Source organism: Saccharopolyspora sp. NPDC045941 (assembly GCF_056431445.1).
This window is the reverse complement of the sequence record NZ_JBWKKU010000020.1, coordinates 1-56,096: the sequence shown is the minus strand read 5'-3', so window position 1 is coordinate 56,096 and position 56,096 is coordinate 1. Positions and strand designations below refer to the sequence as shown.

52 protein-coding genes (1 of these 52 running past the window's edge) are annotated in these 56,096 nt (G+C 70.9%); 24 read left to right on the top strand and 28 right to left on the bottom strand.

Annotation, left to right across the window (positions count from 1 at the left end; translation table 11 throughout):
* Together AC07FN_RS18235 and AC07FN_RS18230 are read left to right on the top strand one after the other, a co-directional pair.
* Positions 1 to 1,076, top strand: the 3' portion of a protein-coding gene (locus AC07FN_RS18235) for an APC family permease (RefSeq protein ID WP_478396675.1). 328 nt of this gene lie to the left of the window's left edge; only the last 1,076 of its 1,404 coding nucleotides appear in the window; its start codon lies beyond the left edge, outside the window; it ends in the stop codon at positions 1,074 to 1,076.
* Between the two features lie 69 nt (positions 1,077 to 1,145).
* Positions 1,146 to 2,066 (top strand): aldose 1-epimerase family protein, encoded by a 921-nt coding sequence (locus tag AC07FN_RS18230; protein WP_478396674.1) that lies wholly within the window; start codon positions 1,146 to 1,148, stop codon positions 2,064 to 2,066.
* Between the two features lie 238 nt (positions 2,067 to 2,304).
* Here AC07FN_RS18230 and AC07FN_RS18225 read toward each other — a convergent pair whose 3' ends face one another.
* The gene (locus AC07FN_RS18225; RefSeq protein WP_478396673.1) at positions 2,305 to 3,450 is read right to left on the bottom strand and encodes an acyl-CoA dehydrogenase family protein; all 1,146 of its coding nucleotides are present in this window, start codon (positions 3,448 to 3,450) and stop codon (positions 2,305 to 2,307) included.
* A gap of 141 nt (positions 3,451 to 3,591) precedes the next feature.
* Between AC07FN_RS18225 and AC07FN_RS18220 the strand changes: the two genes are divergently transcribed.
* The 3 genes from AC07FN_RS18220 to AC07FN_RS18210 all read left to right on the top strand — a co-directional run bounded on the left by AC07FN_RS18220 (position 3,592) and on the right by AC07FN_RS18210 (position 6,814).
* Positions 3,592 to 4,200, top strand: a complete 609-nt coding sequence (locus tag AC07FN_RS18220) for a TetR/AcrR family transcriptional regulator (RefSeq protein WP_452617685.1) — start codon at positions 3,592 to 3,594, stop codon at positions 4,198 to 4,200.
* Positions 4,197 to 5,123: a carbohydrate kinase family protein gene (locus AC07FN_RS18215; protein ID WP_478396672.1), complete on the top strand. Its 927-nt coding sequence runs from the start codon at positions 4,197 to 4,199 to the stop codon at positions 5,121 to 5,123. Before AC07FN_RS18220 ends, AC07FN_RS18215 begins: the two co-directional genes overlap by 4 nt.
* Before the next feature lie 386 nt (positions 5,124 to 5,509).
* Complete coding sequence (locus AC07FN_RS18210) at positions 5,510 to 6,814, top strand: citrate synthase (RefSeq protein ID WP_093272091.1); 1,305 nt, start codon at positions 5,510 to 5,512, stop codon at positions 6,812 to 6,814.
* A 269-nt stretch (positions 6,815 to 7,083) separates the two neighbouring features.
* On the opposite strand, the gene AC07FN_RS18205 is transcribed toward AC07FN_RS18210, so the two are convergent.
* The 4 genes from AC07FN_RS18205 to AC07FN_RS18190 all read right to left on the bottom strand — a co-directional run bounded on the left by AC07FN_RS18205 (position 7,084) and on the right by AC07FN_RS18190 (position 11,695).
* Positions 7,084 to 8,259: an ABC transporter permease gene (locus tag AC07FN_RS18205; protein ID WP_478396671.1), complete on the bottom strand. Its 1,176-nt coding sequence runs from the start codon at positions 8,257 to 8,259 to the stop codon at positions 7,084 to 7,086.
* A complete protein-coding gene (locus tag AC07FN_RS18200; protein WP_478396670.1) occupies positions 8,256 to 9,167 on the bottom strand; it encodes an ABC transporter ATP-binding protein in 912 nt (303 codons plus the stop codon). Before AC07FN_RS18200 ends, AC07FN_RS18205 begins: the two co-directional genes overlap by 4 nt.
* A gap of 185 nt (positions 9,168 to 9,352) precedes the next feature.
* The gene (locus tag AC07FN_RS18195; RefSeq protein WP_478396669.1) at positions 9,353 to 10,927 is read right to left on the bottom strand and encodes a glycerol-3-phosphate dehydrogenase/oxidase; all 1,575 of its coding nucleotides are present in this window, start codon (positions 10,925 to 10,927) and stop codon (positions 9,353 to 9,355) included.
* A 111-nt stretch (positions 10,928 to 11,038) separates the two neighbouring features.
* The gene (locus tag AC07FN_RS18190; protein ID WP_478396668.1) at positions 11,039 to 11,695 is read right to left on the bottom strand and encodes a TetR/AcrR family transcriptional regulator; all 657 of its coding nucleotides are present in this window, start codon (positions 11,693 to 11,695) and stop codon (positions 11,039 to 11,041) included.
* Positions 11,696 to 11,711: 16 nt separating this feature from the next.
* Here AC07FN_RS18190 and AC07FN_RS18185 point away from each other — a divergent pair, with 16 nt between their 5' ends.
* On the top strand, positions 11,712 to 13,355 hold the full coding sequence (locus AC07FN_RS18185; RefSeq protein WP_478396738.1) for an FAD-binding oxidoreductase: 1,644 nt from the start codon (positions 11,712 to 11,714) through the stop codon (positions 13,353 to 13,355).
* Here the strand turns inward: AC07FN_RS18185 and AC07FN_RS18180 are convergent.
* The 3 genes from AC07FN_RS18180 to AC07FN_RS18170 all read right to left on the bottom strand — a co-directional run bounded on the left by AC07FN_RS18180 (position 13,336) and on the right by AC07FN_RS18170 (position 16,619).
* On the bottom strand, positions 13,336 to 14,073 hold the full coding sequence (locus AC07FN_RS18180) for a GNAT family N-acetyltransferase (RefSeq protein WP_478396667.1): 738 nt from the start codon (positions 14,071 to 14,073) through the stop codon (positions 13,336 to 13,338). The two genes, AC07FN_RS18185 and AC07FN_RS18180, sit on opposite strands and share 20 nt — an antisense overlap.
* A gap of 222 nt (positions 14,074 to 14,295) precedes the next feature.
* The gene (locus AC07FN_RS18175; protein WP_478396666.1) at positions 14,296 to 15,447 is read right to left on the bottom strand and encodes an MFS transporter; all 1,152 of its coding nucleotides are present in this window, start codon (positions 15,445 to 15,447) and stop codon (positions 14,296 to 14,298) included.
* Entirely contained in the window at positions 15,444 to 16,619 is a 1,176-nt protein-coding gene (locus AC07FN_RS18170) for an MFS transporter (protein WP_478396665.1), read from the bottom strand. The genes AC07FN_RS18175 and AC07FN_RS18170 overlap by 4 nt, the downstream gene beginning before the upstream one ends.
* Before the next feature lie 90 nt (positions 16,620 to 16,709).
* Here AC07FN_RS18170 and AC07FN_RS18165 point away from each other — a divergent pair, with 90 nt between their 5' ends.
* Positions 16,710 to 17,258 carry a TetR/AcrR family transcriptional regulator gene (locus tag AC07FN_RS18165; protein ID WP_478396664.1) on the top strand — a complete coding sequence of 183 codons (549 nt, stop codon included), beginning with the start codon at positions 16,710 to 16,712 and terminating at the stop codon, positions 17,256 to 17,258.
* Positions 17,259 to 17,339: 81 nt separating this feature from the next.
* Here AC07FN_RS18165 and AC07FN_RS18160 read toward each other — a convergent pair whose 3' ends face one another.
* The gene (locus AC07FN_RS18160; RefSeq protein ID WP_478396663.1) at positions 17,340 to 18,719 is read right to left on the bottom strand and encodes an MFS transporter; all 1,380 of its coding nucleotides are present in this window, start codon (positions 18,717 to 18,719) and stop codon (positions 17,340 to 17,342) included.
* A 67-nt stretch (positions 18,720 to 18,786) separates the two neighbouring features.
* Between AC07FN_RS18160 and AC07FN_RS18155 the strand changes: the two genes are divergently transcribed.
* Positions 18,787 to 19,401, top strand: coding sequence for a TetR/AcrR family transcriptional regulator (locus tag AC07FN_RS18155; protein ID WP_478396662.1), 615 nt, complete (start codon positions 18,787 to 18,789; stop codon positions 19,399 to 19,401).
* Between the two features lie 102 nt (positions 19,402 to 19,503).
* Here the strand turns inward: AC07FN_RS18155 and AC07FN_RS18150 are convergent, their stop codons facing one another.
* The 5 genes from AC07FN_RS18150 to AC07FN_RS18130 form a co-directional block, all read right to left on the bottom strand.
* Positions 19,504 to 19,896: a hypothetical protein gene (locus AC07FN_RS18150; RefSeq protein WP_478396661.1), complete on the bottom strand. Its 393-nt coding sequence runs from the start codon at positions 19,894 to 19,896 to the stop codon at positions 19,504 to 19,506.
* Positions 19,889 to 22,714 (bottom strand): FtsK/SpoIIIE domain-containing protein, encoded by a 2,826-nt coding sequence (locus tag AC07FN_RS18145; protein WP_478396660.1) that lies wholly within the window; start codon positions 22,712 to 22,714, stop codon positions 19,889 to 19,891. The genes AC07FN_RS18150 and AC07FN_RS18145 overlap by 8 nt, the downstream gene beginning before the upstream one ends.
* Positions 22,715 to 22,851: 137 nt before the next feature.
* The gene (locus tag AC07FN_RS18140; RefSeq protein WP_478396659.1) at positions 22,852 to 23,103 is read right to left on the bottom strand and encodes a hypothetical protein; all 252 of its coding nucleotides are present in this window, start codon (positions 23,101 to 23,103) and stop codon (positions 22,852 to 22,854) included.
* A 126-nt stretch (positions 23,104 to 23,229) separates the two neighbouring features.
* On the bottom strand, positions 23,230 to 23,490 hold the full coding sequence (locus AC07FN_RS18135; protein WP_093272057.1) for a hypothetical protein: 261 nt from the start codon (positions 23,488 to 23,490) through the stop codon (positions 23,230 to 23,232).
* Positions 23,491 to 23,744: 254 nt separating this feature from the next.
* Positions 23,745 to 24,587 carry a hypothetical protein gene (locus tag AC07FN_RS18130; RefSeq protein ID WP_478396658.1) on the bottom strand — a complete coding sequence of 281 codons (843 nt, stop codon included), beginning with the start codon at positions 24,585 to 24,587 and terminating at the stop codon, positions 23,745 to 23,747.
* Positions 24,588 to 24,796: 209 nt separating this feature from the next.
* On the opposite strand from AC07FN_RS18130, the gene AC07FN_RS18125 reads away from it, so the two are divergent.
* Complete coding sequence (locus AC07FN_RS18125) at positions 24,797 to 25,651, top strand: polysaccharide deacetylase family protein (RefSeq protein WP_358578218.1); 855 nt, start codon at positions 24,797 to 24,799, stop codon at positions 25,649 to 25,651.
* A gap of 58 nt (positions 25,652 to 25,709) precedes the next feature.
* Here AC07FN_RS18125 and AC07FN_RS18120 read toward each other — a convergent pair whose 3' ends face one another.
* The 3 genes from AC07FN_RS18120 to AC07FN_RS18110 form a co-directional block, all read right to left on the bottom strand.
* Positions 25,710 to 26,057 (bottom strand): PRC-barrel domain-containing protein, encoded by a 348-nt coding sequence (locus AC07FN_RS18120; RefSeq protein ID WP_478396657.1) that lies wholly within the window; start codon positions 26,055 to 26,057, stop codon positions 25,710 to 25,712.
* A gap of 221 nt (positions 26,058 to 26,278) precedes the next feature.
* Complete coding sequence (locus AC07FN_RS18115; protein WP_478396656.1) at positions 26,279 to 27,082, bottom strand: lysophospholipase; 804 nt, start codon at positions 27,080 to 27,082, stop codon at positions 26,279 to 26,281.
* Between the two features lie 127 nt (positions 27,083 to 27,209).
* Positions 27,210 to 27,605 carry a DUF4232 domain-containing protein gene (locus tag AC07FN_RS18110; protein WP_478396655.1) on the bottom strand — a complete coding sequence of 132 codons (396 nt, stop codon included), beginning with the start codon at positions 27,603 to 27,605 and terminating at the stop codon, positions 27,210 to 27,212.
* Here AC07FN_RS18110 and AC07FN_RS18105 point away from each other — a divergent pair.
* From AC07FN_RS18105 to AC07FN_RS18095, 3 genes are all read left to right on the top strand, one after another.
* Positions 27,598 to 28,098, top strand: a complete 501-nt coding sequence (locus AC07FN_RS18105) for a hypothetical protein (protein ID WP_478396654.1) — start codon at positions 27,598 to 27,600, stop codon at positions 28,096 to 28,098. The genes AC07FN_RS18110 and AC07FN_RS18105 overlap by 8 nt on opposite strands.
* 197 nt (positions 28,099 to 28,295) lie before the next feature.
* Positions 28,296 to 29,081 carry a GH25 family lysozyme gene (locus AC07FN_RS18100; protein ID WP_478396653.1) on the top strand — a complete coding sequence of 262 codons (786 nt, stop codon included), beginning with the start codon at positions 28,296 to 28,298 and terminating at the stop codon, positions 29,079 to 29,081.
* 187 nt (positions 29,082 to 29,268) lie between these two features.
* Entirely contained in the window at positions 29,269 to 30,408 is a 1,140-nt protein-coding gene (locus AC07FN_RS18095; protein WP_478396652.1) for a hypothetical protein, read from the top strand.
* Here AC07FN_RS18095 and AC07FN_RS18090 read toward each other — a convergent pair.
* Positions 30,363 to 31,442, bottom strand: a complete 1,080-nt coding sequence (locus tag AC07FN_RS18090; protein WP_478396651.1) for a copper resistance D family protein — start codon at positions 31,440 to 31,442, stop codon at positions 30,363 to 30,365. The genes AC07FN_RS18095 and AC07FN_RS18090 overlap by 46 nt on opposite strands.
* 953 nt (positions 31,443 to 32,395) lie before the next feature.
* Here AC07FN_RS18090 and AC07FN_RS18085 point away from each other — a divergent pair.
* From AC07FN_RS18085 to AC07FN_RS18070, 4 genes are read left to right on the top strand one after another with little or no spacing between them, the layout of a single operon-like run.
* Positions 32,396 to 33,385 carry a DMT family protein gene (locus tag AC07FN_RS18085; protein ID WP_478396650.1) on the top strand — a complete coding sequence of 330 codons (990 nt, stop codon included), beginning with the start codon at positions 32,396 to 32,398 and terminating at the stop codon, positions 33,383 to 33,385.
* Entirely contained in the window at positions 33,382 to 34,614 is a 1,233-nt protein-coding gene (locus AC07FN_RS18080) for a glycosyltransferase (RefSeq protein WP_478396649.1), read from the top strand. Before AC07FN_RS18085 ends, AC07FN_RS18080 begins: the two co-directional genes overlap by 4 nt.
* 6 nt (positions 34,615 to 34,620) lie before the next feature.
* Positions 34,621 to 35,541 (top strand): alpha/beta fold hydrolase, encoded by a 921-nt coding sequence (locus AC07FN_RS18075; RefSeq protein WP_478396648.1) that lies wholly within the window; start codon positions 34,621 to 34,623, stop codon positions 35,539 to 35,541.
* The gene (locus AC07FN_RS18070) at positions 35,538 to 36,704 is read left to right on the top strand and encodes a glycosyltransferase family 4 protein (protein WP_478396647.1); all 1,167 of its coding nucleotides are present in this window, start codon (positions 35,538 to 35,540) and stop codon (positions 36,702 to 36,704) included. Before AC07FN_RS18075 ends, AC07FN_RS18070 begins: the two co-directional genes overlap by 4 nt.
* 168 nt (positions 36,705 to 36,872) lie before the next feature.
* On the opposite strand, the gene AC07FN_RS18065 is transcribed toward AC07FN_RS18070, so the two are convergent.
* Complete coding sequence (locus AC07FN_RS18065) at positions 36,873 to 37,211, bottom strand: peptidase inhibitor family I36 protein (RefSeq protein ID WP_478396646.1); 339 nt, start codon at positions 37,209 to 37,211, stop codon at positions 36,873 to 36,875.
* A 345-nt stretch (positions 37,212 to 37,556) separates the two neighbouring features.
* Here AC07FN_RS18065 and AC07FN_RS18060 point away from each other — a divergent pair, with 345 nt between their 5' ends.
* Together AC07FN_RS18060 and AC07FN_RS18055 are read left to right on the top strand one after the other, a co-directional pair.
* Complete coding sequence (locus AC07FN_RS18060; protein ID WP_478396645.1) at positions 37,557 to 39,212, top strand: FAD-binding dehydrogenase; 1,656 nt, start codon at positions 37,557 to 37,559, stop codon at positions 39,210 to 39,212.
* 45 nt (positions 39,213 to 39,257) lie between these two features.
* Positions 39,258 to 39,548: a YrhK family protein gene (locus AC07FN_RS18055; protein ID WP_478396644.1), complete on the top strand. Its 291-nt coding sequence runs from the start codon at positions 39,258 to 39,260 to the stop codon at positions 39,546 to 39,548.
* 33 nt (positions 39,549 to 39,581) lie between these two features.
* Here AC07FN_RS18055 and AC07FN_RS18050 read toward each other — a convergent pair whose 3' ends face one another.
* The 3 genes from AC07FN_RS18050 to AC07FN_RS18040 all read right to left on the bottom strand — a co-directional run bounded on the left by AC07FN_RS18050 (position 39,582) and on the right by AC07FN_RS18040 (position 42,342).
* Positions 39,582 to 39,944 carry a hypothetical protein gene (locus AC07FN_RS18050; RefSeq protein WP_478396643.1) on the bottom strand — a complete coding sequence of 121 codons (363 nt, stop codon included), beginning with the start codon at positions 39,942 to 39,944 and terminating at the stop codon, positions 39,582 to 39,584.
* 389 nt (positions 39,945 to 40,333) lie between these two features.
* A complete protein-coding gene (locus AC07FN_RS18045) occupies positions 40,334 to 41,926 on the bottom strand; it encodes a solute symporter family protein (protein WP_478396642.1) in 1,593 nt (530 codons plus the stop codon).
* Entirely contained in the window at positions 41,923 to 42,342 is a 420-nt protein-coding gene (locus AC07FN_RS18040; protein ID WP_478396641.1) for a DUF485 domain-containing protein, read from the bottom strand. Before AC07FN_RS18040 ends, AC07FN_RS18045 begins: the two co-directional genes overlap by 4 nt.
* A gap of 706 nt (positions 42,343 to 43,048) precedes the next feature.
* Between AC07FN_RS18040 and AC07FN_RS18035 the strand changes: the two genes are divergently transcribed.
* From AC07FN_RS18035 to AC07FN_RS18020, 4 genes are read left to right on the top strand one after another with little or no spacing between them, the layout of a single operon-like run.
* Complete coding sequence (locus AC07FN_RS18035; RefSeq protein WP_478396640.1) at positions 43,049 to 46,006, top strand: nitrate- and nitrite sensing domain-containing protein; 2,958 nt, start codon at positions 43,049 to 43,051, stop codon at positions 46,004 to 46,006.
* A 54-nt stretch (positions 46,007 to 46,060) separates the two neighbouring features.
* A complete protein-coding gene (locus tag AC07FN_RS18030) occupies positions 46,061 to 46,501 on the top strand; it encodes a roadblock/LC7 domain-containing protein (RefSeq protein WP_358578166.1) in 441 nt (146 codons plus the stop codon).
* Positions 46,502 to 46,508: 7 nt separating this feature from the next.
* Complete coding sequence (locus AC07FN_RS18025; protein WP_478396639.1) at positions 46,509 to 47,099, top strand: DUF742 domain-containing protein; 591 nt, start codon at positions 46,509 to 46,511, stop codon at positions 47,097 to 47,099.
* A complete protein-coding gene (locus AC07FN_RS18020; RefSeq protein WP_478396638.1) occupies positions 47,080 to 47,709 on the top strand; it encodes a GTP-binding protein in 630 nt (209 codons plus the stop codon). Before AC07FN_RS18025 ends, AC07FN_RS18020 begins: the two co-directional genes overlap by 20 nt.
* A gap of 59 nt (positions 47,710 to 47,768) precedes the next feature.
* Here AC07FN_RS18020 and AC07FN_RS18015 read toward each other — a convergent pair whose 3' ends face one another.
* Together AC07FN_RS18015 and AC07FN_RS18010 are read right to left on the bottom strand one after the other, a co-directional pair.
* Positions 47,769 to 48,584 carry an SAM-dependent methyltransferase gene (locus tag AC07FN_RS18015; RefSeq protein WP_478396637.1) on the bottom strand — a complete coding sequence of 272 codons (816 nt, stop codon included), beginning with the start codon at positions 48,582 to 48,584 and terminating at the stop codon, positions 47,769 to 47,771.
* A gap of 77 nt (positions 48,585 to 48,661) precedes the next feature.
* Entirely contained in the window at positions 48,662 to 49,765 is a 1,104-nt protein-coding gene (locus AC07FN_RS18010) for a winged helix DNA-binding domain-containing protein (RefSeq protein ID WP_478396636.1), read from the bottom strand.
* A gap of 126 nt (positions 49,766 to 49,891) precedes the next feature.
* Between AC07FN_RS18010 and AC07FN_RS18005 the strand changes: the two genes are divergently transcribed.
* Entirely contained in the window at positions 49,892 to 50,635 is a 744-nt protein-coding gene (locus AC07FN_RS18005; RefSeq protein ID WP_358392903.1) for an SDR family NAD(P)-dependent oxidoreductase, read from the top strand.
* A gap of 273 nt (positions 50,636 to 50,908) precedes the next feature.
* Here AC07FN_RS18005 and AC07FN_RS18000 read toward each other — a convergent pair whose 3' ends face one another.
* Positions 50,909 to 51,619: an ArsR/SmtB family transcription factor gene (locus AC07FN_RS18000; protein ID WP_358578151.1), complete on the bottom strand. Its 711-nt coding sequence runs from the start codon at positions 51,617 to 51,619 to the stop codon at positions 50,909 to 50,911.
* A 64-nt stretch (positions 51,620 to 51,683) separates the two neighbouring features.
* On the opposite strand from AC07FN_RS18000, the gene AC07FN_RS17995 reads away from it, so the two are divergent.
* Positions 51,684 to 52,472, top strand: coding sequence for an isocitrate lyase/PEP mutase family protein (locus tag AC07FN_RS17995; RefSeq protein WP_478396635.1), 789 nt, complete (start codon positions 51,684 to 51,686; stop codon positions 52,470 to 52,472).
* On the opposite strand, the gene AC07FN_RS17990 is transcribed toward AC07FN_RS17995, so the two are convergent.
* The 3 genes from AC07FN_RS17990 to AC07FN_RS17980 form a co-directional block, all read right to left on the bottom strand.
* Complete coding sequence (locus tag AC07FN_RS17990; protein ID WP_478396634.1) at positions 52,427 to 53,170, bottom strand: dienelactone hydrolase family protein; 744 nt, start codon at positions 53,168 to 53,170, stop codon at positions 52,427 to 52,429. The two genes, AC07FN_RS17995 and AC07FN_RS17990, sit on opposite strands and share 46 nt — an antisense overlap.
* Before the next feature lie 155 nt (positions 53,171 to 53,325).
* Positions 53,326 to 54,831, bottom strand: a complete 1,506-nt coding sequence (locus AC07FN_RS17985) for a PucR family transcriptional regulator (RefSeq protein ID WP_478396633.1) — start codon at positions 54,829 to 54,831, stop codon at positions 53,326 to 53,328.
* Positions 54,828 to 55,907 (bottom strand): DUF917 domain-containing protein, encoded by a 1,080-nt coding sequence (locus AC07FN_RS17980; protein ID WP_478396632.1) that lies wholly within the window; start codon positions 55,905 to 55,907, stop codon positions 54,828 to 54,830. The genes AC07FN_RS17985 and AC07FN_RS17980 overlap by 4 nt, the downstream gene beginning before the upstream one ends.
* Positions 55,908 to 56,096 lie beyond the last annotated feature (189 nt).

Sequence of the window (56,096 nt, the reverse complement as noted above, 5' to 3'; positions counted from 1 at the left end):
TGTGCTCTGGCATCACTTCCGCCGCATCGGCCGCGCAGGCGTTCAGCGGTGACTACCTGGAGGCGATCGTCGGCGACGGCGTCTCCTCGTGGGCCTGGCTCGTGGCGATCGGCTTCCTGCTCCTGCTGGCCGCGATCAACTTCCGCGGCGTCGGCGAGTCGGTGAAGATGAACGTGGTGCTGACCTGCATCGAGCTCACCGGGTTGGCGATCGTGATCGTCTTCGGCCTCGTCGCGCTGATCTCCGGGACGCACAGCCCCGACGTCGATCCGGACCCGAGCCGGCTGCTGGAGTTCAACGCCGGCACCTCGCCGCTGCTGGCGATCACCTCGGCGACCGCGCTGGCGTTCTTCGCGATGGTGGGCTTCGAGGACTCGGTGAACATGGCCGAGGAGACCCGCGACCCGGCCAAGACCTTCCCGCGGGCGCTGCTGGTGGGCATGGTCATCACCGCTTCGATCTACCTGGTGATCGCGCTGATCACCTCGACGCTGGTGCCGACCGACACGCTGGCGGAGTCCGACGGGCCGCTGCTGCTGGTCGTGAAGGCCGCGGCGCCGTGGTTCCCGCCGCTGCTGTTCTCGCTGATCGCGCTGTTCGCGGTGACCAATACCGCGCTGATCAACATGCTGATGGCCAGCCGCCTGGTCTACGGCATGTCGCAGGAGCGCATCATCCCGAAGCAGCTGGGGCTCGTGCACCGCACGCGGCGCACGCCGTGGGTGGCGATCGTGTTCACCAGCATCATCGCGGTGGCCCTGGTGAGCTCGCTGAAGATCTCCGACCTGGGCAGCACCACCTCGCTGCTGCTGCTCGTGGTGTTCGCGGTGGTCAACGTGGCGGTGCTGGTCCTGCGCAAGGACAAGGTCGAGCACAAGCACTTCAAGGCGCCCACCTGGGTGCCGGTGCTGGGCGCGCTGACCTGCGCGTTCTTCGCCAGCCCGCTGTCCGGCCGGCCGGGCACGGAGTACATCATCGCCGGCATCCTGCTGGGCATCGGCGTGATCTTCTGGGCGATCAACTTCCTCATCGGCGGTCGTCAGCAGAAGTTCGACGCCGCGAAGCTGGGCAAGTAATCCGCGACCTGAGGGCCCTCCGAGCCGATTCCGTCGGCTCGGGGGGCTTTCTGCTCCTACAGTGGCGATGTGCACGAGCCTGTTCCCGCCACCGGGCGGCAGTTCGAGATCACATCCGGCGCCGCGCGCGCCGTGGTCACCGAAGTCGGTGCGGCGCTTCGGGTTTTCGAGGTCGACGGGGTGCCGTACGCGGAGTCCTTCGACGCGGACCGGCTGCCGCCGGGCGGCGCGGGCGGGGTCCTGGTGCCGTGGCCGAACCGGGTCGCCGGGGGCCGCTGGCTGTTCGACGGGGAGCCGCAGCAGCTGCCGCTGACCGAGCCCGCGCGGCAGAACGCGATCCACGGCCTGTTGCGGCACACCGCGTGGACCCTCGTCGAGCACGCGGAGTCCACAGTGGTCCTGCACGCGATGGTGCCCGCGCAGCCGGGCTGGCCGGTGCCGCTGCTGACGTCCATCGGCTACGCCTTGGACGAGGACGGCCTGACCGTCACGCACACCGTGGAGAACCTCGGGGCGCGGGCGGTTCCGTTCGGGGTCGGCGTGCACCCGTATCCGCGCGCGGGCAACGCCGCGACCGACGACTGCACGCTCCGCCTGGCGGCGGCGACGGTGCTGCCGGTGGACGCCGACCGGTTGCTCCCGGTGCGGCCGCCGCGGGGCCTGCAGGGCGACGAGGCGGACTTCCGCACCGGGCGCCGGCTGGCCGGGGTGCTACTGGACACCGCTTTCGGCGGCGCGACCCCGGCGCCGGGCGACGACCTCGTGCGCCACAGCCTCACCGATCCGAGCGGGCACGGCGTGCAGCTGTGGGCCGACCCGGTGTTCAAGTGGGTCCAGGTCTACACGCCGGACGACTTCCCGGGGCGGGGCAGGGCGATCGCGATCGAGCCGATGACCTGCCCGCCGGACGCCCTGAACTCCGGGGTGGACCTGCTGGTCCTGCAACCGGGCGAGAACTGGATCGGCCACTGGGGCCTCAAACCCCTCTGACGCCAACCCTTCCACTACGCGGAACCCCGGTTCCACGCCCGCAATTTCAATGGAAATCGGACCTTCGATTTCCATTGAAATTGCGGACCTCCGGCGTGTCGGGTGCACGACACGCCGGAGGTTGTGGATAGACGGTGTGGATGACTTCCGCAATTTCCATTGAAATTGCGGGGGCGAGGTCGGGACTTGGCCAGGTGGGTGGGGGCGAGGTCGGGACTTGGCGAGGTGGCGGGCGAGGTCAGGACTTGGCGAGGTGGCGGGCGATGAGCATGCGCTGTATCTGGTTGGTGCCCTCGAAGATCTGCAGGACCTTCGCCTCGCGCATGTAGCGCTCCGCCGGGAAGTCGCGGGTGTAGCCCGCGCCGCCGAGCACCTGGACGGCATCGGTGGTCACCTTCATCGCCGCGTCCGTCGCGACGAGCTTCGCCACCGACGCCTGCTGCCCGAACGGCAGCCCGGCGTCCCGGCGCCGCGCGCCGTCGAGGTACGTCGCCCGGGCCGAGTGCACGGCCGCGGCCATGTCGGCGAGCAGGAACTCCAGGCCCTGGAACTCGATGATCGGCCGCCCGAACTGCTGCCGCTGCTTCGCGTAGTCCACCGCGAGGTCCAGCGCCGCCTGCGCCAGCCCGACCGCGCAGGCCGCGATGCCGAGGCGGCCGGAGTCCAGCGCCGACAGCGCGATCTTCAGCCCGTGGCCCTCGGCTCCGATGAGCCGCTCCGCGGGCACCCGCGCGTCCTCGAAGTACAGCGGCGTGGTCGGCGAGCCGGTGAGCCCCATCTTGTGCTCGGGCGGGCCGGCGGAAAGCCCCGCCGTGCCGCCGTCGACGAGCAGGCAGCTGATGCCGAGTGGCCCGTTGTCCGAGGTCCGGGCCATGAGCGTGTAGAAGTCCGCCACACCGCCGTGCGTGATCCAGGCCTTGGCCCCGTTGACGGCGTACGAGTCGTCCTGCCGCGCGGCCCGCGTGCTCAGCGCCGCCGCGTCGGAGCCGGCGTGCGGCTCGGACAGCGCGTACGCGCCGAGCAGTTCGCCGCCGATCATCTCCGGCAGCCAGCGGGAGCGCTGCTCCGCGCTGCCGAAGTGGGCCAGCGGGTAGCAGCTCATGGTGTGCACCGACAGGCCGACGCCGACGGTCATCCAGGCGCTGCTTAGCTCTTCGAGCACCTGCAGGTACACCTCGTACGGCTGGGCGCCGCCGCCGTGTTCCTCCGGGTAGGGCAGGCCGAGGAAACCGGCCTGGCCGAGCAGCCGGAAGGCGTCGCGCGGGAACTTCTCCGCGGCCTCGTCGCCCGCCGCGCGGGGGGCGAGCTCATCGCGGGCGATCTCGCGTGTCAGCGCGAGCAGGTCGGTGGCTTCTGCGGTGGGAAGCAGGCGTGGGACGGCCATGGCGAATCGCGCTCCTGATGCCAGTGTGACAGCTGCCGGTAGTACTGGTAACGGTACTGCAGGACGCTTTGCAGTACTGTGTGAGTCTTACCAGTAGGAACCCGCGCAACCGTTCGAGGGTGCTGTGGCAGGCTTCGTCCGATGACCACCTCCGAAGGCCGTCGCCGACCGGTGAACGCGCGGCGGGCCCAGCTGCTGGACCGGCTGCGCGACCTGTTCCTCGCGGAGGGGTTCTCGCACTTCACGCTGGACGACCTGGCAGCCCGGCTGCACTGCTCCAAGTCGACGCTGTACACGCTGGCGAGCAGCAAGGAGCAGCTCGCCGTCCGCGTCGTCGCCCACTACTTCAAGAGCGCCACACAGCTGGTCGAGCAGCGGGTCGCGGCGGCCGAGGACGTGCGGGAGAAGGTGCGGGCGTACCTGGATGCCGCGGCCGAGGCGCTTCGCCCGGCGTCCCGCGAGTTCATCGACGACATGGCCGCCAACATCGCGACCCGCACCACCTACGAGGCCAACGCGCACGCCGCCGCGGACCGGCTCCGCGGCTTCATCGGCGAGGGCGTGCGGCAGGGCGTGTTCCGGGAGGTGCACGCCGCGTTCGTCGGCGAGATGGTCGGGCTGACCATCGTCGGCATCCAGCGCGGCGAGATCGGCGAGCGCACCGGCCTGTCCGACGCGGCGGCCTTCGAGGCGTTGTCGCAGTTCCTGCTCGGCGGGCTGACCGCCCAGTACACAGTGGAGGAAAAGTGATCGTCATCGGCGGTGAGGCCCTCGTCGACCTCGTTCCGGACCCGTCCACGGCGGACGGCGAGCTCGGGCCGCTGCACCCGCGCCTCGGCGGGGGTCCGTACAACGTCGCGATCGCGCTGGGGCGGCTCGGGGTTCCCGCCGCGTTCTTCGCCCGGCTGTCCACGGACCAGTTCGGCGACAAGCTCCTCGAACGCCTGCGGTCTTCCGAGGTGGACGTCGACCTGGTGCAGCGCGGCCCGGAGCCGACGACGCTGGCCGTGGTCGGGCTGGCCGAGGACGGTTCGGCCCGCTACAGCTTCCACACCGAAGGCACCGCCGCCCGCTTCGTCGCGGACCGGCCGTTGCCCGCGCACGCCACCGCCCTCTGCCTGGGGACCCTCGGCATGGTGCTCGAACCCGGCGCCTCGGTGTACGAGGAGGTGCTGTTCCGGGAGGCCGCGCGCGGCCGGTTCGTCGCGCTGGACCCGAACATCCGCGCCGACCTGATCGCCGACCCCGACGCCTACCGCGCGCGGTTCGCCTCCTGGCTGCCGTCGGTGGGGCTGCTGAAGGTCTCGGACGACGACGCCGAATGGCTCGCGGATGGCGGAGACGTGCTCGCCGCGGCCCGCGAGTGGCAGCGCAGCGGCCCGGCGGCCGTGGTGCTGACCAGGGGAGCCGACGGGCTGACCGCGGTGACCGGCGACGGTGAGGTGTCGGTGCCGGGCGTGCGCGCCGAGGTCGCCGACACCATCGGCGCGGGCGACACCGTGCAGGGCGCCCTGCTCGCGTGGCTGCACCGCAACGACGCGCTGTCGGCGGACGCCGTCCGCGCGCTCGACCGGGAGCAGTGGGAGCAGGCGCTGCGGTTCGCCGCGGCCGCCGCTGCGGTCACCGTCTCCCGACCGGGTGCCGAGCCGCCATGGGCCGCCGAGTTGGCCTGACGGCCGGCGAACCGCGTCTGACGTGCGCGAGGACACCTTGTGAGGTAAACCGCGCGAGGCCGACCGGTCGAGATCGGGTTAGACCGATCGGACGGGCTCGTTGGTCACGATGAACTGCTCGTCCGGCTTCGGAGCGTCGAAAATTTTCCGCCGGAAGCGCCCCGATGTGATGTGATCGTGGTCCCACCTGCCAAAAAGCCGAAACGCGATTGCTGCGCTGGGACCCCACTGCGGTCTAGCGTGACTACTGACAGGACCCCAACGGGGTGGTGCTGCGGCGGTTCGGACACCCCGACCGGCGCGCGGGCGACATCGCAGCCCTGCCGCTTGGCTGGGCAACCGCGGTCGCCTCGACACGCACCCCGACGAGCGCGAGAGGTTCCCGAATGCCCGACGACGTGACCGCCAAACGTACCGTCGCGCTGCGCTATGACGCCGGCGAGCACGAAATGCAGGTGAAGCAGCCGACCGAGGGCGCCCCCGGGGTGGATCTCGGCAAGCTGCTGGCTCAGACCGGTTTGGTGACGTTGGATCCGGGCTTCGTCAATACGGCGGCCTGCCTCTCCGACATCACCTACATCGACGGTGACGCCGGCATCCTCCGCTACCGCGGCTACCCGATCGAAGAGCTCGCGGCGAAGTCGAACTTCATCGAGGTCAGCTACCTGCTGATCTACGGTGAGCTGCCGACCCAGCAGCAGTACGACGAGTTCGCCGAGCGGATCCGGCGGCACACCCTGCTGCACGAAGACCTCAAGCAGTTCTTCGACGGCTTCCCGCGGGACGCGCACCCGATGCCGGTGCTGTCCTCCGCGGTCTCCGCGCTGTCCACCTTCTACCAGGACAGCCTCAACCCGTTCGACAAGGACCAGGTGGAGCTGTCCACCGTCCGCCTGCTGGCGAAGCTGCCCACGATCGCGGCCTACGCCTACAAGAAGTCGGTCGGCCAGCCGTTCCTGTACCCGGACAACTCGCTGGGCCTGGTGGAGAACTTCCTCCGGATGACCTTCGGTTTCCCCGCCGAGCCCTACGAGGTCGACCCGGTGCTGACCCGCGCCCTCGACCTGCTGTTCATCCTGCACGCCGACCACGAGCAGAACTGCTCCACGTCGACGGTCCGGATGGTCGGCTCCGCCGAGACCAACCTGTTCGCCAGCATCTCGGCCGGCATCAACGCCCTGTTCGGCCCGCTGCACGGCGGCGCGAACAGCGCGGTGCTGGAGATGCTGGAGGGCATCCAGGCCAACGGCGGTGACGTCGACTCGTTCGTCAACCGGGTCAAGAACAAGGAGCCCGGCGTCCGGCTGATGGGCTTCGGGCACCGGGTCTACAAGAACTACGACCCGCGCGCGGCGATCATCAAGAAGACCGCCGACGAGGTGCTCGGCAAGCTCGGGGCCAACGACCCGCTGCTGGACATCGCCCTGAAGCTCGAGGAGAAGGCGCTCGCCGACGACTACTTCGTCGAGCGCAAGCTCTACCCGAACGTCGACTTCTACACCGGCTTGATCTACAAGGCGATGGGCTTCCCGACGAAGTACTTCACCGTGCTGTTCGCGCTCGGCCGGCTGCCCGGCTGGATCGCGCACTGGCGGGAGATGCTGGAGGACCCGGCCCGCAAGATCAGCCGTCCGCGGCAGGTGTACACCGGTTCGCCGGAGCGTGCCTACCAGTCGATCGACCAGCGCTGAATCGAAACCTGAATCCAGTCGGCCGCCGACGCGACCGACCCACGTGCGGCCCCGGACACCGGCCTACTCGGCCGGTCCCCGGGGCCGATCCGTGTCCGGGGTCGGCTCGGCTCCGGGCGGTCCCGGCGCAATTTCAATGGAAATTGCGGGACAGCAACGGCGTGTCGAGCCCCGACACGCCGCAACCTGTGGACAACTTCGGGTCCCGGTGGACAACTTCCGCAATTTCAATGGAAATCGGACCTTCGATTTCCATTGAAATTGCGGTTTCAGGCGGTGCGGAGGGCGTCGCGGAGCTTCACGCGGGCTCCGGTGTGCAGCACCGCGTTGCTGTAGATGCGGCCGCCGAGGCGGAGGAGCACCGCGATGGCCGCGAGGCTCAGGACGACCGACAGGACGATCTCCCACGGGGCTGCGACACCGAGGGCGATGCGCATCGGCATCAGCGTCGGCGAGAAGCCCGGCACCAGCGAGAGCACCGCGGCGAGCGTGCTGTCCGGCGAGCTCGGCAGCATCGAGACGCCGATGACGAACGGCACGACCAGCACCATGATCACCGGGCTGATCACGTTCTGCAGGTCCTCCTGGCGGGACACCAGCGAGGACGCCGCGGCGAGGACCGTCGCGTAGGTGAAGAAGCCGAGCAGGAACCAGGCCAGTCCCCAGCCGAGGGTGCCCGCCAGCGCCGCGGACGGCAGCGTCAGCACGCCCCCGACCCCGGACGCGATCAGGCCCGCGGCGGCGATGATCACCAGCTGCAGCAGGTTCGTCAGGCCGATGCCGATCACCTTCCCGGCGAGCAGCTGGGTCGGCTTGATCGTGGACAGCAGCAGCTCGACGACCCGGCTGGACTTCTCCTCCACGACGCCCTGCGCGACCATCTGGCCGCCGATGATCAGGAACATGTAGAGCACGACGCCTGCCGCGATGGCCAGGCCGAGCCGCTCGCCGAGGTGCGGGTCCTCGGTCTCCAGGCTGGTCACGGACACGTGCGCGCTCTCGGTCGCGGCGCGGACCCCGGCCGGATCCAGCCCGGCGCGGGCGAGCTCGGCGTTCAGCGCCTGCTGCTGCACGACCGCGTCCAGCGCGCCCCGGAGTGCGCTGTCCGGGCTCCGCTTGACGACCAGCCGCGGCGCGTCCGGCGTGCCGGTGATCAGCGCTTCCAGGTCGCCGTCGCGCACCTGCCGCTCGCCCGCGGCCTCCTCGACGGTGCTGATCTCGAAGGACTTGCCGAAGGCCGTGCTGGCGGCCTGCAGCGGCGCACCGACGGCCGCCGCCTGCGCGGTGACGCCGACCTTCGTCGTGCCGGCCTGGTGGCCGATGAACATCATGAGCGCCGCGTAGCCGCCCATGATCAGGATGGTGGCGGCGGTGCCGGCGATGAAGGCGCGGGTCCGCACCCGGGTGCGGATCTCCCGGCGGGCGACCAGCCAGACGGGGCTCATGCGGCGGGCTCCTCGGAGACGACGTTGCGGAACAGTTCGGTGAGCGCGGGCCGGTGCCGGCTGAACTCGCGGACCGGGCCGGTGGCCAGCGCGGCCTTGAGCACCGCCTGGTCGTCCGCGTCGTCGGCGAGCCGCAGCGTGGTCCGGCTGCCGTCGACTTGGACGACCTCGGCGCCGGGCACGTCGGCGGCCCAGCCGGGCTGGGCGTCGGGGGCGTCGACGACCAGCGTGGCCGGTCCTTGGTCGCGGAGTTCGGAGACGGTGCCGCAGGCCACCATCTGTCCACTGCGGACGATGCCGACCCGGTCGCACAGCCGCTGCACCAGGTCGAGCTGGTGGCTGGAGAACACCACCGGCACCCCGGAAGCGCACTTCCCTCGCAGCACCTCGCTCATCACGTCCACCGCGACCGGGTCGAGCCCGGAGAACGGCTCGTCGAGGATCAGCACCTCCGGGTTGTGCGCCAGCGCGGCGGCCAGCTGCACCCGCTGCTGGTTGCCCAGGCTGAGCTTCTGCACCTCTTCGCCGCGGCGGGCGGCGAGTCCGAGCCGTTCGGTCCACCGCTCGGCGGCGTCACGAGCGTCCGCAGTGGACAGACCGTGCAGTTCGGCGAGGTAGGCGAGCTGCTCGGCCACCTTCATCTTGGGGTAGAGACCGCGTTCCTCCGGCATGTAGCCGATCCGGCGGCGGGCTTGCAGGTCCAGCGGCGCGCCGTTCCAACGCACCTCGCCGGAGTCGGCGGCCAGCACGCCGAGCGCGATGCGCATCGTGGTGGTCTTGCCGGCGCCGTTGCTGCCGACGAACCCGAACATCTCGCCCGCGCGGACGGAGAACGTCATCTCCCGCAGTGCGACGACGTCCCCGTAGCGCTTGGAGATCCGGTCGATCTCCAGTTCGCGATCAGGCATCCCGTCTCCCTCGATTGGTGCTCGCCGGGCGAATATGCAGGATATTTGCGTTTGTCGGGAGGCGGCGCGAGGCTGAATCGCCCGGGCGGCCCGGACTTCGAGCGCTCTGGTCCGTGCGTCTTTTGCGCTGCTACAGCAACGCAAAAGACGCACAGCCCTTGATCAGACGGAATTTCCGCCCGTGCTCAGCCCGAAACGCCGTGCAGCGCGCGTTCGACGAGAGCTTCTACCGCCGGGAGGGCCGACTCGCGTTCCACCGGGTTCAGCCCGACCCGGCTGCGCCGGTCCAGGACGTCCGCCGCGTCGAGCGCGCCTTCGTGGCGGATCGCCCAGAGCACCTCGGCGGCCGTGAGCCGCAGGCCCGGCGCGATCGGCTCCGCGAGATCCGGGTCGAATTCGGCCAACGCGGCGACGCGCGCGGCCTCGGTGCCGTACTTCGCGATCAGCCGAGCCGCCGCCTCGACATCGGTCAGGTGCCGCCGCGGTGCGGCGCCGACCAGCGCCACGGCCGCGGTGCGCGACGGTCCGGCGGGCAGCCCACCGGTGCGCACCGCCGCATCGACCGCCTCGGCGGCCATCTTCCGGTAGGTGGTGAGCTTCCCGCCGACCACGGTCACCACGCCGTCCGGCGAGGTCAGCACCGCGTGCCGGCGCGACAGGTCCGCCGACCCCTTGCCGCCCGGCTGCGCCAGCAGCGGCCGGAGCCCGGCGAACGAACCGAGGACGTGCTTGCGCTCCAACGGCTGCCCCAGCGCGTCGCGCACGCCCGCGAGCAGGAAGTCCACATCGGACTGCGGAACCTCGGGAACGGACGGGATCGGCCCGGGCACCGGCTCGTCGGTCAGCCCGAGCAGGGCGCGGCCGTCGGGCTGCGGCAGGAGCAGCAGGAACCGGCCCGACTCGCCCGGGATCGGCGCGACCAGCGCGGTCCCGGCGATCCCGGCGGCCTCCGCGTCGACCAGCAGGTGCGACCCGCGCGACGGCCGCAGCTCGACGTCCGGCGCGAGCTCGCCGGCCCACACCCCGGCCGCGTTCACCACCGAACGGGCCCGGATCCGCAGCGATTCGCCGGTCTGCTGATCCACCGCGTCGGCGCCGCGGCCGTCGAGCTCGCGCACGCGCACGCGGGTCAGGATGCGGGCGCCGAAACCGGCCGCGGTGCGCGCCAGCGCGACGACCAGGCGCGCATCGTCGACGAGCTGGCCGTCGAAGCCGAGCAGGCCGCCGCGCAGGTCGGCGGAGCGCAGGCCCGGAATGAGCGCGAGCGCCTCCGCGGCGGGAATCCGCCGGGGCGGAGGGAGCACGTCGGACGGGGTGCGAGCCGTGCGGCGCAGCGCGTCGCCGGCGTGCAGCCCGGCGGCGAGCACCAGCTCGGAGCGGCGCGACACGCTGCCGTGTAGCGGGATGAGCTGCGGGAGCGTCCGCACGAGGTGCGGCGCGGTTCGCGTCATCAGCACGTTGCGCTCGACGGCGCATTCACGCGCCAGCGCGATGTCGCCGTGCGCCAGGTAGCGCAGGCCGCCGTGCACGAGCTTGCTGGACCAGCGGGACGTTCCCCAGGCGAGGTCCTCGGCCTCCACCAGGGCGACCGAGAGCCCGCGCGCGGCCGCGTCCAGGGCCGTTCCGGCGCCGGTCACGCCGCCGCCGACCACCAGCAGGTCCACCTCGTCTTCGGCGACTGCGGACAGGTCGGCGGCGCGGCGCGCGGCGTTCAGCGAGGTGGCGCGCAGCGAACCGGCGGGCAGCGGGGTGGTGATCATCGGACCTCCGGGCGGGTCGGTGGGGTTCCGGGGGCCGCAGTTTCAGTTGAAACTGCGATCAGTCGACGGGTCCGGCGCAGTTTCAATTGAAACTGCCGAAAACCGGGGCGGTCAGGCATCGGTGGGCTCCGGGCCGAGGGCGCCGTCGAGGAGGTGGGCCAGTTCGGTGGTCAGGGCCGCCGGGTCGACGTCGCCGGAGGCCGGGCGGGCGGAGATGACGAACGACTGCACGAGCAGCAGCAGGGCACGCGCCTGCACGGCCGGATCGGCGCGGCGGATCGAGCCGTCCTCGTGGCCCCGCACGAGGTACTCGCGGATGAACCCCTCGGCGGCGAGCTGGGTGCTGCCGAGCCGCTCGACCAGGTAGGGCAGCAGGAGTTCGGCGTCGGTCTCCAGCACCCGCTGCAGCAGCGGCGCCGCTTGCAGCAGCCGGATGCCGCGGACCGTCCCCGCGACCAGGAGCTGCCGGCCGTTGCCGGTCTCCTGCTCGGCGCTGGCCAGCTGCAGGATCTCGCCGAACTCCACCGTCACCAGCGCGGTGACCAGGCTGTCGACGTCGGGGAACCGCCGGTACAGCGTCATCCGGCTGACCCCGGCGCGCCGCGCGATCTCCGTCAGCGTGGTGCGCCGGACGCCGTTGGCCAGCACGCACTCCCGGGCGGCTTTCAGCAGTTCGGCATCGCCGACCCGGTTGGCCGCCTGGCGGGCCGGGCGGGCGGGCGCCGGCGGGGTGCTGTCACCTCGCGTGCTGTGACATTGCGACGTCATGTGTAACACTGTACTGGTGAACGGCCTGATCGAACACACCCTCCGCGGCAGCTGGACCCCATCGGGGGCGTCCGCTGCGCCGTTGTCACCACACGCGCTGCGCTGGTTGCGCCAGCGAACCGGCCTGGTCGAGACCGCCACGCCGGCGGTTCCCGTCTCGCTGCTGGAGGTTGCCGAGAGCGACCTGCCGGAAGCGGCGCGCGCCGAGCTCGCGACCCTGATCGGCGAGCAGCAGGTGCTGACTGACCCAGCTGAACGGCTCGGCCGCGCCGGCGGGATGTCGTACACGGACCTGATGCGCCGCCGCGGCGGCAGCAGGCTCGCGGTGCCCGACGCGGTGCTGCTGCCCACGGACCCGGATCTGGTGCAGGGCGTCCTGGAGATCTGCGTCCGGCACGACATCGCCGTCGTCCCGTTCGGCGGCGGCACCTCGGTGGTCGGCGGCGTCGACGCTCTGCGCGGCGGCAAGACCGCGGTCGTCGCGCTGGACCTGGCCCGGCTCGACCGGCTGGTCTCGCTCGACCCGGGCTCGCGGATCGCCGTGGTGCAGGCCGGGATGCGCGCGGCGGAAGCCGAATCCCTGCTGGCCGCGCACGGTTTCACGCTCGGCCACTTCCCCCAGTCCTACGAGCGGGCCACCATCGGCGGCTTCGCCGCGACCCGGTCGGCGGGGCAGGCCTCCGCCGGTTACGGCCGCTTCGAGGACATGGTCGAGGGCGTCCGGCTCGCGACACCGGTCGGCGAGTGGCGGCTCGGGGTGTCCCCGGCGTCGGCGGCGGGCCCCGACCTGCGGCAACTCGCGGTCGGCAGCGAGGGTGCGCTCGGCGTGATCACCGAGGTGGCGCTGCGCGTCCGGCCCGCGCCCGCCCGGAGCCGCTACGAGGCGTTCGTGGTCGACGGCTGGCAGTCCGGCGTCGACGCGGTGCGGGCGCTGGCGCAGGGGCGCGCGCTGGCGGATGTCACCCGGCTGTCCGATGTGGACGAAACCGACGTGCAGCTGGAGCTCTCCGGCGCGCTCAAGGCCCGGTCCCTGAAGACCTACTTGCGCGGCAGGGGAATCCGGCAGCCCTGCCTGCTGGTGCTCGGCTGGGACGCGGCCTCGCGCGGCGAGCTGAAGCAGCGCCGGTCGGCGACCCTGCGCGCGCTGCACGGAATCCACACGGTCCGGTTGGGCCGCCCGGTCGGCGAAGCCTGGCGGTCGCACCGGTTCTCGGGGCCGCGGCAACGCGACGCGCTGCTGGATCGCGGGGTGTGCGTGGAGACGCTGGAGACCGCCACGCACTGGACCGATCTCAGCGAACTGCGCTCCGCGGTGCGGACGGCGCTGGTGCGGAGCCTGCAGGTCAACGGCGAGTCGCCGATCGTGATGTGCCACGTCTCGCACGCCTACGAGACCGGCGCCTCGCTGTACTTCACGGTGCTGGCGGCCCGCGACGCCGACGACCCGCTCGGCCAGTGGCAGCGGGCGAAGATGGCCGCTTCCGACGCCATCGCGGGCCGCGGCACGATCACCCACCACCACGCGGTCGGCGCCGACCACCTGCCGTGGCTCGAAGCGGAGATCGGCGACGTCGGCGGCGCGGTCCTCGCGGCGGCGAAGAAGGCCGTCGACCCCACGGGAATCCTCAACCCGGGCAAGCTCATCCGGACAGCGCGGTGATCGCGCGGTAGCGGTAGCCGAGCCCGCGGTACACCCGGATCGCGGGCTCGTTGCCCGCGTCGACCATCAGCGCCACGCCGCCGTCGCGGGCGAGCTCCGCGGTCAGGAACGCGCAGAGCGTCGTGGCCAAGCCGGCGCCGCGGTGGTCGGGGTGGGTGGTGACGCCGGAGATCAGGCGGAGCCGGGGCGCGGGCCAGGAGTCGGCGCCGACGGCGAGCAGTGTGCCGTCCGCGCCGCGGATCCCGGCCCAGCGGCGGGCCCCGGGATCGTCGGGGAACAGGTACGACGTCGGGTTCGCCTTGCGCAGCAGGCTGGTGATCGCGTCTTCCTCGGCGCCGGTGAGCCACTCGACGCCCGCGGTCGGGGCGCTCGGCGGCTCGGTGGCGAGGTGCATCCACCCGAAGGTCGCGCGCACGTCCAGCCCGAGGCGCTCCGCGACGGGCCCAGCGAGTTCGGCGTCGGCGAGCGGCCGGAGCCGGTCGCTGCGCGCCTCCGCCATGACCCGCGCGAGGAGCTCCGCCGCGTCGTCGGCCGGGCCGCTGAACAGCACGCGGTCGTGCCGGCACAGCTTCGGCGCGTAGACGGCCACGGCGCGGCCGTGCTGCCACGCGGCCCCGGCTTCGTGCGGGTACTCCGGCGTCAACGCCTGCGCGCCCCACCGGACCAGCAGATCATCGGTGGCTTCGGCGACGGCGTCGGCGGATAACAGCTCCTGCATGCCCCGATCGTCCCTCGCGAGCGCCCGGCCGCAGGCACGGGGCCGTGAGTGCTTTGGGGTGTTGTGGCACCCCAACGCACTCACGGCCAATGACCAGGTGAAGCGCCGAAGGAACATGACGCCGGCCAGGAACGCTCGTGAGTGCTTTGGATCGCTCTGGCGCACCAAAGCACTCACGACCCCATGACCGACCGAACGTTCAAGCGGTGTCCCGCGGAACGCTCAGTCGCGGAGGGACAGGAGCAGCGCCACCGCGGCGAGGGCCGCGGCGATGAAGCCCAGGTGCTGAGCGCCCACCCACTCGATCCCGATCGCGCCGATGATGCCGGACGCCGCGATGGCCAGGTAGAGGATCGCGGCGTTGAGCGACACCAGCACCGATGCCGAGCCCGGCGACAGCGTGATCAGCCGGTGCTGCTGCGGCGTCGTGATCGCGAAGGCCGCGATGCCGAAGAACACGATCTCCGCCGTCGCCAGGCCGAACCTCCCGGTGGTCAGCGGCAGCACGAGCAGGCTGACCACCAGCCAGGCCAGGGCGAGCGCGACGACCTTCCGCCCGCCGATCCGGTCGGCCAGTGCGCCTGCCCCGAAGTTGCCGATCGTGCCGATCACCCCGAGCAGGAACATCAGCACCGCCAGGCGGATTCCGCTCCCCGCGGTGGCCGGCGCGAACACGGCGGCGATGTAGGTGTACGGCAGGTACACGGCGGTGAAGCCGACGAGCGTCGTCGCCAGCACCACCAGCACCCGCCGGTCGGCCAGCGGCGCGAACCGCGCGCGCAGCGACTCGGGCGTCGGCGCCGCCACGTCGGCGGGCACCAGCCGGAGCACGCCCAGCAGGCCCAGCACCGCCAGCCCGGCGACGAACCACATCGTCATCCGCCAGCCGGACACGGCGCCCAGGGCGGTGCCCAGCGGCGCGCCGAACGCGGTCGCGGCGGTGAAACCCGTTGTCACGGCGGCGATGGCGCGGCCTCGCCGGTCTTCGGGCACCAGCGCGGACGCCGTGACCGCCGCCGTCGGCACGAACAGGCCCGCCCCCGCGGCCGCGACCACCTGCGCAGCGACCACCAGCGGGAACGACGGCGCGACCGCCGTGGCGATGTTCCCGATCAGGTAGACCGCCACCGCGAGCAGCAGGACTCGGCGTCGTCGCCAGCCCGCGGTCGCGGCGACGAGCACCGGCGCGACCAGCGCGCAGGTCAGCGCGAAGGCGGTCACCACCTGGCCCGCCGTGCTCATCGAGACCCGGAGGGTGTCGCTGAGCTGTGGAAGCACGCCCGCGAGCACGAACTCGCAGGTGCCGACCGCGAAGGTGCCGAACCCGAGCACCGGCACGGCCCAGCGGATCGGGGTGTCCACTGTGGATGTCATGGGCGGGCTCCGACCCGGTTCGCGTACTCGGACATCGCCAGGCCCGCGACGACGAAAGCCGCCGAGACCCAGGGCAGCGCGGCGAGGGAGAGCGGCAGGGCGGCGGCGCCGATGACGCCGGCCAGCGACGTCCCGAGGTACCCGCCGGAGGCGTTGAGCGAGATGACGAAGGGCGCCGAAGCCGGTGCCGCCGCGATCAGCCGGTGCTGCTGCGGCACCGTGATGCTCCACGAGGTGAGCCCGAAGACCACGAGCGCGATGACCGCGCCGGCGAAGGTGGCGGCGGACCAGGGCATCACCGCGAAGTTGAGCGCGCTGATCACCAGCGCGGCGGCGATCACCCGACGCGGCCCGATCCGGTCGGTCCAGCCGCCGGCCACCAGGTTCCCGACGGTTCCGGCGCAGCCGGACAGGAACAGCAGCACCGCCAGCAGCGTGCCGCTGCCGCCGGTCGCGGCGCCGACGACCACGCTGACGTACGTGTTGACCACGAAGATCCCGATGAACACGGCGACGGTGGTCAGCAGGATCGCGACGACCTTCCCGTCGCCCAGGGGCGAAAGCCGTTCGCGCAGGCTCGCGGCGGGCGGCGTCGGAACCGGCGGCAGGAGCAGCGCGATGCCGATCCCGGCGGCGATGCCGAGCCCGGCGACCAGCCACATCGTGCCGCGCCAGGTCGCGACCGTCCCGAGCAGCGTGCCGATCGGCACGCCGAGCGCGGTCGACGTGGTGAGTCCCAGTGTTACCAGGGAGATCGCGCGTGCGCGCTGGTCCTCCGGAGCGAGCGCGGCGGCGGTCGCCCCGGCGATCGGCGTGAACATCGAGGCGCCGGCGGCGGCGAGGACGCGGGTCGTGAGCACCGCGCCGTAGGTCGGGGCGAGCGCGGTGGCGACGTTGCCGACCGCGAAGACGGCGAGCGCGGTGAGCAGGACGCGGCGGCGGGGCCAGTTGCCGGTCAGCGTCGCCATGACCGGCGAGAGCACGGCGTAGGCGATCGCGAAGACGGTCACCAGCTGCCCGGCCTCGGCGATGCTCACCTGCAGGTCCGCCGAGATCTCCGGCAGGACACCGGCGACGACGAAGGCGTCCGTGCCCACGGCGAACGTGCCCAGCGCCAGCACCGCCACCCGGAGCGGGACGCGGCCGGTGGTGGGTTCAGCGGTCTTGGTCAAGGGGGCTCCCCAAAACGGTACCGATCGTTTCCATTTGGCGAACGGTACCGATCGTTTCCGTTTTGGTGCAAGCTCGGATATCGTGGCGGCATGGCAACGCGCGCTCGAGAACGTCTCGTGGAGGCCGCGGAGCAGCTCTTCTACACCGAGGGCATCCGGGCGGTCGGGGTGGAACGGCTGGTCGCCGCCTCGGGAGTCGGCCGCGCCTCGTTCTACCGGCACTTCGACAGCAAGGACGACCTGGTCGTGACCATGCTGCGCGGCTACGCCGACGGCGTGCTGGAGCGGCTGAAGGCCGACGTCGCCAACCGCGGCGGCGGGCCGCTGGCGGTTTTCGACTCCTTCGCGGAGCGCTTCGCGGCGCCGGACTTCCGCGGCTGCGCCTCGATCAACACGATGGTCGAGATGGCGGACCCGGACAGCGCGGCGCACCGCGTCGCTGCGGAGCACAAGGAAGAGGTCACCGACTACCTGGACGGCCTCCTGGTGGAGGCGGGTTACCGCGGCCACCGGCAGCTGGCCGAACAGCTGATGCTGCTGATCGACGGGGCCAACGTCACGGCCCTGCGCGAACGAACGGCGGAACCGGCCAAACGCGCCAAGGCGATTGCCGCGTCTCTGCTGGAAGCCGCCACCTGATCCGGCCCGCGACGTGCCGGGATGTCGTCGTTCTCGCGCGAAAACGCCAAGTTCGCCCTTGTGGGCCGGGCTCGGCGTCGTTCAGCGGTGGCCGTCGCGGCGCACCGGTAGCGCCGCCGCCGCGACACCGGCCGCAACGAGAATTCCCGCACTGGCCAGGAATGCCGTGGCGTAGTCCACCGGTGCCTGCGGATCCTGGGTGCCGGAGATGGAGATCAACGCGGCAAGTCCGAATGCGCCGCCGATCTGCTTGGTGGTGTTCATCAGGCCCGCGGCGGCACCGGCCTCGGTGGCGTCCGCTCCGGCGGTGACCGTGGTCGTGAGCGGCGTGTTCAGCAGGCCGCCGCCGAAGGAGAGGACGATCGCCGGGCCGAGGATCCCGGCCAGGTATCCGCCGTCCGCGTCGATGCGGCTCTGCCACGCGAACCCGGCCGCGGCGATCAGCGCGCCGGCGACGATCAAGGTGCGTCCGCTGGCGTGGCGCATCAGCCAGGGCGTGAGGAGCCGCCCGGCCACGATGGTCACGAGGGTGTGCGGCAGGAAGCCGAGGCCCGTTTGCAGGGCGGTGTAGTGCAGCACGTCCTGCATGTAGAGCGTGAGGAAGTACCACATCGGCGCCTGGAAACACGCTCCTACCAGCAACATAACCGCGTTGCCCACGGCGATCGAGCGGTTCTGGAACAGCCGCGGCGGCACCAGCGGTGAGGCCGCGAATCGGCTTTCGACCACCGCGAAGAGCGCCAGCGCGGCGCCCCCGGCGGCGAGCGGCACCAGGGTCTGCGGGGCGGTCCAACCGAGCGGGACGTTCGTGACGCCGTAGGTCAGGCAGGTGAGGCCCGCCGTGGCGAGGACCGAACCGGGCAGGTCCAGGCGGGTCCCGCGCGCCGCGGGAGGGCGGTCGGCGGCCAGCACGCGGGCCGCGGAGACCAGCGCCAGCGCGCCGATCGGCACGTTGATCAGCAAGGTGGCCCGCCAGGACAGGAACTCGGTGAGGGCACCGCCGACGAGATTGCCCGCGGCGCCGCCCGCCACGCTGACCGCGGTCCAGGTCGCCAGCGCGCGTGTCCGTTGTGGACCTTCGGTGAACGCCGTCGTCACCATGCTGAGGGTCGCGGGAGCGAGCACCGCCGCGCCGAGTCCTTGCGCGGCGCGCGCGGCGATCAGCGCGGCGGGGCCGGTGGCCAAGCCGCCCACCAGGCTCGCCGCGGAGAACGCCGCGAGGCCGGCCAGGAAGATCCGCCGCCTGCCGTGCAGATCGGCCAATCGCCCGCCCAGCAGCAGGAAGCCGCCGAAGGTCAGCAGGTAGCCGTTCGCCACCCACTGCAGGGATTCCGGGGTGAAGCCCAGCTCGGCCTGGATCGACGGGAGCGCGACGTTGATCACCGAGACGTCGAGCACGACCATCAGCTGCGCCGCGCAGGCCAGCGCGAGCACCGCGCCGCCGGCTCGTCCCTGTCGCAATGGAGCCCTCCACCGTTGATGATACGGCTGTATCAGATACACTTGTATCACAACGGAGGGAGCCGCATTGCCGAAGACCGTCGACCACGACCAGCGGCAGGCGCAGATTGCCGATGGCCTGGTGCGGGTGGCCGCGCGCGAGGGTCTGCACGCGGTGACGATGCGTTCGGTGGCCGCCGAAGCCGGTGTATCGCTGCGGCTGGTGCAGTACTACTTCCAGACCAAGGCCCAGCTGATGCACGACGCCCTGCGCCACCTGGAACGGCAGAGCCAGGAGCGGTGGGCGGCGCGGCTGGAGCGGATGCCGAGCCCGCCGTCGGGTCGCGCCTTCGTCGAAGCGTTCCTCGCCGAGGCGCTACCGACCGACGAGGTGAGCCGGGCCTTCCACCTCGTCGGCGCCTCCTATGCGGTGCTGGCGATGACCGATCCGGAGCTCGCCGACCAGCCCTTCGTCGCGGGACTGAACCACCTCGAAGAACAGCTCGCCGGCGCGCTGCGCAGGGCCCAGGCCGATGGCGAGCTGTCGCGAGATCGCGACGCGTCCGTGGAAGCGGCTCGCTTGATCGCGCTGAACCACGGGCTGGGCACGGCAGTGCTCGTCGGCCAGCGCACCGGCCTGGACGCCGAGGCCGTGCTGCGCTGCCACATCGACGAGCTCTTCGCCGCCCCAGGTGAGTCCTGACTTATCGTTCCTGCAGGTCAAGGACCGTGTGCGTGTTGTGTTGCTATGGCGACCAAAAACGTGCACGGGTCCAGCCGGGCGGAACGGTCGTTCGTGCCCTGGTCAGGAATCCTTCTTGCGGCGGGGGCGGAGGCTCGCGGCGAAGCGGGGCTTCTCGAGCGCGTTGTAGAACGCCATGTAGGCCTGCTGGACATCGCGACGGGAATCGTCCGGTGTGGACGGTTTGGCCGTGCGGTCCGGGTCGGGCATGCGCGTGACCCGCATCCACCGCTCGTTCCACAGCGCTTCCATCGCGGCGTTCCACCGCTTGCGCACGTCGTCGAGCACCTTCTCGCGCTGCTCGTCGGCGGCCTCCCGGCGCTGCTTCCCCGCCGCGACCGCCTCGCCGAGCTCGCCGGCCCGCTCGCGCTCGTGCTTGCGCAGCTGCTGCGCGGCCGTGGTGGCCCGCGCGGTGATCTCCCTGTACCGCTCCGCGGCCGGAATCTGCTCAGTCACCGGCTTCCTCCCGGATCTCGCACCGCTCGTCCGCCGCTCGCGGCGCCGGGACCGCCGGCACCGGCTTCGCCTGGTCGCCGAGGTCGAAGGGCAGGATCACCTCGGGCCGGGAGTGCACCGCGCGGTCGAAGAACAGGCCGCGCCGCGCCCGCGGCGACCAGTTGACCACCTGCCCGGCCGCGAACGCCGCCAGCTCCTGGCCGTGCACGTCGAAGGCGACCCAGGCGCCGATGTCGTCGACCGGGCCCATGCCGAGGGTGTTCTTCACGCGCTGCGCGCTGCGCCACCAGCCGATCACGTGCACCCGCAATTCGGGACCCTGCTTGAGGATCTTCCGGAGGTGGTCGAGCCCGCTGACGCGGGTGGTCGGGTCCTTGCGCTCCAGCGTGGTGTGCGCCGCGTCGGCGGCGTAGAGCACCAGGACGTGCGGCACGTCGGCGCCGGATCGCTGGTCGATCGTCTCGGCGGTGGCGGCCAGCGCGGCCTCGATGCCGTCCAGGCCGACCAGCTCGACGTCATGACCGTCGATGCGCAACGCCTCGGCGACGCCGCGCGCGTCGTCGTCGACGTCGTCGAGCAGGGTCGCGATGGTGAACTTGATGCTGCCCGGAACGTATTGTCGCGCCAGGGAAAGCGTCGCCGTGCCGAGCACGCTGGTCGCATCCGCCAGCACCGAGCCGATCACCGCGATGTTGCGTCCCGGCGAGCGCACGAGCCGGACCGCGGCGGCCGTGCCGTTGACGTCGATGATCTGCCCGAGCAGGACCTTCGGCACCGCCACCGGCGCCCGCAGCTTCGCGTAATCGTCCAGTGTGGACAGCGCTGGCAGGTTCGAGCCGTCGAACAAGCGCGGCGGCGGGGCGTTCTCGTCGCGCCGCTTCCACAGATCCTGCTGCAGCGCATCGAAGGTGTTCTTCGCGGTGGCGTCCGGGATGCGCGCGATCTCGTTGCCGTGCTTGACGCCCGACTCGTGGTTGACGACCGCGTGCCAGCGCGGCAACTCCAGCGCGGCGTTGTTCTGGTCGGCCAGCACCCGCCGCGCCTTGGGCAGCGCGATCCGCAGGATGAACTGCTCGAAGATCGCCGGCTTGCCCCAGAACGCCTCGATCCCGGACACGTCCTGGCTGGCCAGCACCAGGTGGATGCCCTGCGACCGCCCGCGCCGCGCGACGTCTTCCAGCAGCGCGGCGGCCTGCGCGGTGACCGGGTCGCGCTCGGCGAAGAGGTACTGGAACTCGTCGATCACCGCGACGATCCGCGGCCACCGGCCGTTCGGGTCCTCGGCACGCAGCTCCTCCAGCTTGGTGACCTCGTGCTCCTTGGCGGACTCCGCGCGCCGCCGCATCTCGTCGGCCAGGAAGCGCAGCAGCGCCAGCCCGAACTCGCGGTCGGTGTTGACGTTCACCCCGACCAGCTGCGCGTGCGGCAGCCAGCTCGGGTCGCGGCGGCCCGGGGTGAACTGGGCGAACGACACGCCTTCCTTGAAGTCCAGCAGGTAGAGCTCCAGCTCGTCCGGCGAGTAGCGGGCCGCGAGCCCGCCGAGCATGCCGTAGAGGAAGTTCGTCTTGCCCGATCCGCTGGGGCCGCCGATCAGGGTGTGCGGGCTGCCGTCGCCGAGCGTGATCCACACCGGTTCGCCCTCGTTGAACCCGACCGGCGCGTGCAGCCCGGCCGTCGAGCGCTGCGTCCACAGCTGCTCCGGCACCAGGTCGTCGAAGGTCCGCACCCGCGCCCGCCGGGCGAGGAACGCCTCCGCGATCGCCGAGCACGCCTTGGTGACCTCGTTGCGCGACGGCGATTCGTCCAGCTGCACAACGGCTTCCGGCCCGGTCATGCTGGTGCGCGCCCGGTCGCCGCCGAGCAGCCGGATGGACTCGATCGCGCTGTTCACGGTCAGCGAGAGGTCCACGACGATCAGCTGGATGCCGCAGGCCAGGCCGTTTCGCGCGATCCGCTGCAGTTGTTGCTGCTGCTCCTCGCGCAGCGCCTCGCCGTTGCCGAACAGCACCGCGACCCGCCAGGGCTCCGAGCGGTGCCCGCTTTCCGCGGCCAGCGAGCGCAGCGAGGTGTGGCCGCCCACCAGCGAACTGGTGTGGATCCGCCGGATGTGGTCGGAGAGCGCTTCGAGCATCTCGTCGAGCCGGGTCGGATCGTGCGCCGTCAGCAGGCCCGCGCGGGTCAGCGGGTAGAGCCCGGGCAGCGTTCCGGTCAGCTGCGCGACGTCCCAGACGTGGATTCGCACCAGCCCGGGCTGGAACCGGCTGAGCAGCCGCAGCAGCAGGTTCTGCACCAGGGCTTCGGCGGATTCCGGATTGCCATCGGTGACGATCCGCAGGTGCGACTCGTCCAGCAGCGGGACGGCGGCCGGGAACGGTTGCGGATCGGGCGAATCCGGGACGGTCGCGGTGCCGATCCGCCACAGCTCGGGCGGCGGATCGGCGGCGTCCTGGGTGCCGACCTCGCCGAGCCATTCCGGCCACGGAAGCCCCGCGGCGCCGGGAGCCGCCTCCGCGACGAGCCCGCCGAGCTGGTCCGGGCCCTGCTCGCTCCACTCGGCGTAGATCTCCGCCCGCTCGCGCAGCGCCTCCCGCATCGCGGCCTGGAAGACCGGGTTCTCGGGGTCGGCGATCTCCGCCGGTTCGCGTTCCGCCGCGGCCACCCCGACCTGGGCGATGCGCAGCGCGAACTCCTGCTGCGAGCATTCGGCGAGGACGCGGTCGTGCTCCTGCTCGGCGGCGCCGAGCGCGGAGGCGATGCTGGTTCGCAGGCGCTCGAAGGCCGCTTCGATCCGACTCCGCCGCTCGTTGCGTTTACCCACGCCCCACCTCGGAACCCGTGTTACAGACCGTGATCAAAATACCACTCGACGAGGAGCCGGGCAGGCCCCTGGTACACCCATGCACGAGGGCGAATGTGGCTCGGTTGAGCGCCGAAAGCCGAGAACACCGCCGCGTCCTACAACCGGGTGGCGAAGTCGCGCACCGTGTTGAGGACGTGCTCGATCATCCCCTGGGATCGCTCGATCTGGTCATCTGCGCGGTGCAGGCTCGGCGGCACCACCGTCTCCGGGTGTTCCGGGTCGAGCTTCGCCAGCGCCTGCTCCGCCTCGGCCAGCGCGGTCCGGCCGGTGCTGAGGTGGGCGCCCGCGTCCGCCAGGTGTTCCTCCACGAGGCGCAGCGTCTGGATCAGTTCGTCGAGTGTCGACACGGTGCCACAGAGCCTGTCTACGAGGTCGGGTTGAACTTCAGTCGTTGCGCGGCGAAATCGTCGCCCGGTACCCGTGGGGGACGGCGGTTCCGCGCGAAACCGCCGTCCCCGCCGAGCGGCCGGAACCTAGAGGCGGCCCGCGTAGCCCTCGGTGGCGTTGATCGTGGCGCTGATCTGCGCCTGCACGCCGCTGATCACCTGCATCACCTCGGCGAGCGAGCCGTGCGCGTGCTGCATCTCCTCCTGGGAGCTGCCCTGGGTGGCGGTGACAAGGGCCGATTGCGCCTCTTCGAGCGCGAGGTTGCCCTGTTGCAGGGCGGCGATGCTTTCCTGCATCTTCTGATTTGCCAAGGCAATTCCCGCGCGAACTTCTTCGACGCCCGCCATCTGGACTCTGGACCTCCGTGGTGCACAACGCTGTATCGGTCCACAAGTTAGCGCCCGGTGGCGGCGACGGCGCAGGCAGGTGGGTGCGGATGATCACGACGCGATCGCGGTGCGTGACGACCAGGGAAATTGATCCCCCGGCCGGCAGAACGCCTCCCGAAATGCACCTTTTGCCCGTTCGGCCCTCCGGTGCGCCCGCAATTTCAATGGAAATCGGACCTTCGATTTCCATTGAAATTGCGGCCGATCGCCGGTCAGCCGCGGTCCGGGGTGCCCACTGTGGAGTGTGGTTCGCCGGCTTCGGCCTCGACGGCGGACACCTCGATCGCCGCGACGCCGGACGGCGGCGTCGGCGCCGCCGACCACCGGGCGGTGGCGCGGTGTTCGTCGACGCGCAGCCGCGACCAGCCGTTGCCGCCGAGGGACGAAATCGCGCCGAGCACGATCTCCGGCAGGTCGCCGAGCGCCGGCCCGAGGTCCATCGCGACCCGGACCAGTGGCGGATCCACCGCGTACTCGGTGATCACGGCCGTGTGCGACAGGCGGCTGGCCACCGCACGCGCCGGCCACTCCGCGCCCGCCCGCCGCTCGGTGACCACGTCCACGAGCAGCCGCAGCCGCGGGCGGGGGTTGCCGCGTTCGTCCAGGTCGCCGATGCTCTCCGGCACCTCCGCCGGCGGTTCGTCCGGGTCGCCGGGGCCGGACCTGCCGAACAGGATCGACCCGCCGGACCACGCCTCGACCAGCAGTCGCTCGCCGCCGGCGACCAGATCGCCCACCAGCTCCGGGTGCTCCACCACCGTCCACGCCGTCGGCGGCTCGCAGGCCACCCGGTGCCTGGCGTAGTCGGGCCCGAGCTCGCGCAGGAAGTTGCGCACCGCGCGGGACAATCCGGCCACGTGCTGCGCGGTTTCCTCGCTGGCCCGGCTGATCGTGACCGACCAGCAGCCGGGCTCCTCGTCGGAGCAGTCTCCGGACGCCACGATCCGGCCGTCGATCCGCCGCACCAGGCCGCGGCAGGCGGCGCGGGCGGCGGTCTCGTCGTCGGCCGCGACGACAACGGTGATCAGCAATTCGAGCTCGGTGTTCTCAGCCATCGCGAGAAGCATTCTCGCGCACTGAACCGGAACGTCGAACGGATGATCAGGTGAAGTCGCGACGCGCGGGCGGACGGCTTGTGTCCGACGACACAGCCGACCCGTTTGACCCTCACACTGGTGTGACGGTTGGAGCATGGCCGCAACACCCGGAAAACACCGCGACAGCAGGGAAAACCCGTCGCGGGCAGCCCGATCAGGAGGCGGCAGTGCACAACCAGCTCTTCGACTACAGCCCGATCGTCGACCGCGCCCCGCTGCGGTGGCCGGACGGCGCCCGGCTGGCGTTCTACGTGGGCCTCAACGTCGAGCACTACGAGATCGACCGGCCGTCCACCAGCATCTTCGCCGGGACCAGGGACCTCGCGCCCGACCCGCTGAACTACGGCTGGCGGGACTATGGCCCCCGGGTCGGCATCTGGCGGCTGGTGGACATCTTCGACCGGCACGGCATCCGCCCCAGCGTGCTGCTGAACTCCGACGTCACCGAGCACAACCCGCAGATCATCGACGCGGGCAAGCAGCGCGACTGGGCCTGGTTGGCGCACGGCAAGAACAACTCGATCCTGCAGGCGGACATGCCGGTCGACGAGGAGCGCGCCTACCTGCGGGACGTGGTGGACACCATCGAGGCCGCGACCGGCACCCGCCCGCGCGGGTGGATGGGGCCGGGGCTGACCGAAACGTTCCACACGCCGGAGCTGCTCGCGGAACTCGGCCTGCGGTACGTGCTGGACTGGAGCAACGACGACCAGCCGTACCGGCTGAACGTGCCCGGCCTGCTCAGCGTGCCGTACCAGACCGAGCTCAACGACGTGACGCTGTTCGTGGGCACCGGGGTGAGCGGCCCGGACTTCCTGCAGGCGGTCAAGGACCAGTTCGACCAGCTCTACGCCGAGTCGGCGGACAGCGGGCGGGTGATGTCGCTGGCGCTGCACCCGTTCGTCATCGGCCAGCCGTTCCGGGCCAAGTACCTGGACCAGGCGCTGGAGTACATCACCGGCCACGAGGGCGTGTGGCTGACCACCAGCGACGAGATCGCCGAGTCCTACGCCAGGAACTAGTTTCCCGGCTCACCTCGCGTGGCGGTGCGGGCGGCCCTCCTGCGGGTGCTGCAGCCGCCTAGAGCTGGTGCTCGGTCTCGGCGGGCTGTTCGCCCTGGTCCAGGCCGTAGTAGTGGTAGAGGTCGCGGCCTTCCTGGTCGGAGAGGTGGCCGTGCTCGGCCTCGATGCGCGGGGCGTTGCGCACCCGGTCCTTGGAGACGCGCAGGTCGAGGCGGTTCTCCTCGGTGGTCGCGCCGGCCAGCGGCACGAAGGTCTCCTTGACGCCGAACACGCCGATCCGGACGGTGACCCACTCCGGCTGGTGGGTCACGTCGTCGACGTAGACGTTCCCGACCCGGCCGACGCGGTCGCCGTTGCGGTCGAACACCGGAGTGCCGATCAGGTCCTGTGCGCGCTCGACGTTCATGGCCACCTCGCTCGCTCCGCCCCACCCAGAGGCGCCGACCCCCCGTCGGCAATCCTCAAGCTGCCCGTGGAGAGCTTGAGCTGCAACTGCGCAAGCGACACGCCTCACCTGAACAGGTAATGATCGAGATTATTTGGCGCCCACTATTAATGATCCTTCATTTTCGGGCATGACTCGCGCGCCCTGACTTCGTCCTTGCGAAATCGCGCGGAGGCCAGTGCTCACGAGTTCAGTTCGCGGCCGATGAAGGTGAGGACGTCGTTCATCACCTCGGCCTTGTTGGTCTCGTTGAACAGCTCGTGGCGGCCACCGGGGTAGATGTGCTCGTGGAACTCGCCGCCGCGAATCCGGTCGATGCCGGTGCGGGTGTCGGCCTCCGGCACCAGCTCGTCGTCCTCGCCGTGCACCCACAGCGTCGGCCGGTCCAGCGTCGGCCCGTCGTTGATGGCCAGCAGGCACTCGTCGATCGCCTGCAGCGTGGCGCGCTTGAACGGGCCGTGCCAGACCAGCGGATCGGCGATGTACGCCGCGCCGACCTCGGGGTCGCGGGACAGGATCGCCGGATCGATCGGGGCCTCCGGGATCTCGTCGTGCTCCAGCAGGTCCAGCACGTGCCAGGTGCCCAGCACCGGCGCGGACAGCACGACCGCCGCCAGGTGCTCCTGGTGCTCCTGCGCGTAGCGGGCGGCGAGCATCCCGCCCATGGAGTGGCCGATGAGGACGACCGGCAGGTCCGGGTGCTCGGCGGTGACCTGCCTGCGGAGCTCCTCCAGATCGGCAACGATCGTCTCGGCGTCCTCGAAGTAGACGCGGTCGCCGGGGGAGCGGCCGTGCCCGATGTGGTCCGGGGCGTAGACCAGCGCGCGGGCGCCGACCAGCTGCTCCGCGACCCACTGGTACCGGCCGGAATGCTCGCCGTAGCCGTGCACGACCAGCGCGATCCAGCCGGGTTTGGTCCCCGACCACTCGCGCACCGCCAGCTCGCCGTGCCGTCCGCTGACCACTCGATCCGTTGACTCGATCATGCCGCCACCCCAGCACACCTCATCCGGTCGGGCCAACCCCGGTCCTTCGCCGCCGAACGGCTATTTCGCGCGAAATCGACCGGCTCCCGGTGCGGGAGCGCCGATTCCGCGCGAAGCCGCGCCGCCGTTACTGGTGGTACGCGCTGTTGTCGATGCTGCCGAACCCGCAGACCGGACCCACGTTCCAGGTGACGGGGAGCGCGTCGGTCTCGTCCGGCGGGATGACCTGCGCGCGCACCGGAGTCGGCTGGCAGGGGCCGTCCATCGGCTCGCCCTCGTGCGGAACGGCCGTCCAGTGCAGCGTCGCGCGGGCCGACTCACCGGGTGCCAGCGTGATCAGGACCGGGCCGGGGTTCGGCGTCCGCTCCATCTTGGTGGGCACCGCCTGGCCGGAGGCGTCGACCAGCTGCATCCCGCCGTAGCCGTAGAGCGTGCAGGTCTCGTTGCTGGAGTTGCGCAGCACCAGCTCGGCGTAGCGCTGGCCCGCTCCGGCTTCGGCGCCCTCCACCGAGCCCGTGAGCATCGAGGTGTGGCAGCGCTCCACCTTCTTCGGCTGGACGCGCCCCGGCGACGAGGCCGGCGTCGTGCTGCCGCCCGTGGCGGGGCCGTTCCCGGCGGCCTCGGAAGTTTGGGGATCCGGTCGTGCATCCGTGCTCGTCGCCGGTGGTGCCGGCCGGACGTTCTGCTCCGGTGCCGTGATTACCTGGCCGGTCTGCGCGGTTTGCGCGCTGTGCGCTCCGCAGCCCGCCATCAGCCCGGCGATCAGCAGGGCCCCGGATGCCTGGAGCGTCCGCGAGCCGAAAATCCGCAATCGGTTCGGGGTCACGGTGACCACCTCCCGTCCCCCGGCCTCGCGGGCGGGGTCGTCGGTATTTGCTCTGCTGTTCCTGAAGACGTCCGGCCGTTGGCGAGGTTGCCCGCACGGTCGATTTTCCGCCGTCGGTGACTTCGTGACCTGCGGCGCGGCGGATGCTCCGGTTGCCCCGATCGACTGCCTCGACCAGCGGATCGAGTGACGGGCGACTGCGCCGAATAGGTCTTGTCACGGCTAAGTGCAACCCGATTCGGGTAATTCACGGCGTCGCTAATCCGTTACGCATCGCGCAGATATCGACCGATCGGGTGGGGATCTTGACCTGAACGGCGGGACTGCCACTTTGCCCGACTTCGATAGTTTGGCAACTGCAGAAAGGCCGAAGTCAGGGGGTTGATCATGGCCGAGCGAATTCCGGGCATTGACGTCGCGCGATATCAGGGGGAACCAGACTGGGGGGCGGTTCGCGGCGCCGGATATGCCTTCACGTACATCAAGGCGACCGAGGGAATCGGATATGTGAGCCCGACGCTGGACGCCCAGCTGGCCGGCGCCCGCGGTGCCGGGATGGTCACCGGGCTCTACCACTTCGCCCGGCCGGACACGAATTCGCCGCAGCAGGACGCGGCCGACTTCGCCGCCCAGCTGGCGCGGCTGAGCTCCAGCGCGGCGGGCAACCTGCCGCCGTGCCTGGACATGGAGACCGACGCGCCGAACCTCGGCGGCTGGATCAAGGGGTTCATCGACGCGGTCCGCGGGCACACCGGGCGGCACGAGATCGTGGTCTACGCCTCGACGTCCTGGTTCCAGAGCAAGCTCGCGCCGGAGACCTGGGTCGACCCCGGCGTGTTCCTGTGGGTCGCGCACTACGGGCGCCCGCCGGGCGAGCCCGGCTACCTCACCGACCGGGTCGCCATCCACCAGCACGCCTCGGACGGGAAGGTTCCGGGGATCGCCGGCGACACCGACGTGAACGTCTCGCTGGTCCCGCTGGAGGTGCTCACCGGGGCCGGTGCCCCGCCGCCTCCGCCGCCGCCGGCGGAGACCTACGTCGTGCAGCCCGGCGACACGCTCTCCGCGATCGGGCAGAAGCTGGGCGTCGACTGGCGGGAGATCGCGCGGGTCAACGGCATCACCGATCCGGACCTGATCTACGTCGGCCAGGTGCTGAAGATCCCGCGCTGAGACGGCGCTGTGCTCCCGACGGAGCCCCCGGCGAATCCTCGTGACGGGCGTCCGGGGCTCCGCTGGCGTGCGTTTTTCCGGCGAATTGCTCAAAACGTTACTGCCGCGTACGTCGTTGCCGCACACTCGCGATCAGTACCGACTACCGTTTTTCGCGTGAACATCGCGCAAGGTGGAGGTGAACGCGATGGCGGGTACAGCTGAGCTGGTCCGAAGCCACTGGACGCGTGGCGAGCCGGGTCGGGAGGCTCCCCCGGAACTCGTGATCGCGCTCTATCGCTGGTGGGTGATCGCGATGGCGCTCAAGATCGCGGGCGCCACCTGGGACATCTGCTGGCATTTCCGGTGGCTCCGCGACGACCTCGCGCCACCGCACATGATCAACACGGTCGGCACCGTGATCGTGATCGGACTGGTGGTCTTCCACACCTACACCGGCATCGGCGCCGATCGCGCCACGCTGCGCTGGATGCAGTGGGGGCTGGGCATCTTCCTGGTCGCCGCGCCGCTGGACGTGATCAACCACCGGATCAACGGGCTGGACATCACCGCGTGGAGCCCGTCGCACGCCCTGCTCTACCTCGGCACCGGGCTGATGAGCGTCGGCCTGCTCCGCGGCTGGGCCCGCTACGGCGGCGGCGACCGGTACTACTACCCGATCACCTGCTTCCTCTGGTTCACGGTGCTGGACAACTTCCTGTTCCTCAACCAGCACCAGGAATACGGCGTGCTCGGGCTGGCGGCGTGGGAGCGCGGCACGCCCTACGCCGAGGACATCCTGCTGCAGTTCGCCGCCGACGACCTCGGGCGGCCGCTGGACTGGATCGCCGTCAAGTCCTTCACGCTCCCGGTGCCGGACTGGGTCTACCCGACCTGGGCGGTCATGACCGGGCTGGGCACGCTGCTGCTGGCCCGGCAGCTGGTCGGGCGCCGCTGGACGGCGACCACCATCACCGCCGGCTACCTCGTTTTCCGTTGCGTGGCCTGGGGATTGCTGGCGGCGGCCGACTTCCCGATCTCGACCGTGCCGTTCTTCCTGCTCGCCGGGGCGGTGGCGATCGACCTGTCGTTCCGGCTGGCGCCGCGCATCCGGCCGTTCGCCGGGGCGGCGATCGTGACCGCGGTGGAGTACCTCGCCCTCCGGGCGCAGCAGACCTACATCGCCGCGCCGCCGGTCGACTACTGGTCGGTGCTGTACACGGTGGTCATGTTCGCCGCGGTGTGGTGGGGCATCTCGTACCTGGTCGAAACCGAGCGCGGGCGCCAGCTGCTGTCGCGCGGTCAGACGATGACCGGGGCGCGGGAGAGCACGACGCCCAAGCCGTAGGCGATACCCATCACGCCGACCTCGGCAGCGGCCCAGCCGATCAACGCGGCGCGCTGGTGGCGCGCGATGCGGGGCAGCAGGCGGAACCGCATCTGCGACGCCACGATGCCCAGCAGCACCAGGCAGCCGGTCTTGGCCAGGATGATCTGGCCGTAGCCGGTGTTGATCAGGCCGGGCAGGCCGACGGTCGGCGTGATGATCAGCACCATCAGGCCGTTGAACAACCCGGAGGCGCCGACCACGACGATCGCGATGGTGGCGAGCTTCGAGAATCGCGGCAGGGCCCCGGCGAGCAGCCCCCGGCGCGGGGCGACGAACAGCGCGATCGCGGCCAGGCCGCCGGTCCACATCGCTGCGCCGATCACGTGCAGTTCCATCGAGATCATGCTGAAGTCGTGGTACTGCCAGTCCGTGGCGTGGCCGGTCAGCGGGATCGGGAGCAGGCCGAGCAGCGCGATGATGGTGCGCAGTTCCGCCGGGACGCTCTCGCCGAACCGGACCGCGAGCAGGCCCAGCGCCGCGCACACCAGCCCCGCGCCGGCGCTGGCGAGCAGGCCGGGGCCGGCCGGCACGTTCGCGACGTAGTCGATCAGCAGCCGGGTGGTCACGGGCCGGCCGGGGCTGAGCTCCGCGGCGTGCAGGACCAGCGAGACCAGGGAGCTGAGCATCCAGATCAGCGAGGTGATCACGGTGACCCGCCGGGCCAGCGCCATGACCGGCTCGGTGTGCTTCGGGCGGTCGAAGCCCAGCAGCTTCGGCAGCAGGCTCAGGCCGACGGTCCCGAGCGCCGCGATGTCGAGCACGGCCCGGGCGACGGGCAGACCGAAGTGCACGAGCGGCGGCGGGTCGGGGAGGCCGGGGATGGTGCCGACTGCGGTGTAGGCCGTCGCGGCGAGCGCGGTCAGCAGCGCACCGCCCAGCAATGCGGCCACCACGGCTGCCTTGGCACCGGACACGTTGCGTTCGTCGGCGTCGGCGGGGTGCTCCGGCTTTGCGGTCCGGCCGTGCTGGGAGACATCAGAGTCGGCAGCCACGAGTGCATCGTCTCATCCGGACGAGCGCACATCTGCCTTCGGTCCCGAGGATGAGCCGAATCTGATCACGGGTCGTGACCGATTTGTTTCGGTGCGCGAACGGTTTGCGGGGCGTGATGTTGTCGTGATGTCGCATTCGTCACCGGTTCCGAGACGATTAGTTGATCTTCATTGTTTCCGATTTCCCTGCTGGCGAGGTGTTTTTGGTGGCGCATCGATATTCCGCGGGATTGCGGTCGAGACGCTGCCGCCGTCCTCCGGGCGAGTCGGGATGTGTTGCTGGCAAAGTCCTCAGCGACGTTGTTCTACAGTCGTGCACGTGGATCCGGCGGACAGTGCAGAAGCGCACGCGCGAGGTGCGTCCGGCGCGCCTCCATCGTGCGCGAGCGCAACGGTTCCGAAACTGGTTGGGTTCATTCCACTTGTTTCTCCTGGCGGTCGACTTTCGTTCACCGGATCGGTTCACGCATATTCGTCTGGCGTTTCACGAGCCGCCGCAATTCCGTGCTTTGCTGTAATGCCCGCCGGGCGGGCCGGGATGTGCGTGCGGGTTACCCGGAGAGTTGGCCGGGTCGGTGCCGCAGCGTGTTTACGCAGGTCCGGCGGGGTTCTGGGGCCGGTTCCGGGGCGTCGTGGCCTGGGGGCCCGGCGGACGCCCCAGGGTGCGGACCCGGAACGTCTCAGGGAAATTGGGGGTCCGGCCCCGGATGTGAGCCGGACTCGCGAGACGCGAGATTGAGCGGTGTGGACGGACAGCGAAGGCGGGAATCAGCGGGTTCGGAGCCCGATACTGGTAGCAGGCCGACGCGGCGGACGCCGCGGGGCTCGAAAGCGGGACGTGACATGGATCGCGCACTAGGGTGTTCGGCAGCCGAACGTTCCCGCAGCCTGGTGAAGAGGACTGATCCGGTCGTGCAGCACCATCCGGCCATCGTCGCGGGACGTGGTCCACGATGACTGCGCTCGCGGTACTGCTCGCCGCACTGGGGGCCTGCGGCTATGCCGTGGGGGCGAGGCTGCAGCACGCCGCTGTGCACGATGCGATGGACGGCCGCGGACTCGGCCTCCGCAGCCAGGCCCAGCTCATCCGCAACCCCCGCTGGCTGGGCGGCCTCGCCGCGCTCGGCAGCGGCACCGTCCTGCACGCCTGCGCGCTCGGCCTGGCACCGCTGAGCGTGGTGCAGCCGGTCGGCGTGCTGGCGCTGCCGATCACCGTCCTGCTGAACCTCAGGCAGCAGGGCATCACCGCCCGGGACCTCAAGCCCAGCGTTGCGCTGTCGGTGGTCGCGGCCACCGGCGGCGTCGGCGCCTTCGTCTTCCTCGCCGCGGGCAGCGCGACGGCCACCCCGATCGCCGGTGACGAGCAGCTGCTCGCGACACAGCTGGTGGCCGGCGCGATCCTGGCGTTGGGCGTGCTCGCGATGCTGACCCGCTCGAAGGCCCGCTGCATCCTCTTCGCCGCCGGTTGCGCGGTGGCGTACGGGTACGTGTCGGTGCTGATGCGGGCGGTGGCCCAGCAGCTGGGCACGACCGAGCTGCTGGACATCAACCCGCTTCCGCTGCTCGGCATCGTCGTCGCGATGGTCGTCGGCGGTTGGCTGCTGCAGCACGGGTACGCCAGCGGCCCGCCGGACCTCGTGGTGGCCTGCCTGACCGTGATCGACCCGCTGGTGGCGGTGGGGCTGGGCATCGGCCTGCTCGGCGAGGCCGACCAGGTCAGCGCCTGGACCGCTGCCGGCGAGGGCCTGTGCGCCGTCGTGGCCTGCGCGGGCGTCTTCGCGCTGGCCCGCTACCACCCCGACACCCAGGAACGGAGCGAGCCCGCCGCCGCTGCGTTCTCCTCGACCACCGTGACCACTGCGACCTCAACGAACACTGTGAACGGCAGCAGTGATCCTGCCGGACCGAGTTCGACAGATCGTCCTGACGGGAGTTCCACTTGACTTCGCAACCGCCCAGCAGGCGCCCGATGCGGATCGTGGTCGGCGCGACCACTTACCCCCCCGACGTGAACGGGGCGGCGAACTTCGGCCACCGCCTGGCGACCGGGCTGTCCGGTCGCGGCCACGAGGTGCACGTCGTCTGCCACTCGACCGACCGGGAGTCGCGCTCCGAGGTCGAGGACGGCGTGACCGTGCACCGCGTCGCCTCCTACGGCTCGCCGTTCCACCCGTCGATCCGAGGCCTCCTCCCTTGGCAGGCCCGCCAGGCGGACCGGCTGATCGCCGAGATCCAGCCCGACGTCGTGCACGTGCAGTCGCACTTCTTCATCTGCCGCGGCCTGATCAACTCGGCGCTCCGCCGGGACATCGGGCTGATCGCCACCAACCACTTCATGCCGGAGAACATCTTCGGCTACTTCAAGGTCCCGGAGTTCCTCCAGCAGGCGGCCGGCCGCCTGCTGTGGCACAACCTGGTCAAGCACTACGGGAAGGCGCAGCTCGTCACCGCGCCGACCCCGCGCGCCGTCCAGCTGCTGCAGGAGAACGGGTTCACCGATCTGGCACTGCCGGTCTCCTGCGGCATCGACGTCGAGCGGTACCGGCGGCGGGCCCGGAGCTACCGCAAGCAGAACCCGGACCCGGCCGTTCGCACCGTGCTGTTCGTCGGGCGCCTCGACGAGGAGAAGCACATCGACGACCTGCTGCGGGCCATGGCGCTGCTGCGCACCGAGGTGCCGACGCGGCTGGAGATCGTCGGCAACGGCAGCCGGCGCGACGCCTTCGAGCAGCTCGCGGTGGAACTCGGCATCGCCGACCGGGTGCACTTCCACGGATTCCTCAGCGATGACGAACTCCTGGACGCCTACGCCCGCGCGGACCTGTTCTGCATGCCCAGCATCGCCGAGCTGCAGAGCCTGGCCACCATGGAAGCCATGTCGGCGGGCACCCCGGTGGTGCTGGCCAACGCCATGGCCCTGCCGCACCTCGTGCAGCCGGGCGAGAACGGCTGGCTCTACCCGCCGCGGGACGTGCACGCCCTGGCCCGGGCGATCGACGACGTGATCAGCGATCGCGCGACGATCGACCGGATGGGCGCGGCCAGCGAGCGGTTTGTGTCCCGGCACGACATCGACGAGATCCTGGGCCGGTTCGAGGCGATCTACCACCACGTGACGGACCCGGAGAGCACCGTCGAGCTCGACGAGATCCGCACCGAGCTGGCGAGCTGACCCACCATGATCGTCCCGGAACTCCAGCCCGCGGAGCGGGTGGAGCACATCAGCGGCGCCGAGCTGCACTACTGGGTCTACCGCGACCACCTCGCCGAGAGCGGTTCCACCTCGCTGGTCGCGCCGACCGAACCGGTTGACGCAGCCGAGACGGTGGTCATGGTGCACGGCCTGCGCGGTACCCACCACGGCCTGGAACTCGTCGCAGCGGGCCTGCCGGACCAGCGCGTCGTGATCCCGGACCTGCCCGGGTTCGGGGACTCCGGGCCGATGACCGGGCGACGGCACGACGTCGCCGGCTACGCGCACGTCATCACCGAACTCATCGAGCGGCTCGGCGGCCGAACCCGGCCGGTGGTGCTGCTCGGGCACTCCTTCGGCTCGATCGTGGCGTCGCACGTCGCCGCCGCCTCGCCGGAGCTCGTCCGGCGCCTGGTGCTGATCAACCCGATCTCGACGCCCGCGCTGCGCGGGCCCCGCGTGCTGCTCTCCGGGCTGACCTCCGCCTACTACACGCTGGGCAAGCGGTTGCCGCTCCGGGCCGGGCACTCGTTGCTGAGCAACAGGTGGGTCGTGCTCGCCGCGAGCCGGGCGATGACGCGGACGAAGGACAAGCAGCTGCGCGGGTTCATCGACGAGAACCACCTGCGGTACTTCAGCCGCTTCCACAGCCCGGCGCTGCTCAGCGAGACCTTCGAGGCTTCGGTGACGCACACCGTCGCGGACCACGTCGACGAGCTCGGGATGCCGGCCCTGCTGATCGCGGGGGAGTCCGACGAGATCGCGCCCCTGGCCGGCCAGCGCGCGCTGGCGGCCCGGTTCGCGGACGCCGAACTCGTGGTGATTCCGGACGTCGGCCACCTGGTGCACTACGAGACGCCGGAACCGGCGGCCGAAGCGATCCGACGATTCCTCGGAACGCCATGACCGGCCTCGGACAGCACGGGAGCGGTGCCTCCGGCCAGCGTTCGGGCGAGGCCGGGGCGGCGACGATGAACGTGTTCGTCGACGCGCGTTGGACGCGAACCGATCAGCACGACGGGATCAGCCGCTTCGGCGCGAGCTTGATCGAGGCATTGCACCACCTCCATCCGGTGACGATGTTGATCCATGACGAGCGGCAGCTGCGGCTGCTGCCGTCCGGGGTTCCGCACGTGAAGGTCAACAGCCCCTTCTCGCCGCGGGAGTTGTGGCTTTCCCGCACGCTCAACCGGCTCGGTGCGGACGTCGTGTTCAGCCCGATGCAGGTGATCGGCGGCTTCCGGCGCGACTACCGGCTCGTCCTCACGCTGCACGACCTGATCTACTACCGGCACCCGCAGCCGCCGGGTTTCCTGCCGCTGCCCGTGCGCATCGCGTGGCGGCTCTACCACAAGGCGTTCTGGCCGCAGCGGGTCATGCTCAACCGGGCGGACGCGGTGGTCACGGTCAGCGAGACGACCCGCAAGCTCATCGAGGACCACCGGCTCACCCGGCGCTCGGTGACGGTCGTCCACAATGCGCCGTCTCCGTCGTCGGGGGACGGTGCCGGCGACGAGGAGCCCGGCGTCGATTCCGCTGCGGAGCCGGGCGGGCCGCGGGAGCTTGTGTACATGGGCTCGTTCATGCCGTACAAGAACGTGGAAACGTTGATCGCGGGCATGGCTCTCCTTCCGGAACACCGGTTGCACCTGGTCAGCCGGATCGCAGCCGCGCGCGAGGCGGAATTGCGCGCGCAGCTGCCTCCGGACGCCGATGTCGTTTTCTGGCATGGCATCAGCGAAAGCGACTACCAGGCGCTGCTCCGCAGGGCGAGCGCCTTGGTGACCGCTTCGCGGGACGAGGGTTTCGGGTTGCCGATCATCGAGGCGATGAACGTGGGGACGCCGGTGGTCTGCAGCGACCTGGAGATCTTCCACGAGGTGACCGGGGGGCACGCGAGGTTCTTCGAACCGGGGTCGTCGAAGGGCTTCGCCGCCGCGGTGCGTGCCGTGGAGGATCCCCGGACGCGTGCGGATCTGATCGCCGCGGCTCGCGGTCAGGCGGCGAAGTTCACCTGGGCCAACTCCGCCGAGCGCCTGCTGGAGCTGATGCGGGACCTGGTCCGCTGAGTTCCTGCCGGGAATCGGCGCTGCGCGTGTTTCTGCGGCGGGTTCTCAGGCGTCGCCTCGGGGGGACGGCATCGGCGCTGCGCATCGGTGAATGCGCGAACGGGATGTCGTCGACGGCGTCTGAGATTCCGCCTGCGCCGCGAATTGCTGTCGAGGCAGGCTCGCCGGTCAGTGCGACCAGATCTTGATTGCTCGCGCGACGTATGCAGCCCGTGGATTCTGGGAACCCGTTGGGTACGTGCTGAATTCCGCTTCGGTGTCGCAGTCGGGATCCTGGTAGACCGTCACCGGGTGGCCGGTGTTGTTCGCGAAGGACCGCGCCTCCGCACCCTGCTGGAGCCGGACGCACTGCTCCAGCGAGGTTGCCTGGAGGCCGACCGCGTGCGACTGGCCGGTGAAGTTCTCCTCCGGCCATGTGCAGAAAGACCCTGCGGGGCAAGGGCTTTCGGGTGGCGCGGCGTAGGCCCCGCCCGCGCCGACCGCGATCGCGGTGAGGACGGACAGCACCGGGACGACTATTCTCCGGAGGCCGCTCAGCCAGACCCCTCGCCGGGCGGACGAGCGGATCGCGATTCGGCGCGACGCGGCGGAAGAAGCGCACTTGGACATGCTAAAACCCTTTCATGGGCGGATAATGAGTGGATCGCGGCCGAAATCGGCGCGCTGAAAACAAGATTCCCGAAGCCCGGATCGGAATGCCAGCGAATTTGCTGGATACACCCCGACCGGGTGGAATTCCGCGCCTGCGCGCAATGTCGCGGCGCCGCGGCGATCGGCCGGGCGGGCTGTCGGAGCGTCCCCGACTGCGGTATACAGGCACTCGGTTACCACTCGGTAGTGCGGAGGTCGGCAGTGACGTTGGACGCTGATGTCATCGTGGTGGGCGCCGGCCTGGCCGGCCTGGTCGCCGCCGCCGAGCTGGCCGACGCGGGCCGCCGGGTCGTGCTGGTCGACCAGGAACCCGAAGCCTCCCTGGGCGGCCAGGCGCACTGGTCGTTCGGCGGCCTGTTCCTGGTGGACTCCCCGGAACAGCGCAGGCTGGGCGTCCGCGACTCCCACGAGCTGGCCCTCCAGGACTGGCTCGGCTCCGCCGGGTTCGACCGGCCCGAGGACCACTGGCCCCGGCAGTGGGCGGAGGCCTACGTGGACTTCGCCGCCGGGGAGAAGCGCTCCTGGCTGGTCGAGCAGGGAGTGCGGTTCTTCCCGCTGGTGCAGTGGGCCGAGCGCGGCGGTCACCTGGCGACCGGGCACGGCAACTCCGTGCCGCGGTTCCACGTCATCTGGGGCACCGGCCCCGGGGTGCTCGCCCCGTTCATCCGCCGCGTGCGAGAGGCCGCCGAGCGCGGCCTGGTGACGTTCCGGTTCCGGCACCGCGTCAGCGAGCTGATCACCAGCGGCGGAGCGGTGACCGGCGTGCGCGGCGAAGTGCTCGTGCCGAGCGCGGTGGAGCGCGGGCAGCCGAGTTCTCGCGACGTGGCAGGCGATTTCGAGCTGCACGCGCAGGCCGTGGTCGTCGCGTCCGGCGGCATCGGCGGGAATTTCGACCTGGTGCGCCGGAACTGGCCCGAGCGCTACGGCGAGCCGCCGAAGGAGATGATCGCCGGCGTGCCCGACCACGTGGACGGGCGGATGCTGGAGGTGGTGTCCCGCACGGGCGGGCACATCATCAACCCGGACCGGATGTGGCACTACACCGAGGGGATCCGCAACTACGCGCCGATCTGGAGCAAGCACGGCATCCGGATCCTGCCCGGCCCGTCGTCGCTGTGGCTGGACGCGCAGGGCAGCCGGCTGCCCTCGCCGCTGTTCCCGGGCTTCGACACCCTCGGCACGCTGGAGCACATCGTGCGGACCGGCCACGACTACACCTGGTTCGTGCTCAACCGGCGCATCATCAGCCGCGAGTTCGCGCTGTCCGGCTCCGAGCAGAACCCGGACCTGACCGACCGCAGCATCCGCAAGCTGCTGCAGCGCGGCGGCGGTGCCACGCCGGGGCCGGTCGCCGAGTTCGTCCGCCGCGGCTCCGACTTCGTCGTCCGGCGCACCGTGCCGGAGCTGGCGCGCGGGATGAACGACCTGGTCGGCGAGCCGCTGATCGACGCGGCCGCGCTGGAACGCGAGATCGTCGCCCGGGACCGCCAGGTCGAGTCGGGGCTGGGCAAGGACGAGCAGGTCATCGCCATTCGCGCGGCCCGCCGCTACGTGGTCGACCGGATGATCCGGGTCGCCGAGCCGCACCGGCTGCTGGACCCGGCCGCCGGGCCGCTGATCGCGGTGCGGCTGTCCATCCTGACCCGCAAGACGCTGGGCGGGCTGGAGACCGACCTGTCCGGCCGGGTCCTGCAGGCCTCGGGCGAGCCGCTGCCCGGGCTCTACGCGGCCGGGGAGGTCGCGGGCTTCGGCGGCGGCGGTGTGCACGGGTACCGGGCCCTGGAGGGCACGTTCCTCGGCGGCTGCCTGTTCTCCGGCCGGCAGGCCGGGCGAGCGGCCGCCGCTGCCGTCGGCTAGCCCTGCTGACCTGCGGAGTTCGCCCGGCTCGCGGACAATCGGATCATGCGAGATCCGGCCGAGTCGGGCCCGTTGGTGCTGCGGATCGGGCGCGAGGAGCTGCTGATCCGGCGGCGGTACGAGGTCATCAGCATCGTCAACGACTTCCTGATCGCCGTCTGGTTCGCCGTCGGCAGCCTGCTGTTCTTCCACGAGTCCACGGCGACCGCGGGCACCTGGCTGTTCCTGCTGGGCAGCTGCGAGCTCGCGGTGCGGCCGGTGATCAGGCTCGCGCGGCACGTGCGCCTGCGTCGGTTGCGACCGGCCGGGCTGCGCGGATCTGATCAGGATTTCTGACCCGCCCATTCCCGGCGGCCGAATGCGACTCGATCACAGGAAGCAGCCGCTGACGAATCCGGTGACGCGGGTGCGGCGATTCGTGACGTCGAACCATTCCGAATTCGCGGATCCGTCCGGGCAGCGGACGGATTCCCCGCGGGTCGCCTGGCGAATGTTGACGTCGTCGCCGGGATTTCCCACGCCGCGTGCGGCGCTGCCGGTATCAGGTGCCGAGCGGATCAGCACCCCGGGCTCGCGGAAGTCGCCCGACCGGCCGTGGGAAGCCTTCTGGACCAGATCGACCAGGCCGTTCTTGACTTCGGCCGCGATGATGACGACCTGGGTGCCCAGGCCGGACATGGGCAGGACGGCGGCGGTGACCGCAGCGAGCAGTGCATTGCGAACCGTTCGCATGGAATACCCCCCGATTCGCCCGCCGGATCGCTTCCCATTGCCCCCTGCTATTGCCGAAGCGCCCCGATGGCGGGCAGTTCCATTTTATGGAGAATTGCGGCCGCCCGGCAGTATCCGATTGGGTAGAGCGCAATCGAGCACGGCGGCCGGACGGCCGGTGACCCATGGCGATCGGGCACCCGGCGGAGCCCACCTGTGGGTTAGCACCGGTCGGGTCACCGCTGCGGTGCGTGCAGACGAAGACGGCCCCGGGACACCGAGGTCCTGGGGCCGTTCGCCAGCGTTTCCAATTGGTCATGCGCAAGTCGGGGGTCCAGGAGTCCAGACGGCGTCTGGAGGTTCCGCCGCCCGCACCGCTCCGCAGAAAGAGCCTGGAAGTCCAGGGACGCTCAGCCGGCCCGGGAGCCGATGCCGGTCAGGGCGCGGACCTCCATCTCCGCCTGGCGGTCCTCGTCGACCGCTTCCTTGCCGACGAAGGTGCCGATGATGCCGCAGATGAACGAGACCGGGATGGACACGATGCCCGGGTTCTTCAGCGGGAAGAAGGCGAAGTCCACGCTCGGGATGATCGAGTCCGGCGAGCCGGACAGCACCGGCGAGAAGATCACCAGCAGCAGGCAGGAGCCGAGCCCGCTGTAGATGCCCCACAGCGTGCCGGTGGTGTTGAACCGCTTCCAGAACAGCGAGTACAGCAGCGTGGACAGGTTCGCCGAGGCGGCGAACGCGAACGCCAGGCCGACCAGGAACGCGATGTTCTGCCCGATGACGAGGATGCCGCCGAGGATCGAGGCCACGCCGATCACCAGCGCCGTCAACCGGGCCACCCGCACCACGGAGTCCGAGTCGATGTCGCCGCGGCGGATCACGTTGGCGTAGATGTCGTGCGCGAACGACGCCGATGCGGTCAGCGTCAACCCCGCCACCACCGCCAGGATCGTGGCGAAGGCGACCGCGGCGATGATGCCCAGCAGCACCGTGCCACCGATCCGGTAGGCGAGCAGCGGGGCGGCGGAGTTCTCCGCGCCCGGCGCGCCGAGGATCGCGTCCGTGCCCACCAGCGCGGACGCGCCGTAGCCGATGACCAGGGTGCAGATGTAGAACGTCGCCACCACCCAGGTCGACCAGACCACGGAGCGACGGGCCTCGCGGGCGTTGGGCACGGTGTAGAACCGCATCAGCACGTGCGGGAGGCCGCCGGTGCCGAGCACCAGGGCCATCGACAGCGACACGAAGTCCAGTTTGGTCAGTTCGGACTTCCCGTACTGGACGCCCGGGGCGAAGATGTCGCGGCCGTGCGGGTTGTTCTCGGCGGCGTGCTGCAGCAGGTTCGTGAAGCTGTAGCCGAACTTGCCGAGCAGGAAGATTGTGATCATCAATACCGACAGCAGCAGCATGGCGGCCTTGATGATCTGCACCCAGGTGGTGCCCTTCATGCCGCCGACCAGCACGTAGATCATCATGATCGCGCCGACCGCGGCGATCACCAGGGCCTGGCCGAACTTGCCGTGCACGTTGAGGAGCAGGGCGACCAGGCCGCCCGCGCCGGCGATCTGGGCGATCATGTAGATGATCGTGATGGCCAGCGTCGAGGACGCCGCCGCGGCCCGCACCGGGCGCTGGCGCATCCGGAAGCTGAGCACGTCGCCCATGGTGAAGCGGCCGGTGTTGCGGGTGCGCTCGGCGAGCAGCAGCAGGTTGATCAGCCAGGCGACCAGGAAGCCGATGGAGTACAGGAAGCCGTCGTAGCCGTAGACCGCGATCGCCCCGGCGATGCCCAGGAACGACGCGGCCGACAGGTAGTCACCGGAGAGCGCGATGCCGTTCTGCACACCGCTGAACGAGCTGCCCGCGACGAAGTAGTCGCTGGAGGTGCCCCGGTTGCTCACCCGGTACACGATGAACAGCGTGATCAGCACGAACGCCGCGAAGACGCTGGTGTTGATGATCGCGTTGTCGGCCGGGATCAGCTGCGGTTCGTTCACTGGTCGGACTCCCCAGCGTCCTGTCGGATCCGGTCGACCTCGGGGTCGATGCGGCGGCGGGCGAACCGGACGTAGAGCGTGGTCAGGCCCAGGGTGGTGACGAACTGGCCGACACCCATGACCAGGCCGACGTTGATCTCGCCGATGAGCGGCTGGGCCATGAATTCCCGGGCATAGGCGGCGATCGCCACGTACCCGAGGTACCAGATCAGGAAAAACGCCGTAGCCGGGAAAATGAACCATTTCAGTCGGCGGCGCAGGTCGCGGAATTCCGGGCTCTGCTGGATAGCGGCGAAATCAGGACGTTCGTTAGTCGCGCGAACGGAGCTCTTGTCGATTCCACCGAAGGCCACCCGCGGATTTCCGGGCTGATCGCGGGGGCCGCCGCGCAGCGCGGATTGCGTTGCGTTGCTCATGCATCCTTCCTGGAACTTCGCGGTTGGCCGCTCGGCTGAAGGCCTGGCGGTGGCGGGGAATTCTAACCACGTGTCGCGCGAGATCGACAGTGTGGTGATCCCCACGTGGTTTCGGCGGTTGCGGAGCGGCTCGCGGGCCTCGGCGAGGTCGGTCGACGACGCTTGGTTACTGTCCGGTATTGGCAGGTCAGAGGTTTGGCTTCGGCGCTTATGATCTTGTTGACCAGGTCTTTTGCGCTGCTCGCGACCAAAGTGGATTACTCCGCTCTAGGCTGAACGAGTGAAAAAGCCGCCGGGTGCGGAGTGGGGTTCGAACACTCGGTGTTACATCGCCTGATTGTCGTAGCGGAATGGGAAAAAGCCCCCGGTGCTATCCGCGGTTCTGGGCCTTATAGTGCTTGGGCACTGAAAGACAGTCGCGCGATCTGGAAGGTCACGGTTCGGTACCAGTGTTCGAAATGCGCCAACCGGGGACGCTCGTCGTTACTCTGAGTGAATCTGATCACGCATTGGTACGGTGCCGTGCCGTAAGCCGATTCCGGGCGTCGGGTGGTGCTCGACCGCGGCTGGATTTCACCCCCGACAGCCCAGACGACGATTGCGGGACCGCACGCATGCGCCGTTCTCCAACGCATTGTTCGCCCGAGAGGGTCCAGACCTTGGTTGACCTGCACGAGACCCAGAGCTCGCAGCCTGGAGAGCGCTCGTGACCGCGGGTGGATTCGAGCGGGTGCGCGACAACGTCGTGCAGTGGCGCAACTGGTCGCTGCCGACGAAGCTGGGCGCGGTCGTGCTGGTGCCGGTCATCTTCGCGATCACGCTCGGTATCGGGCAGATCCGGTGGCAGGTCGACCGGGCCGCCGAGTACGGCCGCGTCGCGGACGTGCTGAACGCGGTCGACCAGATCGAGCCGCTGCTCGTCGGGGTCCAGCACGAGCGCACCCGATCCGTCGAGTTCCTGGTCGGCGACGGCGAACTCGCCGCGGCCGAGGAGCCGGCCGCCGCGGTGGACCGGGCGGTCGCCGACCTTGGACAGATCCTGGCTTCGCCCGACGTCGACACCGGCGTCATCGCCGACCGCTACGGCGAGCTCCGGCCCCTGCTGGACGGGCTCGGGCAGCTCCGCCAGCAGATCCGCGAGCACCGGATCAGCCCGGCCAAGGCGATCGGCGACTACACCCGCGTGATCAACTCGGTGCTGGCCCTCGACCGCGCGCTGAGCAGCAGCGTCGCCGACCGGAGCCTGTCCAGCACGGCGACCGCACTGCAGGACATGCTGGGCCTGACCGAAGAAGTGCGGCTGCAGCAGGCCTGGGTGCTGACCGGGCTGACCGAGGCCGACATCGAATCGGTGGCGCTGGAGAACCTGAGCGGTTCGCGGGCCCGCCTGCTCAGCAAGATCGGCGATGCTCGTTCCACCGTCGCCGCGTACTGGCAGCAGCGGCTGGACCAGACGCTCACCGCCCCGGCGATCGTGGATCGCAACCGGATGCTCGATGCGATCGTGCGCGAGAGCACCGACAACATCTTCTCCGGCGGGTTCTCGGTGCAGCGCGACGCCTGGAACGCCGCCACCGAAGCTTCGGTCGCGCTGATCGACCAGGGTCACGACGACCTCGCGGCCGACGTGCGCGCCACCGCTTCGCAGCTGGAGGACGAGGCCAGCAACGCCGCCGGCTGGGACTCGGTGCTGCTGCTGTCCGCGCTGATCGCCGCCGCCGCGATCATCATCGTGATCGCCCGGCAGCTGCTCGGCTCGCTGCGCGACCTGCGCAGCAGCGCGCTGGACGCCGCGGAGTACGAACTGCCCGCGGCGGTGTCCAGCATCCGGCAGGGCCGGATCGCCGACGCCGTCGTCGAACCGTTCCCGGTGGACACCACCGACGAGGTCGGCCAGCTGGCCCGCGCCTTCGACGAGGTGAACCAGCAGGCGCTGCGGCTCGCGGTGGAGCAGGCGGACCTGCGGCGCGGCTACGGCGAGGTGTTCATCAGCATCTCGCGGCGCAGCCAGAGCCTGCTGGAACGGCAGCTGCGGCTGTTCGAGCAGCTGGAGCAGGACGAGGAAGACCCGGACCAGCTCGCGCGGTTGTTCCAGCTGGACCACCTGGCCACCCGGATGCGGCGCAACAACGAGAACCTGATGGTCCTCTCGGGCAGCGACCTGGCGCGCCGCTTCACCCAGCCCACCGACATGGCGGACGTGCTGCGCGCCGCCGTGTCCGAGATCGAGCAGTACCCGCGGGTCGTGGTGCAGCCGCCGCCGGCGGTCAAGCTGCGCGGGCACACCGCCAGCGACCTGGTGCGGCTGGTCGCCGAGCTGCTGGACAACGCGGCCAACTTCTCCGCCCCGGACACGACCGTCACGGTGTCGAGCTACCAGTCCGGCGACGGCACGGTGGTGCTCGACGTGCTGGACCAGGGCATCGGCATCGGGCACGAGGAGATCGCCCGGGCCAACGAGCAGCTGGCCCACGCGGACGAGGACGACCTCGGCACCTCGCGGCGGATGGGGTTGTACGTCGCCGGACGGCTGGCGGTTCGCCACGGCGTCGGCGTCGAGCTGCACGGCGGGCCGGACGTCGAGGGCGTTCGGGCGACCGTGATGATCCCGGCCGAGCACGTCGTCTCGGTCGAATCCGGGCCGGCCCTGCAGCCCACGGCGACACCGCCGGGGCAGCGCAACGGGCACTCGCACACCGAACTGCCGACGTCCGGTGTGCTGCCGCGTCGCGGTGCGCAGCCCGAACCGGCGCAGGACAGCTCGCCGTGGCAGGAACCGGCGTCGGCAAGCCTCTTCGAGCCCGGTCCCACCCGGGAGGAATCGCCGACGGAGCACCTCTTCGACGCGCCGATCGACATCCCGCAGCAGCCGCGCGCGGTGTCCTCGGACCTGGGCGTCGACTGGCCGGATGCCGAGCCGCCAGCGGAGCGGCCCGCGCCGGAGGCGCCGCTGTTCACCGAGGCATCGACCCAGTGGTTCCAGCCGGCCGGCGAGAACCCGTACGCGAAGGAGCGGGCCGCCGCCGACGATTTCGGCTGGCCCGACGCGGAGGGCGAACCGGCGGGCTTCCCGTCGAGCTCGGACTTCCCGCCGGACGACCGGCAGCCGGAGGAGCCGTCGCTCACCTCGTCCGGGCTGCCGCGCCGCGTGCCGCGCGGGCAGCAGCAGCCGGAACCGCCGACCGACAGGCCCTCCCGCAGCGCGGAGGACATCAGCCGGCGGCTGGCCCAGAACGGGGTCCAGTTCGGGCACCCCGCCGACGTGCCTGTGGAAACGCCCGCGGAGACCTCCGGGGCGGGTTCCTGGTTGTCGGAGCCCGCACAGCAGGACCCGTGGACGGAGCCGGCCGGATCGGACGGCCCGGCGGCCGCCGAATCATCGTGGATCCCGGACACCTCCGGGGCGGACGCCTGGAACTTCGCCGCCGACAAGGCGCGCGAGGCGGCGGAGGCCGCGGCGAACCCGCAGCCGGCGTCGTTCACCCAGGCGGGCCTGCCGCGCCGGACCCCGAAGGCGCACCTCGTGCCGGGCAGCGTGACGAACGCCGAGCGTCCGGTCGAGGCCGAACCCTTCCAGCGCGACGCGGATCAACTCCGCGGCCGACTGGCCGACTTCCAGAGCGGTATCAGTCGTGGTCGGCATCGAGCAACCGACGAGGGCTGACATGGATTCCGCAGCGCGAAGGCGTGATCACCGCGGCAACGAACAGGAGGTTGCATGACTGCTCAGGAGATGATTTCCCGCAGGTTCGGCTGGCTGATCACTGACTTCACCGAGCGCGTGGCCGGTGTGGCGCACGCGATCGTGGTGTCCGCCGACGGCCTGGTGCTGACCGCCTCGGCGAAGTTGCCCAGGGACCGGGCCGATCAGCTGGCCGCGGTCGCCTCTGGGCTGCTGAGCCTCACCCAGGGCTCGGCGAAGTGCTTCGAGGCCGGACGAGTGGTTCAGACGATTGTCGAGATGCAGCGCGGCACCTTGCTGCAGATGGGCATCAGCGACGGCTCGTGCCTGACCGTGCTCGCCGCCCCGCAGTGCGACATGGGACTGGTCGCCTACGAGATGACCATGCTCGTGGAGCGCGTCGGCCAGATGCTCACCCCGGAGATCCGGTCGCAGCTTCAGGGGGCGCCGAACGCGTTCACCGGCCAACTGGTGTGAGGATGCGATGAGTAGACGCTCTGAATATCCACGGCAGGGCCGAAGACGGGACAACTCGGGAGACGACAGCTTCGCCCACGTCGTCAACGGGTTCACCTTCGGCAGCGGGCGCAAGAAGCGCAAGCGCGACGAGCCGCAGGAACAGCCCGTCGAGTATTACCAGGACCAGTACGACGACGGGTACGAGGACCAGTACGGCGACTACGGCCATCACGACCGGCAGGAGCCGTACCCGGACGAACCCGTCGAGCCGGAGGCGCCGGCCGCGTCCAGCATCCGCTCCTACACCTGGACCGGCGGGCGCACCAGGTCGAACCACAAGCTGGAGCTGGAAACCCTGGTCTCCACGGGAGACGTGTACCAGCAGGGCGCGGCGGTCCGGCTGGAGCACCAGTCGATCGCCGAGCTGTGCCAGCACCCCAGGTCGGTGGCGGAGGTGGGGGCGCTGTTGTCCGTGCCGATCGGGGTCGCCCGCGTGCTCCTGGCCGACATGGCCGAACTGGGGTTGATCACCGTGCACCAGACGGTGAGCGAAAGCGGTAGCGCACCACACATGGTGTTGATGGAAAGGGTTTTGAGTGGACTCCGTCGGCTATAGCGCGCCCCAGCTCGGCTCCGCGCCGCCGCAGGCCGTCAACCAGGGCAGCACCACGTCGACGTCGGCGAAGATCGTCGTCGCGGGTGGTTTCGGGGTCGGCAAGACGACGTTCGTCGGGTCGGTGTCGGAGATCGTGCCGTTGACCACCGAGGCGGTGATGACGGAGGCCAGCCGCGGCGTCGACGACCTCGGCGCCACGCCGAACAAGACGACCACCACGGTGGCGATGGACTTCGGCCGGATCTCGCTGGCCTCCGACCTGATCCTGTACCTGTTCGGCACGCCCGGGCAGCAGCGGTTCTGGTTCATGTGGGACGACCTGGTGCGCGGCGCGATCGGCGCGGTCGTGCTGGTGGACACCCGGCGGCTGGCCGACTCGTTCTCGGCGATCGATTTCTTCGAGGACCGCGGGCTGCCCTACCTGGTCGGCGTCAACCTGTTCGACGGCCAGATGCTGCACTCGATCGAACAGGTCCGCGAGGCCATGGCGATCGGCCCGAACGTGCCGATCGGGCCGTGCGACGCCCGGGACCGGGAGTCGACCAAGCGGACCCTGATCGCGCTGGTCGAGCACGCCATGCGGCACTGGACCTCTCGGCAGCCCGGCTGATCCAGGCACGAGATCGGGGGTGTTCCGGGCAACCGCCCGGAACACCCCCGACTCGTTCTTCAGACCTTGCGGGCGACGCCGCCGAGGAGGTTGTACTCGGCGTCGGACGGCTCGGTGAGGCGCGGGCCGTCGGGCCACCAGTCGAAGAGGTACGACAGGCCCGGCTCGACCATTTCGAGCCCGCAGAACAGATCCTGGATCTCGTCCCGCTTGCGGTAGTAGCAGCTGCTCATCATCGAGTTGAACCGCAGCTGGGACTCCGTCGCGAGCGTGGCCCGCGAGCTGCCGTCGGCCGGGTTGTGCAGGTGCGAGATCGCGAGGTAGGAGCCCGGCGCCAGCGCGTCGACGTAGGCCGACATGATGCCCTGCGGATCCTCGTCGTTGGTGACGTGGTGCAGGGTGTTGCACTGGATCAGCGCCACCGGGCGGCTCAGGTCCAGGTACTTGGTCACCACCGGGTCGGACAGGATCTCCGCGGGATTGCGCAGGTCGCCGACCGCGAAGTGGGTGTAGTCGTTCTCCTCCAGCAGCGCGCGGCCGTGCGCCGCGACCGACGGGTCGTTGTCGAAGTAGACCACCCGGGCCTCGGCGTTGAGCCGCTGCGCCGCCTGGTGGGTGTTCTCCGCGGTGGGCAGCCCGGAGCCGAGGTCGAGGAACTGGTCGATGCCGGCGTGGCCGGACAGGAACCGGACCACGCGGATCAGCCACGCCCGGCACTGCCTGCCGACCTGCACCGCCTCGGGGGCTATCTTCTGGATCTGCTGCAGGACTTGCCGGTCCACCTCGAAGTTGTCCTTGCCACCGACGAAGGCGTCGTAGACCCGCGCGATGCTGGGCTTGGTGGTGTCGATCTGCGGCCTGTCAGCAGTTGCCATGGGGAAGGGTCCGCTCGGTCCGGGGTCGAAACGATCAAGAGCAGGGTATTCCGCCGAATGCGCCAGGTAAACACCTGTTACTGATCGACTTCGGTGATCCGGACGCCGTGGTCGGCATCCGGCTCAGCGAACTCCAGCAGCCGGCGGCCTTCCGCCTCGATGGCGTCGGCGTCCTCTTCGGACAGCTTCCGGTACGGCTCGACCAGGAGCGTCGCGGAGTTCTTCCGCCGGTCGATCCGCCAGGCGCCGTGCAGGAAGCCGTCGACCAGGATCGTGCCCGGCAGCACGGCGTTCTTGACGGCGAACAGGCGCTTGCGGTCGTCCTCCCGCATGACGCGGGTGCGGTCCTTGTGCGAGAGCAGCAGGTTGTCGAACGGCGGCAGGAAGCGCGGCGGGCTGGGCACGTCGGGATCGGGGCGGGGCGCGTCGGGGAGGTCGAGCAGCTCGCGGCCGTTCTCGTCGCGGAAGCTGCGCAGATCCAGCTTCGACGCGACCGCCTTCAGACCCGTGAGGCCGGACCAGGTCTGCATGTCCGCGACCGTGGCCGGGCCGAAGGCCGCGAGGTAGCGGCGCAGGACGTCTTCCGGCGCGGGCTCCGTGTCCAGCGGTCGCCCGAGCCAGGTTTCGGCCGTCGCATAGGTCGGCTGGCCGCTGCGACCCCAGATCGCGCGCGGCGGGACCTGCACCAGCGGCAGCAGGCTGCGGACCGCGTGCGCCAGCGACGCCGGCTTCCGGTCCGGCCACCGCTCGGCGAGCAGCGGGCCGAGCTGGGCGGCCGTCCGGGGCTGCTCGTCGAGCAGTTCCCGGGCAGCGGCGGCGAGCTCGGCGTGGTCCAGCTCCGCGATCTCGTCCCGGTGCTGGTTGTTCGTGCGCAGGCCGCGATCCATGATCGGCTGCACCAGCGGGCGCAGCAGCAGGCAGTCGGCGGCGGAGACCAGGTGGACGGTGCCGCGCATCAGCACGATGCGGACCACGCTGCGGTCCAGCAGCCGTTGTGCCAGGTCGTCGGGCCGGAACCCGGCGATTCGGGTCCACAGGCCGAAGTACGGCGGGAACGGCGCCTGCGCCTGCATCCCGACGAGGTGGTCGATCACCTCCACCGCGGACCGCTCGGAGCGGCGCAGCAGCAGTTGCCGCTCCAAGGTCGCGCGGTTCAGCTCGCGCAGGCTCAGCACCGTCATCGTTTTCCTCTCGCCGGGGGCCGACCTTATGTCGTGGGACCGACGGGTTCGCCTCGATGGGCGGCGCGAACAGGCCGTTCGTGCCGGTGCGAGGCGGGCGGGGACGCCGATGGCAGACTTGCGGCGATGAGCGGAGCGGTATTGGTCCTCGGGGGCCGCAGCGAAATCGGTGTGGCGGTGGCGGAGCGCCTCGTCAAGCGCGGGCACGGCACCGTGGTGCTGGCGGCGCGGCGGTCGGCGGACCTGGACGCCGAGGAGGCCGCGCTCCGCGAGGCCGGGGCCACCGACGTGGCGCGGGTGGAGTTCGACGCCTCGGACGTGGACAGCCACGCGGAGCTGCTCCGCGGCATCGTCGACCGGCACGGGCCGATCGCCGTCGCGGTGACCGCCTTCGGCTTGCTCGGCGACCAGGAGCGGGCTGAGCGGGACGCGGCGCACGCGATCGACATCGTGCACGTCGACTACGTCGCGCACATCAGCGTGCTGACGCACCTGGCGAACCTGCTGCGCGAGCAGGGCAGCGGCGAGATCGTCGTGTTCTCGTCGGTCGCCGGCGTGCGGGTGCGGCGCGCGAACTACGTCTACGGGTCGGCGAAGGCCGGGCTCGACGGGTTCGCCAACGGGCTGTCCGACGCGCTGGTCGGCAGCGGCGTGCGGTTGCTGATCGTGCGGCCGGGGTTCGTCATCGGCCGGATGACCCGGGGCATGAGCCCCGCGCCGTGGTCCAGCACGCCCGACCAGGTCGCGGATGCGACGGTCAACGCCCTGCGGCGGGGGCGGCGAGTGGTGTGGGTGCCGCCGATCCTGCGCTGGGTGTTCGCGGTGATGCGGCTGGTGCCGCAGGCGATCTGGCGCCGCATGCCCCGCTGATCCTCGGTCTCGTCCCACGCGGCTGCGCCTGCCGCACGGGTGCGGTTTCAGTGAGGTTTTTCCAACCTCGTTTCGCGTGGCGGTGACCTCGTCGGGTGGTGGGGTTCTGGTGCATGGCCGCAATTTCCATTGAAATTGAACCTTCGATTTCAATGGAAATTGCGTCAGTACCCGGCGTCGGTTCGGTATCCGCAGGTCGCAGGCCGTGCGTGTTTCTTGCTGCTTTGGCGGCACAACGTGCTTATGGGTGCTGACCTGCGGGGATGTCCGCGTTCACGTCAGGCCCTGGGCCGTTGCGTCGATCGCGAGGAGATCGCGGAGGGCCTTGGTGCCCGGATCGGTCAGGCGAACCGCTCGGCCCGTGCCGATCCGCTTGATCCAGCCGTTGTCCAGGAAGCTGCGCAGGAGGTGGGCTCCGGCCGCTCCGGCCAGGTGGGAGCGGCGCTCCGTCCAGTCCAGGCAGGCTCGGGCCAGCGGGCGCCGGGTGCCGGTGAGGTCCGCGGCGGGGATGCCGAGGGTGCCGGTCAGCCAGTCCACGCCCGCCTCGGTCATCGCGAACCCACCGGCCTGGTCGAGCAGGCCCGCGGCGGTCATGCCGTCGGCGATCGCGACCCCGATCCGGCCGGCCAGGTGGTCGTAGCAGGTTCGGCCCCTGGCCAGGGCCGCCGAGGCGCCGACCGCGCGCAGGCCGCGCGGCTGCTCCCGGCTCGGCCCCAGGTGGCCGATGAACGCCTCCAGCAGGTCCGCCGCCTGCGAGTTCGCGAGCTGGACGTACCGGTGCCGTCCCTGCCGGCGCTCGACCAGCAGCCCGCCCGCGACCAGCCGGTTCAGGTGCTCGCTGGCCGTCGACGCGGCGACCCCGGCGTGCGCGGCGAGCTCGGTCGCCGTCCAGGCCCGGCCGTCGAGCATCGCCAGGCAGAACGCGGCACGGGTCGTGTCGGCCAGCAGCCCGGCCAGTTGCGCGACATCGCGTGCCATCGTCATGCGGTCATCCTGCAACACCGACGGTTCGGCGGCTGCCGAACCGTCCCGGTCCTATGGTGCGGGCATGTTCCGAGAATTCCACGCGCTGCACCACGCTGACGCCCCGCTGCTGCTGCCGAACGCCTGGGACTTCGCCTCTGCTGCGGCGCTGGTCGAGGCCGGTTTCGAGGCGATCGGCACGACGAGCCTCGGCGTTGCCGCGGCCCAAGGCCTGCCGGACGGCGAGGGGCGCACGCGCACGCAGACGATCGAACTCGCCCGTCGCCTGGCGGACCTGCCGCGGCCGGTGACCGTCGACATCGAGTCGGGCTTCGGCGGTGGCCCCGGCGAGGTCGCGGAGCTGGCCGCGGAACTGGCCGCAACGGGCATCGCCGGGATCAACCTCGAAGACGAGCTCGGCGATCCCGCGCGTCATCAAGAACTGATCGGCGCGGTGAAGGAGCGGGTGCCGGATCTGTTCCTCAACGCCCGCACCGACACCTACTGGCTGGGCGACGAACCGTCGCTGGCCGACACGATCGACCGCGCGAAGCGCTACGTCGGCGCTGGTGCGGACGGCGTCTTCGTGCCGGGCATGGCGGCGGACGACGACATCCGCGCGCTGCGGGACGCGATCGACGTGCCGATCAACATCCTCTTCCAGCCGGGACAACGCATCGAGCACCTCGCGGAGCTCGGCGTCCAGCGCATCAGCACGGGCTCGCTGCTGTACCGCGCCGCGCTGCACGCAGCGGTCACCACGGCGCGCAGCGTCCGCGACGGTGCGCCCCTGGCGACTGGCGTCCCCGCTTATTCGGTTGTGCAGGACTACGCGATCGGTGGCCGTCGGCGGGGTTCCGGCGGCTTCCAGTGACCTCCGTCCGGGCCGGTCCAGCGCTCGACCCCGGCGCCGAGGTAGTTGCGGAACCAGCTCGCGGCCAGCTCCGCGACCTGGTCCAGCGCGCCGGGCTCCTCGAAGAGGTGACCGGCGTGCGGCACGATCTCGATCTTGATGTCCGTCAGCGGCAGCGACGTGAGCAGCTCGGCCGCCTGCCGGTTCAGGTTGAGCACCTCGCGGTCGTCGCCGCCGACGATCAGCAGCGTCGGCGCCTGCACCGATGCCAGCCCCTCGCCGCCGAGATCCGGGCGGCCGCCGCGCGACACCACGGCGGCGACGCGGTCCGGTCGCCGGGCGGCGGCCTTCAGCGCGGCGGCCGCGCCGGTGCTGGCGCCGAACAGCCCGATCGGCATGCGCCTGGTGGCCGACCACTCGTCGAGCTGGTCGATCGCGGGCACCAGCCGCTCGGCGAGCAGCTCGATGTCGAAGCGCAGTTCGTGGGTCCGCTGGTCGAACTTCGCCTCCTCCGGGGTGAGCAGGTCCAGCAGCAGGGTGCCGAATCCGGAGTACTGCAGCGACTCCGCTACCGCGCGGTTGCGGGGGCTGTGCCGGGAGCTCCCGGAACCGTGCGCGAAAAGAACCACCGCCCGGGCAGGCGGTGGCACCACGAGATCCCCTTCGAGGTCGCCCTTGGGGGTCTTGACGATCACCGGCTCGGTTGCGACTTGAACCATGTGAGCCTCCTCCAGTTCCGCAAGCTCCGACTACCCCGACCCGCGTGCGCCGACACGCGTACGCCGCTGATCGACCACTTCGGCTGGTGCACCGTGACGTCCGTGAGCGCTTCGGTGCGCTATGGCACCCCAAAGCGCTCGCGGGACTGCCCTGCCTAGCCCTCGGCGAGGGTGACCGCGCGGCAGGCCAGGTGCAGGGCCAGGCGCTCGTCGCGGTGGCTCAGGTCGACCGCGAGGAGGCGCTCGATCCGTTCGACGCGGGCCGCGACCGTGTTGCGGTGCACGCCGAGCACCGCCGCCGTCTCCGCGATCGACGACTCCGCGTCCAGGTAGGTCGCCAGGGTGCGGATCAGGTCGCCGGGTTGGCCGCGCAGCGGCGCGATGAGCGTGCGGGCCGCCGGTTCGAAGGTGTCCGTGCGGGTCCACTCCAGCAGCAGCTGGGCCATGCCGAGCTGGTCGACGTGCAGGAACCGGCCGGACTCCGGGCGGGTCCTGGCCATCCGCGCGGCGTCGGTGGCCTCGGCGATCGTCGTCGCCAGCCCGTCCGCCTGCGGGTGCGGGCGACCGACTCCCATGTGCGCGTCCAGCGTCCGCTGCAGCTCGTGGGTGGCGGCTCGCAGCTGGGCAGCCAGTGCTCGCACCCGGTCGGCCGTCGGCTCCTGGTCGAAGGTGACCCAGCCGGTCCAGCCGTCGCCGTGCTCGACCACCACCGCGTCGACGCCCTCGGCGTGCAGCACCCGCTCCACTTCCCGGCCGCGCGCGACGGTGTCCACTGTGGATTGGGTGCCGATCCGGATGCCGACGTGCCAGCCGCCGAGCCCCCAGCCCGCGTCCGCCGCGCGACGGCGCAGGTCGGCGGTCGGCTCGTCGTCCAGACGCAGCAGGTCGCTCAGCAGCGCGGCCCGGGACCGGGCGTCGCGTTCGAGTTCGAGCCGGTTGGCGAGCAGCCAGCGCTGCACCGCCGCGGCGGCGACCGACAGAGCAGGCGGCACGATGTCCGCCCGCGCCGCGTTGGCGTCGGGCAGCTCGGCGGTCAGCCAGAGCGTCGGTCGAGCTGCGTCGGGGAGCAGCACCGGGTGCGCGAGCAGCACGCTGCCGTCGAGCTCGATGCGCTGCGGAACCGGCTCGTGCACGCGGACTTCGTTGGTGTGGGGGAGTTTTCCGGCGAGCAGCGTGCCGCTGTCGTCGAGCAACGCGACCGGCGCGTCCAGCAGACCGTTCAACGTCGCGACGATCTCCTCGGGCGAGCGGATGCGCGAGCCGAGCGCCTCGTGGGTCGCCAGCACCAGGTCCGCGCGGTCGAGCGCGGGAGCCGCCAGCAGGAGCCGGGCGGAGATCAGCAGGTCCAGCGGCGATGCGGCGGCCGCCAGCAGCGGGATGCCGAGCCGGTCGGCGAGCAGCCGGGTGGTTTGCAGCAGCTCCCCGGCCGGCAGCAGCACACCCGCGCCACCGCCGTCGGCGACCCGGCGGAGCAGGGCGTCGATGCGCCAGTCGGTGGCCGGTATCGGCTGCACCAACACCACGAGCTCGCCGGGCTCGACGGGACGGTCGGGTGCCATCGGCCGCGCCAGCCGCACGATGCGCTCGACGTCGCCCGCCAGCACTCCCACCGACTCGCGCCACTCCGGCAGCGCGAGCAGCCGGCGCACTCTGATGCTCATCGCCGCACCTCCAGCAGGATCGGGTCGCAGTCGATGCCGAAGGCGCGCGGCTCCAGCACCGGCAGGCGCCGCGGATCGGTCCAGAACTCCGCGGCGGGCAGCTGCAGGACGGTGACCTCGACGCCTTGGCGGACGACGTCGCAGGGGATCGGCACACCGGTGCGGCGATCGAGCACCGCGAGAACGTCCGGTGTGGACGCCACCGGTTCGCCGTCGAGCATCGCGAACAGGTACTCGTTCTCCATCTCCAGCCGCAGCAGCGACCGGCTCCGGTGATCCAGGATCGTCGCGCTGCCGCGGGCGAACCCGGTCCGGCCGTGCTCGCCGGGGCCCGGCCGCCGCGACACCTCGACCACCCGGCCCAGCCCGACCACCCGCCCGCCGGTGGCCGCCGCCAGCTCCTCGGAGCCGGATCGTTCGCCCACCGAAAGTGCTTGCTCGCCAAGGGAAACCGCGGAACTCATGCTGCCGGGAATCGCGCAGGACGGCAGCTCGCGCGCGGAGATCGGGGCGAGCGCGAGAACAGCCCAGCCGCCGGAACCGGCGAGGAAGGCGCGCGCGGTGCGCTCCAGCTCGGCGGCGGTCGCCTCGGCGAGCACCAGCACCTGACCGCCGGGCTCGGCCAGCACCGCGGGCGTCAGCCCCTTGCCCGCGGCGGCCACCGAGAGCTGGTTCAGCCGGGGCACGCCGCGCCCCGACAGGTCGGCATCCACCACCGGCAGACCCAGCTGCCCGCCGACGACCAGCGGCAGGACCCCGTTGAGCCCGCCGACCTCGATCGAGACCAACGCGTCCGCGCGCCGGCCGGTCCACCGCTCGATCGCGGCGATGGCCGCGCCGAACTCCGCCCCGCTGGGCAGCTTCTCGGCGAACACGGCGGTCGCGCCGACCACTCCGACCGGCACCACCTGCGCATCGGCGCCGAGCTCGCCGACCGGGGTGAGCGCCACCCGGTGACCGGCGGCGAGCCGGTTGCGCAGCAGCGCGGCGCCGGTGACGGTGTCGCCGCCACCGCCGGAACCGAGCAGCGAAACGCCCCGCTCCAGCGCGGGCACGTCCGGCAGACCGATGCGCATGCCCCACAGCCTGCCCCACCAGCGGAGACCGAGCCCGGGTGGGCGCATCGCCGGGTCACCGGTGGTGGGGGGGGGGGGGGGGGGGGGGGGGGGGAGGAAAAAAGGGGGGGGGGGGGGGGGGGGGGGGGGGGGGGGGGGAAGGGGGGGGGTGGGGTCGGGGGGGTTTTTTTTCTTTTGTGTAGGATGCGA

Coding starts and splice junctions, on each gene's coding strand:
- AC07FN_RS18225 (WP_478396673.1), bottom strand. CDS start 3,450: ATGGCCGTCCCACGCCTGCTTCCCACCGCAGAAGCCACCGACCTGCTC.
- AC07FN_RS18220 (WP_452617685.1), top strand. CDS start 3,592: ATGACCACCTCCGAAGGCCGTCGCCGACCGGTGAACGCGCGGCGGGCC.
- AC07FN_RS18210 (WP_093272091.1), top strand. CDS start 5,510: ATGCCCGACGACGTGACCGCCAAACGTACCGTCGCGCTGCGCTATGAC.
- AC07FN_RS18205 (WP_478396671.1), bottom strand. CDS start 8,259: ATGAGCCCCGTCTGGCTGGTCGCCCGCCGGGAGATCCGCACCCGGGTG.
- AC07FN_RS18200 (WP_478396670.1), bottom strand. CDS start 9,167: ATGCCTGATCGCGAACTGGAGATCGACCGGATCTCCAAGCGCTACGGG.
- AC07FN_RS18195 (WP_478396669.1), bottom strand. CDS start 10,927: ATGATCACCACCCCGCTGCCCGCCGGTTCGCTGCGCGCCACCTCGCTG.
- AC07FN_RS18190 (WP_478396668.1), bottom strand. CDS start 11,695: ATGACGTCGCAATGTCACAGCACGCGAGGTGACAGCACCCCGCCGGCG.
- AC07FN_RS18180 (WP_478396667.1), bottom strand. CDS start 14,073: ATGCAGGAGCTGTTATCCGCCGACGCCGTCGCCGAAGCCACCGATGAT.
- AC07FN_RS18175 (WP_478396666.1), bottom strand. CDS start 15,447: ATGACATCCACAGTGGACACCCCGATCCGCTGGGCCGTGCCGGTGCTC.
- AC07FN_RS18165 (WP_478396664.1), top strand. CDS start 16,710: ATGGCAACGCGCGCTCGAGAACGTCTCGTGGAGGCCGCGGAGCAGCTC.
- AC07FN_RS18135 (WP_093272057.1), bottom strand. CDS start 23,490: ATGGCGGGCGTCGAAGAAGTTCGCGCGGGAATTGCCTTGGCAAATCAG.
- AC07FN_RS18130 (WP_478396658.1), bottom strand. CDS start 24,587: ATGGCTGAGAACACCGAGCTCGAATTGCTGATCACCGTTGTCGTCGCG.
- AC07FN_RS18120 (WP_478396657.1), bottom strand. CDS start 26,057: ATGAACGTCGAGCGCGCACAGGACCTGATCGGCACTCCGGTGTTCGAC.
- AC07FN_RS18115 (WP_478396656.1), bottom strand. CDS start 27,082: ATGATCGAGTCAACGGATCGAGTGGTCAGCGGACGGCACGGCGAGCTG.
- AC07FN_RS18110 (WP_478396655.1), bottom strand. CDS start 27,605: ATGCTCACGGGCTCGGTGGAGGGCGCCGAAGCCGGAGCGGGCCAGCGC.
- AC07FN_RS18100 (WP_478396653.1), top strand. CDS start 28,296: ATGGCCGAGCGAATTCCGGGCATTGACGTCGCGCGATATCAGGGGGAA.
- AC07FN_RS18095 (WP_478396652.1), top strand. CDS start 29,269: ATGGCGGGTACAGCTGAGCTGGTCCGAAGCCACTGGACGCGTGGCGAG.
- AC07FN_RS18085 (WP_478396650.1), top strand. CDS start 32,396: ATGACTGCGCTCGCGGTACTGCTCGCCGCACTGGGGGCCTGCGGCTAT.
- AC07FN_RS18075 (WP_478396648.1), top strand. CDS start 34,621: ATGATCGTCCCGGAACTCCAGCCCGCGGAGCGGGTGGAGCACATCAGC.
- AC07FN_RS18070 (WP_478396647.1), top strand. CDS start 35,538: ATGACCGGCCTCGGACAGCACGGGAGCGGTGCCTCCGGCCAGCGTTCG.
- AC07FN_RS18055 (WP_478396644.1), top strand. CDS start 39,258: ATGCGAGATCCGGCCGAGTCGGGCCCGTTGGTGCTGCGGATCGGGCGC.
- AC07FN_RS18050 (WP_478396643.1), bottom strand. CDS start 39,944: ATGCGAACGGTTCGCAATGCACTGCTCGCTGCGGTCACCGCCGCCGTC.
- AC07FN_RS18040 (WP_478396641.1), bottom strand. CDS start 42,342: ATGAGCAACGCAACGCAATCCGCGCTGCGCGGCGGCCCCCGCGATCAG.
- AC07FN_RS18030 (WP_358578166.1), top strand. CDS start 46,061: ATGACTGCTCAGGAGATGATTTCCCGCAGGTTCGGCTGGCTGATCACT.
- AC07FN_RS18025 (WP_478396639.1), top strand. CDS start 46,509: ATGAGTAGACGCTCTGAATATCCACGGCAGGGCCGAAGACGGGACAAC.
- AC07FN_RS18015 (WP_478396637.1), bottom strand. CDS start 48,584: ATGGCAACTGCTGACAGGCCGCAGATCGACACCACCAAGCCCAGCATC.
- AC07FN_RS18010 (WP_478396636.1), bottom strand. CDS start 49,765: ATGACGGTGCTGAGCCTGCGCGAGCTGAACCGCGCGACCTTGGAGCGG.
- AC07FN_RS18005 (WP_358392903.1), top strand. CDS start 49,892: ATGAGCGGAGCGGTATTGGTCCTCGGGGGCCGCAGCGAAATCGGTGTG.
- AC07FN_RS18000 (WP_358578151.1), bottom strand. CDS start 51,619: ATGACGATGGCACGCGATGTCGCGCAACTGGCCGGGCTGCTGGCCGAC.
- AC07FN_RS17995 (WP_478396635.1), top strand. CDS start 51,684: ATGTTCCGAGAATTCCACGCGCTGCACCACGCTGACGCCCCGCTGCTG.
- AC07FN_RS17990 (WP_478396634.1), bottom strand. CDS start 53,170: ATGGTTCAAGTCGCAACCGAGCCGGTGATCGTCAAGACCCCCAAGGGC.
- AC07FN_RS17985 (WP_478396633.1), bottom strand. CDS start 54,831: ATGAGCATCAGAGTGCGCCGGCTGCTCGCGCTGCCGGAGTGGCGCGAG.
- AC07FN_RS17980 (WP_478396632.1), bottom strand. CDS start 55,907: ATGCGCATCGGTCTGCCGGACGTGCCCGCGCTGGAGCGGGGCGTTTCG.